A 55,507-nucleotide genomic window follows, 5' to 3' on the forward strand; every position below is an offset into this window, starting at 1 on the left:
GTAAGCGGTGCGCCGATCACACTGGCTGGGCGTAATTCCAAGGCAGCAGGGCGTCGATATCGGATTGCTTGTGGCCATTGATGATGGCCCGGAGCGTCGCCGTTATCCAGGCGTGGGGATCGACGGCGTTGAGCTTGCAGGTTTCGATCAGCGAGGCCAGCATCGCCCAGTTCTGTGCGCCGGCGTCATGGCCTGCGAAGAGGGCGTTCTTTCGGTTGAGCGCGATGGGGCGGATGCTGCGTTCGACGGCATTGTTGTCGATCTCGATGCGGCCGTCGGTCAGGAACAGGGTCAAGCCGCCCCGGTATTTGGCGATGTATTTGAGGGCTTCACCGAGCGGGGACTTGGCGGAGACGCGGGCACGGTGGGTGGTGAGCCAAGCCTCGAATGCGTCGATGATCGGCTTTGAGCGTGCTTGTCTTTCGGACAGGCGGGCCTGGGGCTTCTGACCGCGGATGTCCTTCTCGATCCGATAGAGGGCGGCAATCTGTTTCAGCCCCTCATCGGCAATCGGCGTTGTGCCGGTCTGGGCGACTTCATGGAGCTTGCGCCGGGCGTGCGCCCAACAATACGCCAGCTGGATATCCTGGGTTGGCCGTTTGAGCAGCCGGTTGTAGCCCGCATAGCCGTCCACTTGCAGGGTTCCTGTGAAGCCTTTGAGGATGCCCTCGGCGTATTGGCCGGATCGGCCCGGTGCGTAAGTGAAGGCCACGCCCGGCGGGGCACCGCCGCCCCAGGGGCGGTCATCGCGGGCCAAGACCCAGAAGTATCCCGTCTTGGTTTTGCGGCGACCTGGGTCCAGCACCGGCGCCGTGGTCTCATCCATGAACAGCTTGGTGGATCGCTTCAGGTTCGCCAGCAGCGCGTCATAGACGGGTTTGAGTTCAAACGCCGCGCGTCCGACCCAGGCTGCCAGCGTGGAGCGGTCGAGATCGATGCCTTGGCGGCTGTAAATCTGGGCCTGCCGGTACAGGGGAAGGTGGTCGGCGTATTTGGCTACGATCACATGCGCCACCGTGGCCTCGGTCGGCATGCCGCCGGGGATCAGGTGCGCGGGTGCCGGAGCCTGGACGATCCCGCCCTCGCAGGACCGGCAGGCATACTTTGGACGGCGGGTGACGATCACCCGGAACTGTGCCGGCACGATATCCAGCCGTTCGCTGACATCCTCGCCAATGACATGCCGCTCGTGGCCGCAGTCGCAGACCGTGCTCTCGGGTTCGATCACGTCTTCGATGCGCGGCAGGTGTTTCGGCAGCGATCCCCGGTTGGTCTTGCGCGGCGTCGAGGTTCGCATCGGCGTGACCAGCGGATTGACCTCACCTTCGGTCTCGACCTGGGCAATCGCGGTCTCGATATCCTCCAGCGCCAGCTCGAACTGATCCGGATCGATCTTCTCGGACTTGCGCCCGAACAGCGCTTGTTTGAAGGCCGCGACCAAGGCTTCCAGACGTGCGTTCTGCTCCTGCTGGGCCAGGATGATGGCCTTCAGGGCCTCGATGTCATCGGGAAGATTTGCCGCCGCGTTCATGGGGGTGATCTATCAAAATCGCGCGGGAAGCACCCGCCAAAACATCCCCATGATTCACTCTGCCGCAGTCGGCGGACGCGCCGCCAGAGCCTTCACTTTCCGCCAGTCCAATCCGGCAAACAGCGCTTCGAACTGGGCATGGTTCAATGACATCAGGCCGTCGCGGATCGCTGGCCAGGTGAAGGTCGTCTCCTCCAGCCGCTTGTAGATCATCACCAGCCCGGTGCCGTCCCAATAGAGCAGCTTCAGCCGGTCGGCCCGCTTGGCGCGGAACACGAACACCGTCCCGGTGAACGGCTCTTTGCGCAACTCGTTCTTCACCAGGGCCGCCAGCCCGTCATGGCCTTTCCGGAAGTCCACCGGCTTCGTCGACACAACGATCCGTACCCGGTTCGACGGAAAAATCATGCCCCGAGTGCCCGCACAATCTCTGCAATCCGTACCGCCGGGGTCGCCTCGTCCAGCCGGATCACCACATCGCCGCAGACAATCTCAACCGTTGCGTCCCCGGCTCCCACCGTACAGTCGGTCAGCTCTTCGATAACCATCGGCGCGAACTCAGGCTCCGGTTCCGGCAGTGCCGGCAGCACCAGCTTCCCCTCCCGCGCCATCCGCCGCCATTCCGACAGATGATTGGGCCGCATGTTATATCGCCGGGCAACCTCATTCACCGTCGTCCCCGGCTCCAACGTCTCAGCCACGATCCGCGCTTTCACATCATCCGGCCACCGCCTCCGACCGCGAGGTCCGACAATCACCTCACTGAGAAACTCCGCTGAGTGCTCCATGGAGAAAGTCCCTACAAATCGACACAACGCCGGGACTCGCAGATCACACGCTCACAGGAAAGGTGGGGCCAACGCACCGCTTACGGATCAGCGTGGGTTCCTCGATCTGGACGAGCGGTATGCGGCGCTGTCGAGGGCCGGCGATCCGCTGGAGCGGCTGGCAGCGGTGGTGGATTTCGAGCTGTTCCGGCCCGAGCTCGACGCGGTGCTGAAGCGGTCTGACCGGAAGAAGGGCGGCCGCCGATGGACGCGGTGTTCGGCCCCTCACTCCGACCGATGGCGTCCGGGGCCTCACGGTTCAAGGTGCTCGTCCTTCAGGCGCTCTACAACCTGTCGGACGCGCAGGCGGAGTTCCAGATCCTCGACCGGCGCAGCTTCGGGCGGTTCCTCGGGATCGACGACGGCGACAGGGTTCCCGACGAGACCACGATCTGGTGCTTTCGCGAGGCTCTGGTGCAGGCGAACGCAATCGAGCGGCTGTTCGCGCGGTTCGATGCGTATCTGCGCGCGGCGGGGTGTCTGGCGATGAGCGGGCAGATTGTCGATGCCTCGATCGTCGCCGCCCCGCGCCAGCGGATGAGCGAGGAGGAGCGGGCGATCGTGAAGGGCGGCGGCACTCCGGAGGGGTGGAAGGAGAAGCCCGCGAAGCTTGCGCAGAAGGGTGAGCCCATGAGCGCGCCACGGGTTCGAGCGCCATGGGCGAACGACGCGCGCTGGACGCTCAAGCGCGGCCGGCGCAAGCGCCGCCCGGACGGCAGCCTGATGGCCGAGATCGCCACGCCGGTGTTCGGCTACAGTGAGCGGGAGAACGCCATGGTTCGAGTGAACCCGCGAACACATATCAACGTCGACCGCCGCTTCGTGCTGATCCGCAAGTGGTCGGTCACCGACGCGTTCGGGGCCGTCCTGGAACCGGTGGCGGCCGACCCCTCACCTCATGACGGTCGTGAGCTCGGCCGGCTTCTTGACCGGGAGAACATCGCGCTGGGGGTGTGGGCCGACACCGCCTATCGCTCGCAGAAGAACGAGAAGCGCATCAACGCGGCTGGTCTGCGGTCGATGATCCATTTCCGCAAGCCCCCGGGGAAGGGCCTTACGTCTGGCTGGACGCGATCTATCTCAAGGTGCGCCAGGGCGGGCGGATCGTCTCTGTGGCCGCCATAATCGCTGTGGCGGCCAACACCGACGGACGCCACGAGATCAACGGCCTGGGACTTGGCCCGTCGGAGGCTGAAACCTTCTGGATGGACTTCCTCAGGGGGCTCAAGGCCCGTGGCCTCGACGGCACCAAAGTTGGTGATCAGCGACGCGCACAACGGCCTCAGGGCGGCCATCGAGCGCGTGTTCGAGGCCACGTGGCAGCGTTGCCGCGTCCACTGGATGCGCAACGCCCCGGCCCATGTCTCACGTGGCCAGCACACCGTCGTCGCCGCCGCGATCCGCCAGGCCTTCATCCAACCCGACCGCGCATCAGCCGGCGAGAGCTGGCGGCGTGTGGCCGATCAACTCCGCCCGCGCTGGCCCAAGCTGGCCGAGTTGATGGACGACAGCGAACACGACGTCCTGGCCTACATGGCCTTCCCGCGCCAGCACCGCACCAAGCTGCATTCGACCAACCCGATCGAGCGCCTCAACAAGGAAGTGAAACGCCGCGCCGATGTCGTCGGGATTTTCCCGAACGAGGCTTCCATCATGCGCCTGATCGGCGCCGTGCTCTTCGAACAGAATGACGAATGGCAAACCGCCAGTCGATACATGATGGTCGAGGCCTTCGCCCAAATCGACCACGAAGAGGTCGACCCCATTCTCAGCATCACAACCAAAGCCGCCTGATCATGACCTCAGACGACCCGAAAAATCACACCACCTTGACGGACGTGACCGCAAATCCAGCACGTCCCGGCCGACCCCGAGATGGGCGAACGCCTTCTGGAGAAGGCGCGGCGGATCATCGCAATCCTGTGGGAGCAGGATAGCGGGGTGAGGACGGCGGAGGCGTTACGGAGAGTGTCGCCCGAACGCCGTGCGGGCGGCGTGGCGCGGGTTCAGACGCGTCTTGGAGGCGTTCGTTCCATGTTCCAGGCGGGCAAAATGGTACACCGCGCCGGCGAAAGGTCGGTGGAGGCCTGGTTAATCAAGGTGACCGGCCGCCTCCTTTCGCGCGGTCGGTTGTCGCGCCGATGCGGCCTTCACGGTTGTCTCGCCGGGCGGAGGGGCTGCCCGTGGCGCCGATCACGCACTGAAGTGCCTTGGGCAGGCGTTCGAGCGTGCAAAGGCCGTGGATGCCATTTGCGCAAAGCCAGTCCCGATGAACAGCCACCACACGAACCGGGAAACCCCGTCTGAGGCCGACAATGCGGGCGGCGGCCAAGCGATGGGTTGCGCCGTTCTCGTGCCAAAGCGTGCCGTCAGCCCACACAACCGCCTTGGCTATGCCGCCTGTGGTGCCCGGCGTGACCCGACCGGCAACGTAGCCCTCGCGAGACATGCTCTCGAGAAGATTCAAAAAGCAGGCGCGGATGAGGTCCTCAATCCGGTCGGGGTCGGTAATTGTCAGCCCCTTGTGTTTCCACAGCCCGACAGTCCGGAGCGCTTGGGCGATGTGACGCCATGTCTCGCTGGCTTCCAGTTTCCCCCGGTTCTCCCAGACGTCGAGCATGCGGCGGAAGGTCTTCCCGTCCTCAATTCTTCCTCGCTGCCAGCGGCGCCCGTCAATGTCGAACCGTCTCGCCTCGCGTGCCAGCCGGTTGATGGCCAAGCGGGCCGGTCTTGGAAGCGGGCGGGCCATGGAAGGGGCGCGCCAGAGCCGGTAGCGCCGCAGATCGCGGATGTTGCCCGCCACCGACAAAGGGTCACATTCGATGACCAGTGCATCCGAGCCCAGCCGGTAGCGTACAATCCAATCCTGCAAAGGCAACATGGGATTTTGGCGACCTCGTTTCGTGCCGGCTCGACGGAAATGCTGCGGGATGTGGTCTAGGAACTGGTGTCCACCGCTTGTTCATATCCGGTGCTGCTCGCTCTCTTGGCGGCGAGCATCGCGGACACCTTTCTTATTATTGCACTAGGCGGTGAACTTTTCAACTTTCGTGTGGCTGGTCACACTCGATTTCCTCCTGAACGGCTGATGCCAAAATGCATTTTCCGGATCCCAAATATCATGCTCGCGAGGTTCCGCTGCCTTGCCGCACAAGACGCACAAAACCTTGCTATTCCCCGTGCGCATCTGCGCGGGGTTCCCCCGCGATGCCGTCGTGGTGAACTCTCCTCAGACCGCCCCCGTGACGGGCTGGGCCCATGCGCCCCGCCAAGCCCATGCCCGTGCTCGTGCCGAGAACGCCGAACTCTTCCGTGCATGACCGGGTCGCTCAATCAGATCGCGAAGCGCCATGGTCTTAGGCCTGCGATAAACGCCTCGCCCGCCTGTACGGCGATGCGATCAGTGCCTTCTGCCACCCCGTCCGCCTCAACCTGCGCCTCCTCGCCCGCTGGCTGGGGCTTGTTGGGCTTCGCATCCTGCCGCGCGCCCTAACGCCTCGCGCGGCTCCCGAAATGCCATGCGGACAACCGGGGCCGTTCGGTCGCTGCCAGGCGAAGGCGGCGCGGGTGACGGGCTGTTCGACCGGGAGGCATGGGTCAGCGCGATCCCGTCATGTTGCCCGTCCGACATGCGTGCACGACCCATGGACAGCGCGCAGCCCCCGGCATAGCCTCTCGTGCCGATCATGACGGGAGGAGCGTGACGTGCTCAAGCTTTACGACAACCCGGCCTCGCCGTTCTGCCGAAAGGTGCGTGTGCTTCTGCACGAGGCCGGACGAGCAGATGAGGTGGAGCTTGCCTTTTCGGTGGGCCATCCGCTGGCGCCCGAACGGATGCCGGTCGAGGAAAACCCCCTGGGCAAGATTCCCTGCCTGGTGCGCGAGGAGGGACCGGCGCTTTATGACAGCCGGGTGATCTGCCGCTATCTCGACGAGCGCTTCGGCGCGGGGCTCTACCCTGCCGACCGCATCTGGGAGGTGCTGACGCTCGAGGCGACCGCCGACGGGATCATGGATGCCGCCGTGCTGATGGTCTACGAGGCGCGCTGCCGGCCCGGGGAGATGCGCTATGCGCCCTGGGTCGAAGCGCAGTGGGAGAAGATCGCGCGCACGCTCGATGCGCTGGAGGGGCGCCGGATGGATCATCTCCACCGCCCGCTCGACATTGGCCAGATCGCGCTGGGCTGCGCACTGGGGTATCTCGATTTCCGCCATGGCGGGCGGAACTGGCGCGAGGGCAGGGCGCGCCTTTCGGACTGGTTTGCGGAGTTCTCGCCGCGGCCGGCCATGCAGGCCACGATCCCCACCGGCTGAAGCGGCACCGCCCCGGCTGCGCAGCGGCCGCCGGGCCATATCGGTCCCTGTGCTGCCGTGGCCGTGTGCGCGGTTGTGTCGGCACCCGGGCAACGCCCCCGCGAAACCGGCCGGCTGCGACGTAAACACCGCTGGACGAGCCCATGGCGCGAAGCTAAAAGCCGCGAGGTATCGGCCGGGCCGCTTCCAGCGGCGCTGGAGCCTTGCACCCGTGAGACTGGCCCGGTGGGCCGGAAAATGGAGACGCACTCGTGACCCAGACAGAAGTTCACGATCCCGATCGGCGCGATTTCATCTACTACGCGACGGCGGGTGCCGCCACGGTCGTCGCCGGCGCCGCGATCTGGCCGCTGATCGACCAGATGAATCCTTCCGCCGACGTTCTGGCGCTCAGCTCGATCCGGGTTGACATCGACGGAGTCGAGGAGGGCACGCAGCTGACCGTGAAGTGGCGCGGCAAGCCGGTGTTCATCCGCCACCGCACGCAGGCCGAGATCGAGGAGGCGCGCAACGTTTCGCTCGACGAGCTCATCGATCCCTTCGCGCGCAACGCGAACCTGCCCGAGGATGCGCCGGCGACCGACGAAAACCGCCTGATCGACCCCGAGCGGCCCGAGTGGCTGATCGAGATCGGGGTGTGCACGCATCTGGGCTGCGTGCCGATCGGTGACGGCGCGGGCGAGTACAACGGCTGGTTCTGCCCCTGCCACGGGTCGCACTACGATACCTCGGGCCGCATCCGCAAAGGGCCCGCGCCACGCAATCTTGACGTTCCGGTGGCCCGTTTCGACGGCGAGACCACCATCGTTCTCGGCTGAGGGAGGCGACGATGTCCGGAATTCCCCACGACCACTACGAACCGAAGACCCGGTTCGAGAAGTGGCTGCATCAGCGCCTGCCGATCGTCGCGCTGATGTATGACACGCTGATGATCCCCACCCCCAAGAACCTCAACTGGATGTGGGTCTGGGGCATCGTGCTGACCTTCTGCCTTGCGTTGCAGATCGTCACCGGCATCGTGCTGGCGATGCATTACACGCCGCATGTCGATCTGGCCTTCGCCAGCGTCGAGCACATCATGCGCGACGTGAACTACGGCCACATGCTGCGCTACTTCCACGCCAACGGCGCCTCGCTCTTCTTCGTCGCCGTGTATCTGCACATCTTCCGCGGGCTCTACTACGGCTCCTACAAGTCGCCGCGCGAGGTGACCTGGATCATCGGCATTCTCATCTACCTCGCGATGATGGCGACCGCCTTCATGGGCTATGTGCTGCCGTGGGGGCAGATGTCGTTCTGGGGGGCGACGGTGATCACCGGCCTCTTCGGGGCCATCCCCTTCGTGGGCGATGCCATCCAGACCTGGCTTCTGGGCGGGCCGGCGGTGGACAACCCCACGCTCAACCGCTTCTTCTCGCTGCACTACCTGCTGCCGTTCATCATCGCGGCGCTGGTGATCGTGCACATCTGGGCCTTCCACACCACCGGCAACAACAACCCCACCGGGGTGGAGGTGCGCCGCACCTCGAAGGAGGAGGCGGCGAAGGATACCGTGCCGTTCTGGCCCTACTTCGTGATCAAGGACTTCTTCGCGCTGTCCTTCGTGCTGGTGGTGTTCTTCGCCATCGTGGCCTTCATGCCGAACTATCTCGGCCACCCCGACAACTACGTCGAGGCGAACCCGCTGGCCACGCCGGCCCACATCGTGCCCGAATGGTACTTCCTGCCCTTCTACGCGATCCTGCGCGCCTTCACCGCCGATGTGTGGGTGGTGCAGCTGGCCAACTTCATCACCGGCGGCATTATCGATGCCAAGTTCTTCGGGGTTCTGGCCATGTTCGGCTCGATCCTGGTGATGGCGCTGGCGCCCTGGCTTGACACCTCCATGGTGCGCTCGGGCCGTTACCGGCCGATGTTCAAGTGGTGGTTCTGGCTCCTGGCGCTCGACTTCCTGGTGCTGATGTGGTGCGGCAGCCAGCCGCCCGAGGGGCTGGTTCCGGCGCTCTCGCTGATCGGCACGAGCTACTGGTTCTTCTACTTCCTCATCCTGCTGCCGGTGCTCGGTGTGATCGAGAAGCCGCTGCCGCAGCCGGCGACGATCGAGGAAGACTTCATCGCCCATTACGGGCATGCCGATGGCGGCGCGACCTCCGCCAAGCCGGCCGAGTGAGAAAGGACAAGGCGATGATGCGCAAGATTACCGCAACCACGCTGACCGTTCTCGCGCTCGCCAGCGGCGGCGCCTGGGCGGCCGGCGGCGAGGGGCATGTCGAGGATGTCGATTTCTCCTTCGAAGGGCCCTTCGGTGTCTATGACCAGATCCAGCTCCAGCGCGGACTGAAGGTCTACACCGAGGTCTGCTCTTCCTGCCACGGCCTCAAGTATGTGCCGATCCGCACGCTGTCGGACGAAGGCGGCCCGGCGCTGCCCGAGGAGCAGGTGCGCGCCTATGCCCAGAATTTCGAGGTGTGGGACGAGGAGCTTCGGGACTACCGTACGGCCACGCCCAACGACCATTTCCCGGAATCGGCCAACGAGCAGGCGCCCGACCTGAGCCTCATGGCCAAGGCGCGCGCGGGCTTTCATGGGCCCATGGGTCTCGGGCTGAACCAGCTCTTCAAGGGCATGGGTGGGCCGGAATACATCTACTCGCTTCTCACCGGATACACCGGCGAGGAGAAGGAGGTGGCAGGTACCGTGTTCTATGAGAACACCGCCTTTCCGGGCGGCTGGATCGCAATGGCCCCGCCGCTCTACGGCGAGGACGTCGAGTTTGACGACGGCCACCCGAACACGCTCGAGAACGAGGCGGAGGATGTCGCGGCCTTCCTGATGTGGGCCGCCGAGCCGAAGATGAACGCGCGCAAGCGCGCGGGCTTCGTCGGCGTCACCTTCCTGATCGTGCTGACGGTGCTTCTCTATCTGACCAACAAGCAGATCTGGGCGCCGGTGAAGCGGGCGGCGGCGCGCAAGTCCGCCTGAATCGCGCGCAGTTGAACCGGAACGGGGCGCGCTCCTGAAGGGCGCGCCCCTTTTCCGTTTCACGCGCCGTTTCCGAGATACGCGGCGAGCGCCGGCGGCGGATTGCCCAGAAGCGCTTCGGTGGGCGCGGGGGGTGCCGCGCGGCCCTCGGCCACGACAACGGTGAGCGGGGCAAAGCGGCGGGCATCCTCGGGGTCGTGGCTCACCAGAAGCGCGGTCATCCCCTCGGCCTCGACGATCTCGGCGACGAGGTCGAGCATGTCGGCCTTCAGTGCTGGCCCGAGGGCGGCGAAGGGCTCGTCGAGCAGCATCAGCGAGCGGCGGCGCAGCAGCATCCGCGCCAACGCCACGCGCCCCTGCTGGCCGCCCGACAGCGCCGCCGGCCGCCTGTCGCCGAGCCCGGCGAGCCCCACCCGGGCGAGAGCCGTATCCACCCTTGCCCATTCCTCGTCCGAGAGCCTCAGCGAAGGGCGGATGCCCAGCGCGGCATTCTGGCGGGCGGTCAGGTGCGGAAACAGGTTGTTGTCCTGAAACAGGATCGAAAGCGGCCGTTTGCCGGGTGGCAGCGCGGTGATGTCGCGCCCCTCCCACAGGATCCGGCCCGACTCGGGTTTCAGAAACCCGGCAATTGCGGCAAGGAGTGTCGACTTGCCGGCACCGGATGGCCCGATGACCGCCACGCGGGCGCGGGCCGGCACCTCGAAGTCGGCGTCGAGCGTGAAGTCGCCGAGCCGGAGGTGCAGTTGTTCAAGCCTGAGCGCCAAGTCGCCCTCCCCGGTCGAAGGCCACGAAGAGGCCGAGGCTCAGGGCCAGGAGCACGAGCGCCGCGCCGGCCGCCTCTTCCATGCGGTAGCTGGCCATGAGCTGGTAGAGATAGAGCGGCAGCGTCGCCTCTGCGGGATCGACGAAAAGCGCCACCACCCCGAGGTCGCCCGCCGAGAGCGCGGCGGCAAGACCGGTGGCAAAGCCCAAGGGGCGCGCGAGGCGCGGGAGGAGGAAGATGCGCAGCCGCGTCAGCCCCTTCATTCCGAGCGAGTCGGCCAGCCGGCCATAGGCTGCCTCGGCCTCGGTCAGCGCCGGAAGGATCGCGCGCATCACGAAGGGCAGGCTCATCACCGCATTCACCAGCGCGGTGACGGGAAGTGCAAGTGAAACGGGGTCTGCGAAGGGGAAGATGACGATGAAGAGCCCCACGCCGATGACCAGCGGCGAGGTGGCCACCGGCAGGTAGGCCACCGTCTCGGCCAGCGCTGAGCCTGCGCGGCCGGCGTTATGGATGAAGACCGCGAGCGGCAGCGCGAGGGCAAGCGTCAGCGCCGCCGCCGCGAGCGCCACGGCAAGCGAACGCCCCGCTGCCCAGAGCACCGCCCCCGGCAGGCGCGTGATCCCGGCGAGCCCGTCGGCCACCACCGCGCCAAGGGGCGTGAGCAGGAAGGCCGCGGCGAGGCAGGTGGCGATGGCGTCGATGAGTTTGAGCTGCGTTGCGCCTGCGTCCCAGCGCTGCACGGCGCGGTCAAGGCCGCCGCCCATTTCCGCAGGCAGGCTTGCTCCGCGCGCAAGCGCCGCGGCGGTGGCGCAGATTGCCACCTGCACGAGACCCAAGAGAGCCGCGTGGCCGAGGTCGAACTCGAAGCGGAAGGCCTGGTAGATGGCAAGCTCCACCGTCGTTGCGCGCGGCCCGCCCCCCAGCGCAAGCGCCACGGCAAAGCTCGTGGTGCAGATGAGGAAGATCACCAGAGCAGCACCGGGCAGCACCGCGCGCAGCATCGGCAATTCCAGAAGCCGGAAGGTCTCGCGCGGGCCGAAGCCCAGAGAGGCCGCGAGGCGGAAGCGTTCGCCGGGAATCGAAAGCCAGCCGTGCAGGATGAGCCGCGTGGCCAGCGGCAGGTTGAAGAACACATGCGCCAGCACCACGCCATGCAGGCCGTAGATGTGGATGGGAGGCAGGCCGAAGACGCCGAGGATATGGGAGATGAGCCCATTGCGGCCAAACACCGCCAGAAGCCCCAGCACCGCGACGATCACCGGCAGGATGAAGGGGGCGCCCATCAGCGTGACGAGCGCGCGCCGGCCGGGAAACTGCCGCCGGGCCAGGGCGCGGGCCACCGGCAGGGCAAGCCCCACGCTGAAGAGCGCCGAAAGCGTGGCCTGCAGGAGGGTGAAGCGCACCGCTGCCCAATCGGCCGACTGCAACGCGGTCCACCCCTCGGCCCGGAGCGCCACTGCCGCGAGCGTGCCGAGCGCCAGCGCAACGACAAGCGCGGCCGCGAGCGCCCCGGGCCAGTGGCGGATCACTGGCTGAGCGCCTCGCGCCAGACCTCGAGCGCCGCGTCACGCACCTTGGCGGCCTCCGCCGGCGGGTAGAGAAGCGACCGCTCGGGTGTGATCAGCGTCTCGAAGCCCTTGGGCAGGCCCATCTCGGGCATCAGGGCGGGATACATCCAGTTGGTGGTGGGCAGCACGCTCTGCGCCATGTCCGAAAGCATGAAGCGCAGGAAGGACTGGGCAAGTTCCGGCTGATCGGATGAGGCGATGCGGCCCATCACCTCGATCTGCATGTAATGGCCTTCCTCGAAGGGGGCGGCGGCCTTTGTATCGTCGCCCTCGGCGATGAGGTGATAGGCCGGCGAGGTGGTGTAGCTCAGCACCATGTCGGCCTCGCCGTCGAGGAACATGCCATAGGCCTCGGACCAGCCCTTGGTGACGGTGACGATGTTGTCCGCAAGCCCCTCCCAGATGGCGCGCGCCTCGTCGCCATAGGCAGCCTGCACCCACAGAAGAAGCCCAAGGCCGGGGGTGGAGGAGCGCGGATCCTGGATCACGATCTTCAGATCGCTCGCGGCAAGCTCGCGGAAGTTCTTCGGCACATTCGTGACCTTGCTGCGGTCATAGACGAAGGCGAACCAGCCCCAGTCATAGAGCAGGAAGATTTCGTCATCCCATTCCACGGGCAGGGCGAGCTCGACATCCTCGATGCCGTGCTTTGCAAAGAGCCCGGTCTCGGCCGCGGCGGCGGTGAGGTTGGTGTCGAGCCCCAGCACCACATCGGCACGGGTGCGCGTGCCCTCGAGCTTCAGCCGCCCCAGCATTGCCGCGCCGTCGCCGGTGCCGACGAGGTTGAGGTCGCAGTTGCAGACCGCCTCGAAATCCTTCTCGATCTGTGGCCCCGGCCCCCAGTCGGAGACGAAGCTGTCGTAGGTGTAGACAGTCAGAACGGGTTTCTCTTCCGCCGCCACGGGCAGGGCGAGGCCAAGGGCCGTGGCAAGAGTGATGGCATATCGCATGGGGGTCTCCTCCATTGCGACGGTCGGGCCGGGTCTGGAGGCATCCAGGAACCTTCCCTCCGCCGGTGCTAGCCGGTTCAGGTTCAACGGGTTCGGGGGCGCGGCCCCCATCTCAGCCCCGCAGCGGGGCACCCCGAGGTGTCAACAAGACATACTCCCCGTCCGGGGCGCGGGCAAGCGCGCACCCTTTCCTCGGCGCGGCGAAGCGGCTATTGCGCGTGCCATGAGCTACAACACCTTCGGCCACCTTTTCCGCGTCACCACCTGGGGCGAAAGCCACGGGCCGGCCCTGGGCTGCGTCGTTGACGGCTGCCCGCCGAACATCCCGCTCGAGGAGGCGGCGATCCAGCGCTGGCTTGACCGGCGCCGGCCCGGCCAGAGCCGCTACACCACCCAGCGGCGCGAGCCTGACGCCGTGCGCATCCTCTCGGGCGTCTTCGAGGGGCGCACCACCGGCACGCCGATCAGCCTGATGATCGAGAACACCGACCAGCGCTCGAAGGACTACGGCGAGATCGCCGAGAAGTTCCGCCCCGGCCACGCCGACATCACCTACTGGCAGAAATACGGCATCCGCGACCCGCGCGGCGGCGGGCGTTCCTCGGCGCGGGAGACGGCGGCACGCGTGGCCGCGGGGGGCGTGGCGCGGGCGGTGCTGGCCGAGCTTCTGCCGCAGGTGCAGATCACCGGCTACATGGTGCAGATGGGCGCGCATGCGATCGACCGCGCCCGCTTCGACTGGCAGGAGATCGAGCGCAACCCGTTCTGGTGCCCCGATGCCGAGACCGCCGCCGCCTGGGCCGAGGAGCTCAACGCGCTGCGCAAGGCGGGCGATTCCGTCGGTGCCGTGGTGGAGGTGGTGGCGCGCGGCGTGCCGGCGGGGCTGGGTGCGCCCGTCTATGCCAAGCTCGACACCGAGATTGCCGCCGCGCTCATGTCGATCAACGCGGTAAAGGGGGTGGAGATCGGCGAGGGCATGGCCGCGGCGGCGCTCAGGGGCTCGGAGAACGCCGACGAGATCTTCATGGGCGAGACCGGCCCCGAGTTCTCCTCCAACCACGCGGGCGGCATCCTTGGCGGCATCTCCACCGGGCAGGACATCGTGGCGCGCTTTGCGGTGAAGCCCACCTCATCCATCCTCACCCCGCGCCGGACGATCACGAAATCGGGCGAGGAGACGGAGATCGTCACCAAGGGCCGGCATGACCCCTGCGTCGGCATCCGCGCGGTGCCGGTGGGCGAGGCGATGATGGCCTGCGTCATTCTCGACCAGTTCCTGATGCATCGCGCGCAGCTGGGCGAGGGCGGCGGCGGGCGCATCGGCTGAGGCGCGCGGCCTTGGGCGCGATCCTTTCCATCACCTTTCCGATCTTTGCCGTCATCGCGCTTGGCTACGGCGTGGTGCGCGCGGGCCTCTTCCGCCCGGCCGAGATGGAGGTGCTGGGCCGCTTCGTGCTCAACCTTGCGCTGCCGGCGCTTCTGTTCTCGGCGGTGGCCTCGCGGCCGCTCGGGGCGGTGATCGATCCCGCCTACATGGGGCTTTACGCCATTGCGGGGGTGGTGACGCTGGTGCTCGTCACCGCGGCGCTGCGGCTTCTGGGCGTCGGCCCCCGGCGGCGGGCGGTGGCCGCACTTGGCGTGGCCTGCCCGAACTCGGGTTTCGTCGGCTACCCGATGTTCCTTCTTGTCTTTCCCGATCTCGCCGGCCGCATTCTCGCGCTCAACTTTCTTGTCGAGATGGTGGTGATGATCCCGCTGTCGCTGATGCTCCTGGAGGCGGCGCGGCAGGAGGGCCCCGCCTCGCCGCTCGCCGCTCTCTGGCGCTCCTTCGCGGGCCTGTTCCGCAGGCCGATGATGCTGGCACTCCTCGCCGGCGTTGCCGCCTCGGCGGCGGATCTCGCCATGCCGGCCCCGGCGGAGCGGGCGCTTGCGCTGCTCGCGCAGGCGGCGGGGGCGGTCTCGCTCATCGTCATCGGCGGCTCGCTCGTGGGCCTGCCGCGGAAGGGGAACGTGGTGCTTGCCGCCCAGATCGCCTTCGGCAAGCTCGTTGTCTTTCCGGCCATCGCCATTGCGACGCTTGCCACCGCCGCCGCCCTTGTCCTGCCCCTGCCCGAGGAGCGGATGGTCGCGGCGCTCATCCTGACCGCCGCCTTGCCGATGTTCTCGATCTTCCCGGTGCTTGCGCAGGAATACGGGCAGGGCGGGGCGGCGTCGCTGGCGATGCTGGCGACGACCGCGCTTTCCTTCTTCACCCTCTCGGGGCTTCTGTGGTGGCTGCTCTGAGCCTCAGCTCGCGCCTGCCGCTGCCAGTGCGGTATCCATCAGCGCCTTGATCTCGGCGCGCGAGGTGCCGGCGACGATGCGGCCGAGCTCCCTGTCGCCCTTGAGCACGACGAGGGTGGAGCGGCGCGGGATCTTCAGCGCCCGGGTGATCTCGGCGCCGCGGTAGGTGTCCCAGTCCACGTTGATGAAGGTGATCGCCTGCTCATAGGCGGGGTTCTCGGCCTTGAGTGCCTCGATCACCCGCTCCTGCGCGGCGCAGGTGGTGCACCAGCTCGCCTTGAAGTCGAGAAACACGACCTTTCCCTCCGCCAGCGCCTTTTTCACGAGGCCGGGCGTGTAGTTCTCCGCGGCCAGCGCGGGTGTGGCGAGGGCGAGCGCGGCGGTTCCGGCCAGGAACAGACGACGATGCATGCGGATTCTCCTTCGTGTCAAAGCGAAACGGACAGGTCGACGAGCCAGGCGGGTAGGATCTGCAGCGCCTGGTATTCGAGCCAGTGATGAAGCCGGAAGAGGAGCCCGGCGCCCACGGCGATGAAGACCACGCCCATGACCGGCCGGGCGCGGGTGGCAAGCGCGCGCATCCACGACTGGCGGCGGCGGATGGCGGCGCGCGCGCCATAGGCAAGCGCCATGATCACCGTCGAGACGCCCAGGGCGAAGGCGGCCATGATCGCGGCGGCGTGGCCAAGCGCCTGGCCTTGGCTGGCAAGCGAGATCGCCCCGCCGAGCGTGGGGCCGACGCAGGGCGTCCATACCGCGCCGAGCAGCAGCCCGGCGGCGAACTGGCCGCGCAGGCTTGCGCGGTCAAGCTCCTCCATCCGCGCGTCAGCGAGCGCCGAGAGCCCGGCCGTGGCAGAGGCGAAGCGTGCAGAGAGGCGGGGGAGCAGCAGAACAAGGCCGAAGCCGATCATCAGCACCGCGCCGATGTCGGCGATGGTCTCCGGCGTCAGCCCCAAGGCGTAGCCGAAGGCCGAGACGCCAAGGCCGAGCACGACGAAGGAAAGGCTCATGCCGGCGGCAAGCAGGATCGGTCCCGACCGGCCTGCCTGCAGCGCCGTTGCCAGCACGATCGGCAGGATCGGCAGAACGCAAGGGTTGATGAGGGTCAAGAGCCCTGCGCCGTATCCGAAGAGATATTCCATGGCCCCAGTGATGCCGCCCGGAGGCGCGCGTGTCACCCGCCGGGCCACCCACGGCCGATCACGAGCGCGTCAGGCGGCGCGCTGGCGCGAGAGCTGCACGGCGAGTATGCCGGCCGTCACCACGGCAACGCCGATCACGTCCCACAGCCCCATCGCCTCGCCCAGGAACGCCCAGGCCACGGCGACGCCGAAGAAGGGGGTGAGGAAGTGGAAGGTTGCCGCCCGCACCGCGCCGATGCGGTTGACAAGGCGGAACCACACCCATGTGGCGGCGAGGCCCGGCACCAGCGTGGTGTAGGTGAAAGCGGCGGCAAGCCGCCAGGTCCAGTTCACCGACCACTCTTCGAGGGGAATGGCGAAGACAGCGAGGGACGCCGAGCCGATCAGCATCTGCAGCCCCACGATCATCAGGAAGTTCCCGCCCGAGGTCGCGCCGCGCACGGCAAGGGTCGCCACCGTCAGCGCCACGGCCGCGATCACGCAGAGCGTGACCCCGAAGGCGTCGGCGCCGCCGCCCGTCAGCCGCGTGCCCATGATCAGGGCCACCCCCGCGAAGCCGGCCGCAAGCCCCGCGATACCGAGCGGCGGCAGCCGCTCGCCGAGCGCCGCCCAGCTCGCGAAGGCCACCATGAGCGGCATCGAGGAGGCGATAATGGCCGCAAGAGAGGCCTCCACCCACTGCATGGCCACGAAGTTGAGCCCGAGATAGAGCCCGTTCTGGCACAGGCCGAAGACGATGGTGGCGATCCACTGCGGCCGCGTCAGCCGCCAGTTCTGCCCCGAGGCCAGCGCGAGGCCCACGGCGATGAACCCCGAGATCAGAAAGCGCAGGGACAGCGCCGTGAGCGGCGGGGCGTCGGCGACGATCATGCGCGCGGAGGTGAAGGCCGAGGCCCACATGATGGCAAAGGCCACCCCCATGGCGATTGCGCGCATGTCCATGAGCCCTGCCTCCTTGCCGCTTCTTCCGCTTTCTGTGCGGCAAGGGCGCGGCGGGTGCAAGCAGCCAGACCAAATGAAAAGGGGCCGCCTCGCGAGCAGCCCCCCTCTTCTCGCGCTTCGGACAGGCTCAGCCGTTGACGCTGTCCTTCAGTGCCTTGGCGATGGTCATCTTCACCACCTTGTCGGCGGGCTTCTTGATCTGCTCGCCGGTGGCGGGGTTGCGCACCATGCGCTCGGGCCGCTCGCGGCAGTAGATCTTGCCCACGCCGGGCAGCGTCACCGCCCCGCCGGCGGCAACTTCGCGGGTGATGACGGTGGTCAGCGCCTCGAGCGCCGCCGCCGCGGTCTTCTTGTCGGCGCCCATTTCCTCGGCGATCGCGGCGACGAGCTGGGTCTTGGTCAGAGGCTTTGCCATGTGATTTTTCTCCTCACGGTCCCTGTCCCTTCCGGACTGCTGCATGCTTCTAGCGGATCATTGATGCGCCTGACAATGAATTGCGCACCGCTGCGGCGCGATTTTGCTGTGGAAAGCGATGATTTCCGGCCGCCACATTACAGGAATGCGGTCTCCTCGAAACTTCTGAGCTTGCGCGAATGGATGCGCTCAAGCGGCATCTCGCGGATGATCTCCATCGCGCGCACGCCGATCTGCAGATGACGCGAGACCTGCGTGCGGTAGAATTCCGAGGCCATGCCGGGCAGCTTGAGCTCCCCGTGCAGGGGCTTGTCGGAGACGCACAGCAGCGTGCCATAGGGCACGCGGAAGCGAAAGCCATTGGCGGCGATGGTGGCCGATTCCATGTCAAGCGCGATGGCGCGGGACTGGGAAAGCCTCTTCACCGGCCCCGAGACCTCGCGCAGCTCCCAGTTGCGGTTGTCGATGGTGGCCACGGTGCCGGTGCGCATGATGCGCTTGAGTTCGTAGCCCTCAAGCTGCGTCACCTCCGCCACGGCGCGCTCGAGCGCCACCTGCACCTCGGCGAGCGGCGGGATCGGCACCCACACCGGCAGGTCGTCGTCAAGCACGTGGTCCTCGCGCAGATAACCGTGCGCGAGAACGAAATCGCCCAGCCGCTGCGAGTTTCTCAGCCCCGCGCAATGCCCGACCATGAGCCAGGCGTGCGGGCGCAGCACGGCGATGTGGTCGGTCGCGGTCTTGGCGTTGGAGGGGCCGACGCCGATGTTGACGAGCGTGATGCCGGAATTGTCCGGCCGGGTGAGGTGGTAGGCCGGCATCTGCGGCATCTTCTCCAGCGGCGGCAAGGGTGCTCCGGGACTGGTGATGATCATGTTTCCCGGCCCCACGAGGGCCTCATAGCCGCTTTCCGGATCGGCGAGCGCGCTGCGGGCGAAGGCCTCGAACTCCTCGACGTAGAACTGGTAGTTGGTGAAGAGCACGTGGTTCTGGAAGTGCTCGGGCGCGGTGGCGGTGTAATGGGTGAGCCGTGCCAGCGAATAGTCGATGCGCTGGGCGGTGAAGGGCGCAAGCGGGCGCGCCCCGTCGGGGTAGCGGAAGCCGAGGCCATTGACGATGTCGTCATGCATGGTCGCAAGGTCCGGCACGTCGAAGAGGTCGCGCAGCTGAAAATCGAGCGCGCCGTCGTGGGGCACCGTCATGCCTTCGCCGACGGCGAAATGGATCGGTATCGGCGTCTCGGACGGGCCGATGAGCACCGGTACGCCGTGATTGCGCAACAGAAGCCCGATCTGCTGGGTGAGATAGCCCGAGAACAGATCGGGCCGGGTGACGGTGGTGGCGTAGGTGCCGGGCTCGGCGACATGGCCGAAGCTCAGCCGGCTGTCGGCGTGTCCGAAGCTCGTGGTGATGAAGCGGATCTCGGGGTAGAAGGCGCGGTGGCGTTCACTGAGGGGTCCTTTCGAGAGGGCGCGGGTGAATGCTTCCCGAAGAAAGGCGGTGGCCTCCTCGTAGAGCTCCTCAAGCCGCGCCACGGCGGCCACCGGGTCGGTGAAGCTTTCGTGCGGGCGCCGCTCGGGTGTGCGCACCGGCAGTTCTGGGGCGGTTGTGTTCATGTCTTCTCCGCAAAGAGGTCGGTGATCTCGAAACGGGTGACATCGACGAGTCCGAGGTCCGAGATCCTGAGTTCGGGAATCACCACGAGCGCGAGCAGCGAATGCTGCATGTAGGCGTTGTTGAGGGTGCAGCCGCAGGCGGCCATCGCCTCGACCACGCTCTGCGCCTTCGCCGCGACCTCCCGTGCCGGGGCATCCGACATCAGCCCCGCAATCGGCAGCTCGACGAGCGCGATCTCCCGCCCCTCGCGCCAGACGGTGACGCCGCCGCCCACCTCCGCCAGCCGGTTGGCGGCCGCGGCCATGTCGGCGCGCGAGGTGCCGACGACGATCATGTGATGGCTGTCATGGGCCACGGTCGAGGCCACGGCCATCGGCCCGCGGTAGCCGAAGCCCGAGACGAAACCGTTCACCACCTTGCCGGTGCCGCGGTGGCGCTCGACCAGCGCGATGTGGCAGACGTCCTGCGCCTCGTCGCGCTCCACCGCGCCGTCGCGCACCTTGAGCTCGGCGGTGAGCGCGCGTGTCGGCGCCTGGTTCTCGACCACGCCGATCACCTTTACCTTCACGCGGTTCGCGCCCGCGGGGGCCTCGGCGCGAAAATCCTCCGCCGCGAGCCGGCGGCCGAGATGCACCGTGGCGCGGGTGTCGGCCGGCCAGTCGAGATGGGGGCAGTCGACAAGGCATTCGCCCTGACGCGCCACCAGCCGCCCGCGGGCGAAGACCTCTTCGATGGGCAGCGCGCGCAGATCGGAGGTGAGGATCAGATCGGCCCGCCGCCCCGGCGCGATGGAGCCAAGCTCGCGCTCCAGCCCGAAATGGGTGGCGGTGTTGATCGTGGCCATCTGCAGCGCGACCAGCGGATCGCAGCCGCAGTCGATGGCGTGGCGCACCACCCGGTTCATGTGCCCGTCATGCACCAGCGTGCCGGAGTGACAGTCGTCGGTGCAGAGGATGAAGCCGCGCGGATCGAGCCCCTTTTCGGTGACGGCGGTGATCTGGGCCTTCACGTCATACCATGCCGAGCCGAGCCGCAGCATCGCCCGCATCCCCTGCCGCACCCGCGCGATCGCATCCTCCTCGCGCGTGCCCTCATGGTCGTCGGCCGGCCCGCCGGCGACATAGGCGTGAAAGGCGGGGCCGAGATCGGGGCTGGCGTAGTGACCGCCCACGGTCTTGCCGGCGCGCTGGGTGGCGGCGATCTCGGCCAGCATCTTGGCATCACCCGCGATGACGCCCGGAAAGTTCATCATCTCGCCAAGCCCCACGATGCCGGGCCAGGCCATCGCCTCGGCCACGTCCTCGGGGGTGATCTCGTGGCCGGTGGTCTCGAGCCCCGGCGCCGAGGGCGCGCAGGAGGGCATCTGGGTGAAGATGTTGACGGGCTGCATCAGCGCCTCGTCATGCATGAGCCGCACGCCCCTCAGGCCCAGCACATTGGCGATCTCGTGGGGGTCAACGAACATCGTCGTGGTGCCGTGGGGGATGACGGCGCGGGCGAATTCCGCGGGCGTCAGCATACCCGATTCGATGTGCATGTGCCCGTCGCACAGGCCGGGGACGAGGAAGCGGCCGCCCGCGTCGATCACCTGCGTCTGCGGCCCGATGCAGTGCCCCGCATCGGGGCCGACATAGGCAAAGCGCCCCTCGGCGATGGCGACTTGCCAGCCGTCGAGCAGCTCGCGGCTGTGCACGTTCACGACGCGCCCGCCGGTGATGACGGTATCGGCCGGCGCGCGGCCCGCGGCAACGGCGACAAGGCGCGGCGCCGCCTCGGGCCAGGATTTGATCATCCGGTCAGTCATGGCCGAAGCTGACACGAGCGCGGCGCCGCGCGCAAGGGGGCTGCAAGGGGGCTGGACGCGCGGCAGGTGCCGGTTCAGTCTGCGACAGGGCAGAGGAGGAGCCGCCGATGGAAGCCACGCAACTGCACCCGCGCCGCAACATGGAGCATTGGGCCGAACGGGTCGATCTGGCCGCCGCCTTCCGCTGGGCGGCGCGGCTGAACCTGCATGAGGGTGTGGCCAATCACTTCTCGCTCTCGGTAAACGAGGACGGCACGAGGTTTCTCATGAACCCGAACCAAGTGCATTTCTCGCGCATCCGCGCCTCCGATCTTCTGCTGCTCGATGCCAATGACCCTGCCGCCCTCGAAGGCCCCGATGCGCCGGACCCGACCGCCTGGGGGCTGCACGGGGCGCTGCACCGGCGCGTGAGACACGCGCGCTGCGCGATGCATGTGCATTCGATCCACGCCACGGTGCTGGCGAGCCTTGCCGATTCGCGCCTGCCGCCGATCGACCAGAACACTGCGATGTTCTTCAACCGCCATGTGATCGACGAGAATTACGGCGGGCTTGCCTTCGAGGAGGAGGGCGAGCGCTGCGCGGCGCTCTTCACCGACCCGAAGGTGAAGGTGATGATCATGGGCAATCATGGCGTGATGGTGATCGGCGACAGCGTGGCAGACACCTTCAACCGCCTCTACTACTTCGAGCGCGCGGCCGAGACCTACATCCGCGCCCTGCAGACGGGCCGGCCCCTGCGCGTGCTCTCTGACGAGATCGCCGAGAAGACCGCCGCCGAGATCGACGCCTACCCCGGCCAGGCAGAGCGGCACCTGGCCGAGCTCAAGGCCATCCTCGACGAAGAAGGCTCGAACTACGCCATATGAGCGATCTTGAGCGTTTCGTGAAGGCGCAGGACCCGGTCTGGGAGCAGGTGCGCCGCGAGCTCGCCGAAGGTGAGAAGCGCAGCCACTGGATGTGGTTCGTCTTCCCCCAGCTCAGGGGGCTCGGGCGCTCGGCCACGGCGCAGTATTACGGCATTGCCGATCTTGCCGAGGCGCGCGCCTATGCACGCCACCCGGTGCTGGGCCCGCGGCTTGTGGAGGCCGCCCGGCTGGTGCTCAGCCACCCGGAGAGGACGGCGGAGGAGATCTTCGGCCCCATCGATGCGATGAAGCTGCGTTCCTCGGCCACGCTCTTTGCCCATGCCGCGCCCGACCCCGCGCCGTTCCGGCGCATTCTCGAGACATTTTTCCACGGCGAGCCGTGCCCGCTGACCGAGGCCATGCTGAGGGAGGCGGGGTGAGTCGCAGCGGCGCGACACTTTTCTTTCCCCGCTGAAATGCTAGACGAAGGCGATGCTGGAGATCTTCCTCAAGACGCTGCCCTTTTTCATGCTCATCGGGGTGGGCTACGGCGCCGCCGCGACGAAGTTCTTCTCCGAGGAAGCCTCGGCCGCGGTCACCCGCTTCGTCTTCTACTTCGCGCTTTCGGCGATGCTTCTGCGGTTCTCGGCCAATCTGAGCTTTTCGGAGGTCTTCGACCCCCATTTCATGGGCGTCTATCTCTGGGCCACGGGGCTTGTGTATCTCATCGTCAGCGGCATCTCGATGTGGCGGGGCGTACCCATCGAGGAGGCCGCGGTGGAGGCGCAATGCGCCGTGATCGGCAACATCGGCTTTCTCGGCATCCCCATGCTGGGGCTTCTCCTGGGCGAGCGGGCGGTGGGCTACATCATGATGATGCTCGCCGTCGATCTTCTGGTCTTCGGCTCGCTCATCGTCATCCTCATCACCGGCAGCCGGGAGGGGCGCATCTCGTGGCGCATCTTCCGCACCGTGGGGCGGGGGCTGGTGACCAACCCGATGCTGGTGGCGATCTTTCTGGGCTTTTCGTGGTCGGCGCTTGACTGGCCCATTCCGGGGCCGGTCAACGAGTTTCTCGCCCTTCTCGGCGCGGCGGCCACGCCCGGCGCGCTCTTTGCCATCGGCGCTTCCCTCGCCTCGAAATCGGCGGAGAGGCTCTCGGTTGCGGTGTGGCTGAGCTTCGGCAAGCTCGTGCTGCACCCCGCGGCGATCGCGCTTGCCGCGCTCGTCATCTGGCCGGTGGAGCCTTACGCCGCGGCGGTGATGATCGCCTCGGCCGCGCTGCCGACGGCGGGCAATATCTTCATCATCGCCCAGCACTATGGCGTCGCGCCGCAGCGGGTGTCGGCGACGATTCTCGTCTCCACCGCCGCTTCGATTGCCACGGTGTCTCTGGTGATCGCCTGGGTCTCGGGCTATGCCGGGATCGGTTGAGGCAAAAGGAGGGCCCCATGCGCACGATATCCGAGCAGGCCTGTTTCGGCGGTATCCAAGGCGTCTATGCCCATGACTCCGAGGCGACAGGCACCGAGATGACATTCGGCCTTTTCCTGCCGCCCGAGGCGAAGCGGGGGCAGAAGGTGCCGGTGCTGTGGTATCTCTCGGGTCTCACCTGCACCCACGAGAACGCCATGATCAAGGCCGGCGCGCAGGGCTGGGCCGCCGAGGCGGGCATTGCCGTCGTGTTCCCCGACACCTCGCCGCGCGGCGAGGAGGTGGCCGACCATGACGACTATGACCTCGGGCAGGGCGCGGGCTTCTACCTCAACGCGACCGAGGAGCCCTGGGCGCCGCACTACCGGATGTGGGACTATGTCACCGACGACCTGCCCACGCTTCTGGCGCGCGAATTCCCGCTCGACATGGAGCGGCAGTCAATCACCGGGCATTCCATGGGCGGGCACGGCGCGCTGACCATGGCGATGGGGGTCAAGGGACGCTACCGCTCCGTCTCCGCCTTCGCGCCCATCGCGCATCCCACGGCAAGCGACTGGGGGCGCAAGCAGCTTGCCGCCTATCTGGGCGATGATGAGCGGCTCTGGGCCCAGCATGACGCTGTTCTGATGCTGCGCGACGTGGGCTTTCCGGGGCCTATGCTCATCGACTACGGCAGCGAAGACGAATACATCGACAAGCTGATGCCCGAGGCGCTGGCCGAGGCCATCGCTTCCACCCGCCAGCAGGCGGTGTTCCGCATGCAGCCCGGCTACGATCACAGCTACTTCTTCGTGGCGAGCTTCATGGAAGATCACATCGCCTTTCACGCCGAGGCGCTTCTGGCGTGATCCTCGTCGATGCCGATGCCTGCCCGGTGCGTGGCGAGATCGAGAAGGTCGCCACGCGCCATCGGCTGCCGGTGAAGATGGTCACGAATGGCGGGCTCAGGCCCTCGGCCAATCCGCTCATCGAGGTGGTCTACGTGGCCGAAGGCCCCGACGAGGCCGACCGGTGGATCGCCGAGGCGGCGGGGCCCGGGGACATCGTGGTGACAGCCGACATGCCGCTTGCCGCGAAATGCGTGGAGGCGGGCGCGGCGGTGCTCAGGCCCGACGGCAGCGAGCTCACGCAGGCGAATGTGCGCGAGGCGCTGGCGATGCGTGATCTCGCCGCCGATCTGCGGGCGGCCGATCCCTTCAGGCAGGGCGGCGGGCGGCCCTTCAGCCGCGCCGACCGGGCGCGCTTTCTCGACGCGCTTGAGCGTGCGGTGCGGCGCGGGCGGAAATGAGGGGCGTTGGGGTGGTGTCGCGCGGCGCATGACGAGGCTGTGGCCTGGCCGTCAGGCCGGGCAGCGCCCGCCCCGCCCCCTAGGGCGGGCGCTTCCAGCACCCGCCCCGGACCGGGCGCTGCCCTTCGGGATGGCCTTGCGTGCAGGCGAGAGGCGGTTTGGTTCCACGCCAGAGCAGGAGATTGAAGCATGAGCGAGATCGAGGCGGTGGTGTTCGACATCGGCAACGTTCTTGTCGAATGGCACCCCGAGCGGCCCTTCGACCGGGTGCTGGGCGAGGCGGAGCGCCGGCGGCTCTTCGCCGAGGTCGATCTTGAGGGAATGAACCGCGCCGTCGATCTTGGCGCGCCTTTCGCCGAAAGCGTCGAGGCGCTGGCCGCGCGCCACCCCGAACGGGCCGATGCGATCCGCCTCTGGCGCGAGTGCTGGATGGAGATGTTCGCCCCCGTCATCGAGGGCTCCGTGGCGCTCCTGCGCGCCCTGCGCGCGGCGGGCGTGCCCGTGTATGCGCTTTCGAACTTCGGTCCCGAGACCTTCGAGATGGCCGAGGCGGCATATCCGTTCCTCAGGGAGTTTGACCGGCGCTTCATCTCCGGCCGGCTCGGGGTGATGAAGCCCGACGCGGCGATCTACGAGATGCTCGAGCAGGAGACGGGGCACGCGCCTTCGCGCCTTCTCTTCATCGACGACCGGCCCGAGAACATCGCCGCGGCCGAGGCGCGGGGCTGGCAGGGCCACCTCTTCACCGGCTCCGAAGGCGTGGCGCGGCGGCTGCGGGAGGCGGGGCTTGCAGGCATGGAGGATGTGCAATGAACGTGGAGATGATCCCCTTTGGCGAGGGTGAGGCCTGCCTTGACTGGCTGTCGGTCGCGCGGGCGATCGAGGCGGGCCATTCCCTGCCGCGGGCGCAGATCGGCGACACCTTCCTTTACCGCGACCCCGACACCATGCTCACCCGCTCGGCCTGGATCGACGGGCTCGGCATTGCGGTGAAGACGGCCACGATCTTTCCCGCCAACCCCGCGCGCGACAAGCCGGCGATCAACGGCGCGGTGAACGTCTATTCCGATGCCGACGGCACGCTCGAGGCGATCATCGACTTCCACCTCGTCACCAAGTGGAAAACGGCCGCCGACAGCCTGCTCGCGGCGATGAAGCTCGCCCGCCCCGACAGCCGGCGCATCCTGATCGTGGGCGCGGGCACCGTGGCCCATTCGCTGCGCGAGGCCTATGGCGCGGCCTTTCCCGAGGCGGAATTCGCGATCTGGAACCGCACCCCGGCCAAGGCCGAACTTCTCACCGCGCGCTTTCCGGCAACGCGGCGGGCGGATGATCTTGCCGAGGCGGTGAACTGGGCGGACATCGTCACCTGCGCCACAATGGCCACCGAGCCGGTCATTCGCGGCGAATGGCTCAGGCCCGGCCAGCACATCGACCTCATCGGCGCCTACCGCCCGGACATGCGCGAGGCCGACGACGCGGCGCTCAGGCGCGCGCGCATCTTCGTTGACAGCCGGGAGACGACGCTCGAGCACATCGGGGAGCTGAAGATCCCGCTCGAGAAGGGCGTGATCCGCGCCGAGGACGTGGTGGCGGATTTCTATGACCTGCCCGCCGGGCGTTTCGCGCGGGAGACGGATGAGGAGATCACGCTGTTCAAGAACGGCGGCGGCGCGCATCTCGACCTGATGGTGGCGCGCCACATTCTCGACGCCTGGCGCGGGCGCTGAGGCTCAGGCCAGAGCCGCCCCGAGCGGGCGCTCGCGCACGGGCAGGTGCACGATGGCCGAGAGAGCGCCGACGCCGACACCGATCCACCAGACGAGATCATAGTTGCCGTAGATGTCGTAGAGCTTGCCACCGAGCCACACGCCCATGAAGCCGCCGAGCTGGTGGCTGAAGAAGACGATGCCATAGAGCGTGCCCATGTATCTCAGCCCGTAGATATGGGCGATGAGCCCGCTGGTGAGCGGCACCGTCGCAAGCCACAGCGCCCCCATGGCCAGCGAGAACAGGATCACCGTTGCCGGGGTGATGGGGGTGAGGATGAAGGCCGCGGCAACGAGGGTGCGGCCAAGGTAGATGCCCGCAAGCAGGTATTTCTTCGAGAACCGCCCGCCGAGCCAGCCGGCGGTGACGGTGCCGGCGATATTTGCAAGGCCGATGAGCGCGATGGCGACCGCGCCGAGGGCCGAGGTGGTGGAAATGCCGATCGCATCGAGCATCCCGCCCGGCACGATCGCCCCGCAGTATTCGGTGACCATGGCCGGGAAATGGGCGGTGATGAAGGCAAGCTGATAGCCGCAGGAGAAGAATCCGATGAAGATGAGCGCGTAGGACGGGTCGCGAAAGGCAACCCCGAGGCTTTCGGCGAGCGACTGGTCGGTCGAGGCGTCGCGCTCGGGCGCACGGGCGGGTGCGCGCATCAGCCCCAGCGCCAGCATGGCAAGGAGGATCAGCGCGGCAAAGACGAGGAAGACCTCCTGCCAGCTCATGTGCCGCAGTAGGAACTCGGCGAGCGGCGCGCCCACCACCTGTCCCCCGCTGCCCGCGGCGGTGGCGATGCCGAGCGCCATCGAGCGGCGTTCAGGCGCGGTGGCGCGGCCGACCACGGCGAGGATCACGCCAAAGCCGGTGCCGGCAATGCCGAAGCCCACGAGGATTTCCAGAAGCTGGTGCTGCCCCGGCGCCACTGCGAAGGCCGAAAGCGTAAGACCTGCGGCATAGGTCAGCGCGCCCAGAAAGATCGCCCTCCGGTCACCAAAGCGCTCGGCGATGGCCGAGAAGATCGGCTGGCCCACGCCCCAGGCGAGGTTCTGTACGGCGATGGCAAGCGAGAATTCCGCCCGCGGCCAGTTGAACTCGCTGGCAATCGGAATCTGGAAGACCCCGAAGCTTGCCCGGATGGCGAAGCTGACGAGGATCACGATGCAACCCCCGATCAGGACCGGGGTGAGAAGCGGCGCGCGGGTTTCGGTCATGGTCGAGCCTCGCTTGACGGCCCGTCAGCCTTGGCCCTGCGGGCGTGCATCGTCAAGGGCTGGAAGGGCTTTCGCCTTTCGGCGCTTGCCGCTAGAGGGAAGCGCGATGGCAGGACGCATGCAAGAGGCCTACGACGCGCTGGTGGCGGAGGGGCGGATCAGGCCCGATCCGGCGCAGCATGCCGTGCTGCCGCTGTTCGAGGCGCTTGCCGAGCGGCTTGAAGCCGCGCCGGCGCAGGGCAGGGGGCGGCTCGGCGGGCTCTTTCGCCGCGCGCGCCCCGAACCCGCGCCGAAGGGCATCTATCTCTGGGGCGATGTCGGGCGCGGCAAGTCGATGCTGATGGACCTGTTCATGGAGCGCGTCGGCATCGCCGAGAAGCGGCGGGTGCATTTTCATGCCTTCATGCAGGAGGTGCACGAGGGCATCAACGCCGCGCGCGCCCGGGGCGAGGCCGATGCCGTGCGCCCGGTGGCCGACCGCGTGGCGCGCGAGCTCAGGCTTCTCTGCCTCGACGAGATGCAGATCACCGATATCGCCGATGCGATGATCGTCGGGCGCTTCTTCGAGCGATTGTTCGATCAGGGTGTGGCGGTGGTGACGACCTCCAACCGCCCGCCCGAGGACCTCTACAAGAACGGGCTCAACCGCCAGCTCTTCCTGCCTTTCATCGCGCTTCTGCGTGAGCGCATGGAGGTCGTGAAGCTCGACTCGCCCACCGACTACCGTCAGCACCGGCTGGCGGCGGAGGATACGTGGTTCACCCCTGCCGATGCCGCGGCGCGGGCGCGGATCGATGCGCTGTGGGAGGATCTCACCGGCGGGGCGTCCGCGCCTCTCGTGCTCAAGGTGAAGGGGCGCGAGGTGGTGATCCCGGCCTTCGGCAATGGCGTGGCGCGGGCGAGCTTCTGGGAGCTGTGCGGCCAGCCGCTGGGGCCTGCCGACTATCTGGCGCTGGCGGAGGCGGTGCGCGTTCTGATCCTCGAGGAGGTGCCGCGGCTTTCGGCGGCCAATTACAACGAGGCACGCCGTTTCGTGACTCTGATCGACACGCTTTATGAGGCCCGTGTGCACCTCATTGTCAGTGCCGCCGATGTGCCCGAACGGCTCTATGTGGAGGGCGAAGGGAGCTTCGAATTCGCCCGCACCGCCTCGCGGCTGCGCGAGATGCAGAGCGCGGGGTGGGGCGGTTGATGCACGCCGCAAGAGTGCGCAGGCGCGCAAATGACCAAGACGGACGACGGATCAGCTCGAGGGTTCGCGCGCAGGCCCGGGCCCGTCAGGCCGCGCGTGGCCATTCTCTTGGCACCGGGCGGCCGGTGTAGGTGCGGCTGCCCACGCGCACCTCGATCAGCCCGTTGGCGAGCTCGCGCACGAACTCGCCCTGAACCGAGATGTATTTTCCGACCATGATGGTTCGAAGCATGATTCAACCCTGAGCCAAACCTGGCTCACGTATAGCGTGAAAAATCGGCGGAATCACGAGGATTTTTCATCAATTCGCCGAAATTTTGCCCCATCTGCCACAATCGCGCCACAATCCGAGCCGACGCCGGGGGTTCACAGCAACTCGCGCAGCGCCGGGATGAGCGGCAGGTCGGCCGGTGGCATGGGGTAGTCGGCCAGCCGCGCCGGCGCGACCCAGGCCAGCTTCTGGCCCTCGCGCGGGGTCGGGATGCCCTGCCACTTGCGGCAGACGAAGAGCGGCATCAGCAGGTGGAAGTCGTCATAGCCGTGGCTGGCGAAGGTGAGCGGCGCGAGGCAGCTTGCCCATGTGTCGATGCCGAGCTCTTCGTGCAATTCGCGGATCAGCGCGGCCTCGGGTGTCTCGCCCGGCTCCACCTTGCCGCCCGGGAACTCCCACAGCCCGGCCATCGACCGGCCCTCGGGGCGTTGGGCAAGGAGAACCCGGCCGTCGCGATCGACAAGCGCGACGGCCGAGACGAGGACGACAGGTTTCATGAGCGGTAATCGGCGTTGATGTCGATGTAGCGATGGGTGAGGTCGCAGGTCCACACTGTGGCGCGGCCCGCACCGAGCCCGAGATCGACGCCGATCTCGATCTCGGGATTCTTCATGTAGGCTGCGGCCCGCGCCTCTTCATAGGTCGGCGAGACCCAGCCGTCGCGCGCCACTTCGATCTCGCCGAAGCGGATCGCAAGGCGGTCGCGGTCAGCCTTCGCGCCGGACTTGCCCACCGCCATCACCACGCGGCCCCAGTTCGGATCCTCGCCGGCGATGGCGGTTTTCACCAGCGGCGAATTGGCGATGGCCATGGCCACGCGCTTCGCGTCGGCATCCGACGCCGCGCCGGTGACCGAGACGGTGACGAATTTCGTCGCCCCCTCGCCGTCGCGCACCACCTGCTGCGCAAGATCGAGCATCACCCGCTCGAGCGCCGCGGCGAAGGCCCGCCCATGCGCCGAACGGCCATCGCCGACATCGGGGCCCTGGCATGTGGCCGCGACAAGCAGCGTGTCGGAGGTGGAGGTGTCGCTGTCGACCGTGATGGAGTTGAAGGTGCCGGGCACGAAGCGGTCAACGAGGCGCTGGAGCTTTGCCCGGGGAATGCGCGCATCGGTGAAGATGTAGACCAGCATCGTCGCCATGTCGGGGGCGATCATGCCCGAGCCCTTGGCAATTCCGGCGAGGGTGACGGGGCCTTCGGGCGTCTCGACCGCCTCCACGGCGCCCTTGGGAAAGGTGTCGGTGGTCATGATCGCGCGGGCGGCGGCGGCAATGCCCGTGGGGCTCAGCGCGGCGGCGAGCTCATCGAGTTTCGCGGTGATGCGCTCGTGCGGCAGCGGCTCGCCGATCACGCCCGTCGAAGAGGTGAAGACACGCTCGGCCGGCACGCCGAGGCGCTCGGCGACAGCCTGTGTCAGCGCCGCAACCGCCTCCACCCCGGCGCGGCCGGTAAAGGCGTTGGCGTTGCCGGCGTTGACGAGGATCGCGGCCCCCGCCTCTCCGCCCTCGCGGCCGATCTTGGCCTCGCAGTCGAGCACCGGCGCCGAGCGGGTGGAGGAGCGCGTGAAGGCCCCGGCAATCACGCTGCCGGGGGCAAGTTCCGCAAGCATCACGTCCGGCCGGCCCTTGTAGCGCACCCCGGCCTCGACGGCGGCAAGGCGCAGCCCGGCAATGGGCGGAATCGAGGGAAACCCGCCCGGAGGCGCCAGCGGTGAGATGGCCGGGCCCTCCGCCGGCTCCTCCTTCAGTGCCTTCCGTGCGGCTTCAAGCGCGGCGGCAAGCTTCTTCTCGGTCTTCTTCAGCTTGCGCTTGAGCTTCTCGATCTTGTCGGCCTTCTTGCCCATCCCCGGCCCCCGGCTCAGTCTTCGACAAGCGACAGATCGCTCAGAACCGAGGGGTCGATGCCCTCGATCTCGTTGCGTTTGACATCGGCCTTGGCCACCAGCTCCTCGATCGCGGCCTCGATGACCTCCTGCCGGAGCTGGGCGATGAGCTCCTCGCGCATCTCTTCGAGCGTCGGCACCGGGCGTTCGCGCCGGTCGTTCAGCTTGGCCACATGCCAGCCGAACTGCGTCTGGATCGGTTCGGAGATCTCGCCAGGCTCGAGTGCCGTCACCGCCTCCTCGAACGGCTTGACCATCTGCCCCTCGGTGAACCAGCCGAGATTGCCACCATTGGGGCCGGAGGGGCCGGTGGACTTCTCCTTCGCCAGCGTGGCGAAGTCGGCGCCGGCCTCGAGTTCGCGGATGATCTCCTCGGCTTCCTCCCTGGTGCCGACGAGAATGTGCGAGGCGTTGTATTCGGTCACCGGCTCCATCGCCGCCACCGCCGCCTCGTAGGCCTTGCGGATCGCCTCTTCCGTCACCGCATCCTGCGCGGCCTTCTCGAGCACGGTGGATGCCAGAACCGCGCGGCGCTCGTTCTCGAGCTGCAGGCGCAGCCGCTTGGAGATGGTATCCACCTTCTGGGCCAGCACCTCCTGACGGATGAGCTGCTCGAGAAGCCCATTGAAGAGAACTTCGTCCGGCAGCTGCTGATACTCGGGCGGCAGTTGTGTCTTCAGCACGATCATGTGACCGAGCGTGATCGGCCTGCCATTCACCGTGGCCATGACGGTGTCGGCGTTCACCTCTTCGGACAGGGCGGGTGCACCGAGCGCGAGGCCGAGGCTCATGGCAAGGGCAGGAAGGATCTTGTGGAGCATCGTGTCTCTTCTTTCCTGAAAGGCGCGGAGGAAAACGGCCGCGACGTTGACAGCATATCGGACGGCGCTTACATCGCAGCCAAGCGGCAAGAACCATCTTTCCCGCCATACCTATAGGGCCTGCGAGGCTGCAAGCAAGCGCTCCGCCACGCATCCGGCCCGCAAATTCGCACTGTCAGGCGGAGAACACATGCTGGGTTTCGGAACACTCGCCAAGAAGGTCTTCGGCACACCGAATGACCGCAAGCTCAAGGCGGCCCGCCCCATCGTCGAAAAGATCAACGCACTGGAGCCCGAGTTCGAGAAGCTTTCCGACGAGGGGCTGAAGGAAAAGACCGCCGAGTTCAAGGCGCGGCTCGAGAAGGGCGAGAGCCTTGACGATCTTCTGCCCGAGGCGTTTGCAAACTGCCGGGAGGCCGCCAAGCGCGCGCTGGGGCTCAGGGCCTTCGACGTGCAGCTGATGGGCGGCATCTTCCTGCACCAGGGCAACATCGCCGAGATGAAGACGGGCGAGGGCAAGACGCTCGTCGCCACCTTCCCGGCCTATCTCAACGCGCTGACGGGGCGGGGCGTGCACATCGTCACCGTCAACGACTATCTCGCCAAGCGCGATGCCGAGTGGATGGGCAAGGTCTATTCGGCGCTCGGGCTGACGACGGGTGTCGTCTATCCGATGCAGCCCGAGGCCGAGAAGAAGGCCGCCTATGCCGCCGATGTCACCTATGCCACCAACAACGAGCTGGGCTTCGACTACCTGCGCGACAACATGAAATCCTCGCTCGAGGAGATGGTGCAGCGCGACCACTACTACGCCATCGTCGACGAGGTGGACTCGATCCTGATCGACGAGGCACGCACGCCGCTCATCATCTCCGGCCCCGCGCAGGACCGCTCCGAGCTCTACATCACCATCGACAAGCTCATTCCCGAGCTCACCGAAGAGCATTACACGATCGACGAGAAGAGCCGCAGCGTCACCTTCACCGACGAGGGCAACGAGTTTCTCGAACGACGTCTGCACGAGCTCGGCATCCTGCCGGAAGGGCAGAGCCTCTATGACCCCGAATCCACCACCATCGTGCATCACCTCAATCAGGGGCTCCGGGCGCACAAGCTCTTCCATCGCGAAAAGGAGTACATCGTCCGCAATGGCGAGGTGATCCTGATCGACGAGTTCACCGGCCGCATGATGCCCGGCCGGCGGCTTTCCGACGGTCTGCATCAGGCGATCGAGGCAAAGGAGGGCGTGCCGATCCAGCCAGAAAACGTCACGCTCGCCTCGGTGACGTTCCAGAACTACTTCCGCCTTTACGAGAAGCTTGCCGGCATGACCGGCACCGCGGCGACCGAGGCCGAGGAGTTCATGGAGATCTACGGCCTTGGCGTGGTGGAGATACCCACCAACCTGCCGGTGGCCCGGGTGGACGAGCACGATCAGGTCTACCGCACCGCGAAGGAGAAATACGCCGCCATCGTCGAGGAGATCAAGAAGGCCCATGCCAAGGGCCAGCCGGTGCTGGTCGGCACCACCTCCATCGACAAGTCGGAATTCCTGTCGGGTCTTCTGAAGAAGGAGGGCATCCCGCACAACGTGCTGAACGCCCGCCACCACGAGCAGGAGGCGAAGATCGTCGCCGAGGCGGGCCGGCTGGGTGCGGTGACCATCGCCACCAACATGGCCGGGCGCGGCACCGACATCCAGCTTGGCGGCAATGTCGAGATGAAGGTGCTCGAGGAGCTCGCCGCCAACCCTGAGGCCGACCCCGAGGAGGTGCGCGCGCGCATCGAGGCCGAGCACGCCGAGGAACGCCGCAAGGTGATCGAGGCGGGCGGTCTCTACGTGCTCGCCACCGAGCGGCACGAGAGCCGGCGCATCGACAACCAGCTGCGCGGCCGCTCGGGCCGGCAGGGCGATCCCGGCCGCTCGGTGTTCTTCCTCAGCCTCGAGGACGACCTGATGCGCATCTTCGGCTCCGAGCGGCTCGACAAGATGCTGCGCACGCTCGGCATGAAGGAAGGCGAGGCGATCATCCACCCCTGGGTGAACAAGTCGCTCGAGAAGGCGCAGGCCAAGGTCGAGGCGCGCAACTTCGACATCCGCCGGCAGCTTCTCAAGTTCGACGACGTGATGAACGACCAGCGCAAGGTAATCTTCGCCCAGCGCCGGGAGATCATGGAGGCCGACGACCTGTCGGATGTCGTGCAGGACATGCGCCACCAGGTCATCGATGACCTCGTGGACGCGTTCATGCCGCCCAAGACCTACGCCGACCAGTGGGATGTCGAGGGGCTTGCACGGGCGGTGCGCGAGAAGCTCAACATCGACCCCCCGATCGCCCAATGGGCCGAGGAGGAAGGAGTCGACCAGGAAGAGATCGCCGAGCGCCTGCGCCACGCCGCTGACGAGATGATGGCCGCCAAGGCGGTGCAGTTCGGTCCCGAGAACATGCGCTCGATCGAAAAGCAGGTGCTCCTGCAGACGATCGACTCCAAGTGGCGCGAGCATCTCCTGCGGCTCGAACACTTGCGCTCGGTCATCGGCTTCCGCGGCTACGCCCAGCGTGACCCCCTCAACGAGTACAAGACCGAGGCCTTCCAGCTCTTCCAATCGATGCTCGACTCGCTGCGCGAGGACGTGACGCGGACGCTTGCCCAGATCCGCCCGCTCACCGAGGAGGAGCGCGCCGAGATGCTGCGCCAGATGATGGCGGCGCAGCAGGCCGCCCAGGCACCGAAGGCGCCGGCGCAGCAGGAGGAGGGCGCCCCCGCAATGGCCACCGCCGGTGCAGGGGCTGGCGCCGCCGAGGGGCAGGCGCGGCCGGGGTTTGTCGAGTCCGACCGCTCCACATGGGGCAATCCGGGCCGCAACGAGCCTTGCCCATGCGGCTCGGGCCGGAAGTTCAAGCACTGCCACGGAAGGGTGGCCTGAGGCCGGACGGGCGCGCTCCCCAGAGCGTCATCATCCTGGGCAAAATACCCTCGCCGAAGGCACCGCGCGCCAGCGCGGTCTCCTGACGCGTCATCTCCCGGTTGTTGCCACAAACATGCCCGGATCAGCGCCCATACTGCGCAACAATCCGAGAGGAGTCGGGCAGATGTTGACGGGCAGGAGAAGACTCTTCACCGCCGTGGCCACGGTTGCGATGGCATCGGCCACGGTCGTGCTGATGGCTGCGCGCGAGTACCGCGGCGCCGCGCCCCCGCGCGCGAGCACAGACGCGGCCACCGCCGCGATCGCCGGGCGCGCTCGGAGCGACGGCGCGCAGAAGGAAACGGCGCCGACCGTTGCCGCCAGCGCCGCGCCAATTCCCGCGGCCGGCGGTGCCCCGGCGCTTCCTCGTGATCCCGCGGTGACGATTGTCGGGCTGGAGGAGAGGCCTCACGCTCAGGCGCTCAAGGCGCGGGTCGAGGCGCTTGACGTTCTGCTGCCCGCGGCAGCCCCGCGTGCTCCGGACGCGCCCGAGCCGGCGTCAACGCGGATGGAGGCATCCAACCCTGCGGGCGCGGAGGCAGAGCGCGGGACGCCCGAGACGGCCCGGGAGACGCGAGACGAACCCCGAGACGCGCCCGCCATGGGCATTCAGCCCGGCACAGGCGCCGTGGCGACGCGGCAGACGGAGCTTGCCCGCAATGCCTACGGCATCCCCTGCGGGCCGATGCTGTCGGCTTCCGCCGCGCCGGCGGCGATGATTTCCCTTACTCTGTCCGCGCCGTGCCGTGGGGGGCAGCGGGTGGAGATTGCCGCCGGTCCGCTCGTGTTCGATGCCCGCATCGATGCGCTCGGTACGCTTCGGCTCGATGTGCCCGCGCTCTTGGTGATCACGCCGGTCACGGCGCGTTTCGCCGATGACACGGTGTTGACCGCCGAGGTCGAGGCACCGGACGCCACCCGCTTCGAGCGGGTCGCGCTCTTGTGGAGTGGCGAGGGCGCAGGTCTGCAGGTTCACGCCCTTGAGCACGGGGCCGATTACGGCGGGCCCGGTCATGTCTGGGCGGGCGCGCCGCGCGGACCCGAGCGCGCGCTTGCCGGACGCGGCGGGTTTCTCACCCGGCTTGGCAACGCCGAGGGCGACCAGGCGCGCTTTGCGGAGGTCTACACCTTTCCTTCCGGCATGGCCCGGCGGGATGGGGTCGTGCGCCTGAGCATCGAGGCCGAGGTGACCGCGCGCAATTGCGGGCGGGACGTGCGCGGCGAGACCGTGCAGCCGACGCTTGGCGGCGGGCTTGAGACCAGGCACATCACCTTCGCGATGCCCGAATGCGATGCGCTGGGGCAATTTCTGGTGTTGAAAAACCTGCTCCGAGACCTGAGACTCGCCACCAACTGAGGCACGCAACTGAGCCGCGGGGCTCCTGGTCAATGAAGATGTGGCGTGCGGCGGTTCTCGCCGCGCCTTTCCTTGTCGGTTGGGCTTGGGGCGTGGCGGCGGAAGATGTCACGCTGATGGCGCGCGACGGTTCGCTGGAGATCAGCGGCACCGTCCTCGGCTTTGACGGCGAATTCTACCGGCTCGACACGATCTATGGCGAGCTGACGGTGGACGGCACCGCCGTCAGCTGTTCGGGGCCGGGGTGCCCGGACGTCGCCGCCTATGTGCCCGAGCTGAGGATCGCCGGCGCGCGCCGCATGGGCGCAGTGCTGATGCCGGCGCTCATCGAGAGTTTCGCCGCCCGGCAGGGATATCGCGCCGCGCTCGAGATCGTCTCTGACACCGCCTTTACCTACTCCCTGATCGAAAAGGCCACGGGCCGGCCGGCGGCGCACCTGCATTTCGATCTTTCGACCACGCGCGAAGGGCTGGCCCGCCTGCTCGCCGATGAGGCCGATCTCGCCCTCGCCCTGCGCGAGCCCACGCTCGAGGAGATCGCGGCGCACCGCGCGGCGGGGCTGGGTGAACTCGATGGACATCACCGCAGCGTGATCATCGGTCTTGACGCGCTCGTTCCCATCGTTGCGCCGGGCAATCCGGTACGGCGTATCTCGATGGAGGATCTCGCGCGCGTCTTCGCCGGCGAAGTCACCGACTGGAAGGAGCTTGGCTGGCCCGAAGGCCCGATCGCCTTGCATCTCGGCGCGGTGGGGGCGGGCAGTGCTGAGCTTTTCGAGGCTCGGGTAATGGCGCGCCATGGGCGCAGGCTCTCTCCCGCCGTCGAACGCCACGCCAGCGCCGAGGAACTGGCCGACGCCGTTGCCCGCGACGTGTTTGCCATCGGCATCGCCACCGCCTCCGAGCTTGGCAATGCCCGCCCCATGGCGCTGGCGGGCGGCTGCGGCATCTTCACGGCGCCCGATCCGGTATCGGTCAAGACGGAGGACTACCCGCTGACGATGCCACTCTTTGTCTACCTGCCGCCGCGGCGCCTGCCGCTGGTGATGCGCGAGTTCCTGCGCTTCGCGCGCAGTCCGGCCGCCCAGGCCGTGATCCGACGCGCGGGCTTCGTCGACCTCGGGCTCGGCAGGATCGGGCTGGAGCGTCAGGGGGTGCGGCTTGCCAACGCGATCTCGGCCGCCGGCGAGGAGACGCCGCTTTCCGAACTGCAGCGGCTGGTTTGGCTGATGCGGGGTGTCGAGCGGCTCACCCTCGCCTTCCGCTTCCGCAACGGCACTGCCGAACTCGATGCCCAGTCCCGCTCCAACATCGAGCTTCTGGCCGATCGGCTCGAAGCCGGGGAATTCGACGATCACCGCCTGGTATTCGTCGGCTTTTCCGATGGCGAGGGCCCGGCCGCAGCCAATCTCGCGCTTGCTCGGCGACGGGCCGAAACGGTGCGCGACGCGGTGCTGCGCGCCGCGCCGCTGGCGGATCGCCGGCGCATCCTGACGACGGTTGACGCCTTTGGCGAGGCGATGCCGCTTGCCTGCGACGACAGCGAATGGGGGCGCGCGGTGAACCGGCGGGTGGAGGTATGGGTGGCTCACAGGTAGCCCGCGGCGCGGAAGCTCAGCTCCCGTGAGCGGCCGATGATGATGTGGTCGTGGACCACAAGCCCGAGGGCCTCGGCCGCCGCCTCGATCTGGCGGGTCATGGAGATGTCAGCCTCCGAGGGCGAGGGGTCACCCGAGGGGTGGTTGTGCACGAGGATGAGCGCCGAGGCGTTGAGTTCGAGCGCGCGCCTGACGATCTCGCGCGGATAGACAGGCACGTGGTCAACGGTGCCCTGAGCCTGTGCCTCGTCGGCGATCAGCGCGTTCTTGCGGTCGAGGTAGAAGACGCGGAACTGCTCGGTCTCGCGGTGCGCCATGGCCGTGTGGCAGTAGTCAAGGAGCGCATCCCACCCCGAGATGACCGGACGGCCTAGCACGCGCGCCCGTGCCATGCGTCGCGCCACCGCCTCCATCAGCTTGAGCTCGCGGATCACCGCGGGCCCCGCCCCGGCGACTCTTGCCAGCCGGGGCGGGGAGGCGCTGATCACGCCCGCCAGATCGCCGAAGGCCTTCATGAGCGCCCAGGCGAGCGGCTTGACGTCGCCGCGCGGCATGGCACGGAAGAGGATCATTTCGAGAAGCTCGTAGTCGGCAAGCGCCGCCGGGCCGCCCTCGTCGAAGCGCGCGCGCAGCCGATCGCGGTGACCCCGGACGTAGGGGAGTTCGCCCGCAGGCGACGGCGGAGCGATCGCGCCGGCCGAGGTGTCGCTCAAGCCCCCGTTCAGATCGTGGGCTGCTGCGGCCTCCGCCTCGAACAGCGGCAGCGACGGGGCGGGGGCGGTCCGTTTTCGGGCGCGGGCGCTCATGGGCCCGAGCCTGCAGGAATGGGGGTGAATGCCGGGTTAACGGCGGCTCAGCCCTTCATGCTCTCCCAGAACTGCTTGACCTTGGTGAAGAAGCTTGCGCTTTCGGGGCTGTTGTCCTGACTTTCGCTCTCGCGCTCGAATTCACGCAAAAGCTCCTTCTGGCGCGGGGTCAGGTTTACGGGCGTTTCCACCGCCAGTTCGATGAACATGTCTCCCACCGCCCCGCCGCGGAGCGCCGGCATGCCCTTGCCGCGCAGGCGCATCTGCCGGCCAGACTGGCTGCCGGCCGGAATCTTCACCCGCGAACGGCCACCATCGATGGTGGGCACCTCGATGTCGCCGCCGAGGGCGGCGGTGGTCATCTTCACCGGCACGCGACAGAAGAGGTTGATGCCGTCGCGCTCGAAAAGCGGATGGCGGGCGACATCAAGGAAGATGTAGAGATCGCCCGGCGGTCCGCCCCTGAGCCCGGCCTCGCCTTCGCCCGAAAGCCGGATGCGGGTCCCCGATTCCACGCCGGCGGGTATGTTCACGCTGAGCGCGCGCTCCTTTTCCACCCGGCCGGCGCCACCGCACTCCCGGCAGGGGTCGTTGACGATCTGCCCGAGCCCGGCGCAGGTCGGGCAGGTCCGCTCGACGGTGAAGAAGCCCTGCTGGGCGCGCACACGCCCCATGCCCGAACAGGTCGGGCAGTGCTGGGGCTCGGCGCCGCTGGCCGCGCCGGTCCCCTGACAGGCCGTGCAGGTGACGGCGCTGCGCACCTTGATCGTCTTCTGCAGGCCCGAATAGGCTTCCTCGAGGGTGATGGTCAGATTGTGGCGCAGGTCCGAGCCCCGGCTTGCGCGCTGGCGGCCGCCACCGCGGCTGCCCATGAAATCCCCGAAAAGATCATCGAAGACGTCCGAGAAGGCGGAGGCGAAATCGGCATGCCCGAAGCCACCGCCACCGCGCGACCCGCCACCTCCCATGCCGCCCTCGAAGGCGGCGTGACCAAAGCGGTCATAGGCGGCGCGCTTCTGCGGATCCTTCAGCGCCTCATAGGCCTCGTTGACTTCCTTGAACTGCGCCTCCGCCTCGGGATTGTTGCCGTTGCGGTCAGGGTGCAGTTCCTTGGCCTTGCGGCGATAGGCCTTCTTGATTTCCTCCGCGCTCGCCGTGCGCGAAATGCCGAGGATCTCGTAGTAGTCGCGCTTTGCCATCGTCAGATCATTCCCCTCGGGAAAGCGAGGACCGGCCCGTGATGTACAGGCCGGCCCCGGTGCTCAGGCGTCCTGGTCAAGCCGCTCAGCGCGAGCGCTTGTCGTCGTCGAGGTCCTCGAAGTCGGCGTCAACGATGTCTTCGTCAACACCGCTGGGCTCATCCGATCCCTCGGACTCGCCGGCCTTTTCCTGCTGAGCCTTGTAGATCGCCTCGCCCAGCTTCATCGCGGCCTCGGTGACGTTCTGGATACCGGCCTTGATCTTGCCGGCATCGTCGCCCGCCATGGTCTCCTCGAGGTTCTTGAGCGCCAGCTCGATCGCCTCGACGGTGGCCGGGTCGACCTTGTCGCCGTGCTCCTCGATCTGCTTCTTCGTGGTGTGGATGAGCGCCTCGGCCTGGTTCTTGGTTTCGACCAGTTCACGCCGCTTGCGGTCTTCCTCGGCGTGCGCCTCGGCCTCCTTCACCATCCGCTCGATCTCCTCCTCGGTCAGACCGCCGGAAGCCTGGATGGTGATCTTCTGCTCCTTGCCGGTGGCCTTGTCCTTGGCCGAGACGTGCACGATGCCGTTGGCGTCGATGTCGAAGGTCACCTCGATCTGCGGCACGCCGCGCGGCGCGGGCGGGATGCCCTCGAGGTTGAACTGGCCGAGCAGCTTGTTGTCCGCGGCCATCTCCCGCTCACCCTGGAAGACCCGGATCGTCACCGCGGACTGGTTGTCCTCGGCGGTGGAGAAGATCTGGCTCTTCTTCGTGGGGATGGTGGTGTTGCGGTCAATGAGCCGGGTGAACACGCCACCCAGCGTCTCGATGCCGAGCGAGAGCGGCGTGACGTCGAGCAGCACCACATCCTTGACGTCGCCCTGCAGTACGCCGGCCTGGATCGCGGCACCCATCGCCACCACCTCGTCGGGGTTCACGCCCTTGTGGGGCTCCTTGCCGAAGAAGTTGGTCACCTCCTCGACGACCTTGGGCATCCGGGTCTGACCGCCGACGAGGATCACCTCGTCGATGTCGCTCGCCGACAGCCCGGCATCCTTGAGCGCGTCCTTGCAGGGCTTGAGCGTCTTCTTGATGAGGTCGGAGACCAGCGACTCGAGCTTCGCCCGCGTCAGCTTCATCACCAGGTGCAGCGGCGCGCCGCCGTTCGGATCCATGGTGATGAACGGCAGGTTGATCTCGGTCTGGGTGGCCGAGCTCAGCTCGATCTTCGCCTTCTCCGCGGATTCCTTCAGACGCTGCAGCGCCATCCGGTCCTTGGTGAGGTCGACGCCATGCTCCTTCTTGAACTCGTCGGCGAGGTAGCGGACGATCCGCATGTCGAAGTCCTCACCGCCGAGGAAGGTGTCGCCGTTCGTCGACTTCACCTCGAAGAGGCCCTCGTCGATCTCCAGGATGGTGATGTCGAAGGTACCGCCGCCGAGGTCGTAGACCGCGATGGTCTCGGAGTTCTTCTTGTCGAGGCCGTAGGCCAGCGCCGCCGCGGTGGGCTCGTTGATGATGCGCAGCACCTCGAGCCCGGCGATCTTGCCGGCGTCCTTGGTGGCCTGACGCTGGGCGTCGTTGAAGTAGGCGGGAACGGTGATGACCGCCTGCTTGACCTCCTCGCCGAGGAAGTTTTCGGCGGTTTCCTTCATCTTCTTCAGGATGAAGGCCGAAATCTGCGCCGGCGAGTATTTCTTGCCGTCAACCTCGACCCAGGCGTCGCCGTTCGGCCCCTCGACGATCTTGTAGGGGACGATCTTCTTGTCCTTCTCCACCTCCGGGTCGTCATAGCGGCGCCCGATCAGGCGCTTGACCGCGAAGATGGTGCGCTCGGGGTTGGTGACCGCCTGCCGCTTGGCGGGCTGGCCCACGAGAATCTCTCCACTGTCCGTGAAGGCGACGACCGACGGCGTGGTGCGGGCGCCCTCGGAGTTCTCGATCACCCGGGGCTGGGAGCCCTCCATGACCGCCACGCAGGAGTTGGTCGTCCCGAGGTCGATACCGATGACTTTGGCCATGTTCCGTCTATCCTTTCTTTTCGGCGATGTCGTGGAGGCGCGGCCCTCAGAGGCACCGCCCTCCGATCCCTTGGATTTGGCCGGCTGGCCCTCCCGGCCCCGGCTTCCCGGCGTATATAAGAAGCGGGTTCTGACCCTGCAACCGTGCCCCATGGACGAAAAGTGCAAAAAAACCGCGGCAGTTTCGGGCTCGGCCAGCGGGGCCGCTCGGGGCCGCGCCGCACCTTCGCTGATGCTGCGCGGCGTTGCCGTATTTCGTGAGTTTCTGCCTCTGGACGACCAGGGCGCCATGCTTGACGAGATACGCGCGGTCATCGCCGCCGCGCCGCTCTTCCGGCCGGTCACACGCTGGGGGCGGCCAATGTCGACCAGGATGACCTCGGCAGGGCGCTGGGGCTGGTTCTCCGATCGGCGCGGCTACCGGTATGTCGGAACCCACCCCGAGACAGGCGAGCCGTTTCCGCCGATCCCGCCGAGCGTGCTCGCGGTGTGGGAGCAGGTCACGGGGCTTGCGCGGCAGCCCGATTGCTGCCTTGTGAACTTCTATGACGCGAGGGCCCGGATGGGGCTGCACCAGGATCGTGACGAGGCCGATTTCACCTATCCGGTGGTGTCGATTTCGCTGGGCGATTCCGCGCTCTTCCGGGTCGGCAACATCGAGCGTGGCGGGTCGACGGAATCGCTGTGGCTGCATTCCGGCGATGTGCTGGTGATGGGCGGTCCGGCGCGGCTCGTGCATCACGGCATCGACCGCATCCGCCCAAGCTCATCGACGCTGATCGAGGGCGGTGGGCGGATCAATCTGACGCTCAGGGTCGTGAAGTGAGCGCCACCCGTCACTTGCCCGCGAGCCAGCTCGCGGACGCCGCGCGCCGGGTATAGAACTCGCCCAACAGCCCGATCATCACGAGGGCGAGCGAGAAGAAGACCGGATAGGCGATCGAGGTGTAGTGCGGCGTGTAGTTGATGAAGGTGAAGCCCCGCGCTTGATCGATGCAGTGAAACAGCGGATTCCAGGAGAACAGCACCACCTTCGAGTGCGGCAGGGCATTGGCCACGAACATCTTTCCCGAGGCGATCATGTTGAGCCGCCGGTAGATTTGCGAGACGATGTTGGTGAAGCGCGGCATCCAGGGCTTCAGCGCCAGAAAGATCAGGCCCACCGCGACGCCCGAGAACCAGCCCAGCACGACCATGCCGAGCGCATAGACGGGCTGCTCGATGGTGATGGGGTTGAAACCCACGTGATAGACGAAGAGCACCACCATCATGCCCAGAAGCTGGATATAGAGCGAGGCGAGCGCGGCCGAGGTGATCGAGACGGCGGTGGTCATCGGCGCATGCAGCATCATCGGCGAGGTCGGCCCCTCGGCCCCCATGACCGCCCCGACCGCCTGGTTGTGGGTGATGAAGATGAAGATGCCGCTCATGAGAAAGAGGACGAAGTCGCCCCTTATGGCATTGCCGCGCATGCCGAGCAGCGCGAACATCAGATAGAAGACCGCGACGAGGATGAGCGACTGCAGTATCGCGTAGAAAAGCCCAAGTATGGCGTTGCCGTGGCTCTTGCGCACATTGCGCACCGTGGCGTGATAGATGACCTCCAGCGTGCGGATGATCGCACCGAAGGTCGTCGTCGGCGTTGCCGCTCTGGTCTGGAACATCGCCGCTTTTCCCGCCTTTCCGCTCCTTGGCCGCCGTCCGGCGGCTTTCCATGCCGCCGATTGTCGGTGATTTTCCGTCTCGGAGGCTTTACGTCATGATATGGCCCGAAATATGGCATTCTGAAACATGATCAAACGGACGGTCGGCCAGGGCCGCCCACGAGAGGAGAGCAGTGTGGACAAGAAGGAACTGGTGGCGGTCATGCGCCGGCTGGCGATCGAGGCGGGCGCGGCCATCATGGAGATTTATGGCGGCGAGGATCTCGAAGTGCGGGCCAAAGGCGACGAGAGCCCGGTCACTGCCGCCGACGAGGCTGCCGACGAGCTGATCGCGCGGGGGCTTCGCGAGGCGTTCCCTGACCTGCCGCTGGTGACGGAGGAGCAGCCCGACTCGCACGCTCAGGAAGCGAAGACCTTTCTCATCGTCGATCCGCTCGATGGCACGAAGGAATTCGTCAAGCGCCGCGGCGAGTTCACCGTCAACATCGCCTATGTCGAGAACGGCATGCCACGGCACGGTGTGGTCTACGCCCCGGCCAAGGGGCGTCTCTTCTACACGCTTGCCGAAGGCGGAGCGGTGGAGGAGACCGGCGCCCACGATTCCGCGCGCACCGGACAGACCCGGCCGTTGCGCGTTGCCGCGCCGGACAATTCCGCACTTCGGGTGGTCGCATCGAAGTCGCACCGCGACGCCGCGACCGATGCCTACATCGCGCGCTACCGCGTCGCCGAGCTGAAGAGCGCGGGCTCCTCCCTCAAGTTCTGTCTGGTCGCCAGCGGCGAGGCTGACCTCTACCCGCGTCTCGGACGAACCATGGAATGGGACACCGCGGCCGGTCATGCCGTGCTCGCGGCCGCCGGCGGGAGGGTGGTGCGCTTCGACGATCTCAGCCCCCTGACCTACGGCAAGCCGGGCTTCGAGAACCCGTTCTTCATAGCCTACGCGCCGGGGGTGGAGCTGATCGCGGGCACATGAGCGTTCTTCTCGTCATTCCCGCGCGCCATGCCTCCACGCGCTATCCGGGCAAGCCGCTTGCGCGGCTGACGGGGCCGGACGGGGTAACACGAACGCTTCTTGAACTCACATGGGCCGCCGCGCAGGCCGTCCCCGGTGTGGCGCGCGCCGTTGTCGCCACCGATGACGAGCGCATTGCCGCCGAGGCACGGCGCATCGGTGCCGAGGCCGTGATGACCTCCCCCGACTGCCGCAACGGCACCGAGCGTGTGGCCGAGGCCGTCGAGCGGCTCGGGGGCGGTTACGAGCTTGTCGTCAACCTGCAGGGTGACGCCCCGTTGACCCCGCCCTGGTTCGTGACGGCGGTGATTGAAGCACTGGCGGCAGACCCGCAAGCGGAGATGGCCACGCCGGTACTGCGTTGCGACGGGCGGGCGCTGCGTCACATGCTGGAGGATCGCGCCGCCGGCCGGCCGGGGGCGACCACCGCCGTCTTCGATGCCGCGGGCCGGGCGCTCTACTTCTCCAAGGAGGTGATCCCTCACGCCTCGCATATCTACGCCGACGACGAGGTGACGCCGGTTTATCATCACGTGGGGCTTTACGCTTTCCGACCCGATGCGCTCGAGGCATATCGCCGCTGGCCCGTGGGGCGGCTCGAGGCGCTGGAGGGGCTTGAACAGCTGCGGTTTCTCGAAAACGGGGCGAGGGTTCTCTGTGTCGAGGTCGAGGCACGCGGGCGGCGCTTCTGGGAGCTCAACAATCCCGAGGATGTCGCCCGCATCGAGGCGATCCTCGCAGCAGAGGCCGCCGCGCGGCCGGCGCCGGCGGGGCCATGACGGCCCTGCCCACGAGCGTTGTCATCGTCAGCAGGGGCAGGGGCGCAGAGCTCTCCCGCTGTCTTCTCGCCGTCTCGCAGCTCGATCACCCCGCCTTCGAGGTGATCGTGGTGGCGGACCCGGAAGGGCTCGCGGCGGTGGCGCGCTCAGGCCTTGCGGGCAGGATCAAGACGGTGCCTTTCGATGCGCCCGGCATCTCGGCTGCGCGCAATGCGGGCATTGCCGCGGCGGCGGGCGAGCTGATCGCCTTTCTCGATGACGACGCCGTGCCCGAGCCGGCCTGGCTGCGACACCTCGCGGGCGCGATCGAGACCACGGGCGCGGAGGCGGCGGCCGGCTACGTGCGCGGGCGCAACGGGATCAGCTTCCAGAGCCGGGCGGTGGCGGTGGACCCGCTCGGCCGGGATCTGCCGCTTGAGTTCGATGGAGATGCGCCGGTCGTGCCCCAGGTTCCGGCGGGGGCGGCAGTCAAGACCGTGGGCACGAACTGCGCCTTTCGTCGCGACGTGCTGCTCGCTCTTGGCGGTTTTGACCCGGCCATCACGTTCTTCATGGACGAGACCGATCTCGACTTGCGCCTTGCCGCCGCGGGCGGTCGGGTGGCGGTGGCGCCGCTGGCCGAGGTTCATCACGCCTTCGCGCCCTCGCCGCGCCGCCGCGCCGACAGGCTCCCGCTCGATCTCGCCGACATCGGCCGGTCCTCAGCCCGCGTGATGCGTCGTCACGCGCCATGGGCCGACGCCGGACGGCGGTTTGCCGAGCTGCGGGCGGAGCAAGAGGCGCGGATCGCGCGGCATGTACAGGCCGGCAACTGCCCGCCCGAGGCCCTCGGCCGCCTTCTTGCCACGCTCGAACGCGGCTGGGCGGAAGGCCTCCGCGCGCCGCTTGAAGGCGGCCCGTGGCTGGCGCGGGCCTCGCCGCCGGCCTTCCTGCGGTTCCGCCCCGAGCGGCCCTTCGGCGCCGATCTCGTGCTCGCAGGGTCGCTCCTGGCCGCGGGCCGCCTGCGCCGCGAAGCGGCGCGCGCCGTTCGTGAGGGGCGGCGCACAAGCCTTTATCTTTTCGATCACACGCCCCGCCGTCATCGCCTGCGCTTCACCGCCGACGGCGTATGGGAACAGAGCGGAGGTCTTTACGGGGCGTCGGACCGCGGCGATCCGCCGTTCCGCTTCTGGCGTTTTCGCGCCCGGGTGGAAAGGGAGTGCGCAAGAACCCGCCTGGTGCGCGCGACTGTCGTCTCGGAAGGGAAATAATGTTGCGAAAACGGCACCTATTCACGATTTTGCCATTGTTTGGTCTCACCATTGACCGCACGGGGCGTTAACAATCCGGCAACGCTTGAGGCAGCGCATTGAAGGTGAGAAAATAAAACATGCCACGCAAGGTCACCAAGGCGATCTTTCCCGTTGCGGGCCTCGGCACCCGCTTTCTTCCGGCGACCAAGTCGATCCCGAAGGAAATCATGACCTTGGTTGACCGGCCGCTGATCCAGTACGCCATCGACGAGGCGCGCGCCGCCGGGATCAGGGAGTTCATCTTCGTGACCTCGCGCGGCAAGAGCGCGCTTGAGGACTATTTCGACCATGCGCCGGAGCTTGAGGCCACGCTGCGCCGGAGCGGCAAGAAGGAGCTTCTGGCGGTGCTGAAGAGCACCAACATGGACTCGGGCGCCATCGCCTACATCCGCCAGCACAAGCCGCTCGGCCTCGGCCATGCGGTCTGGTGCGCGCGGCGGCTGATCGCGCCGAACGAGCCCTTCGCCGTCATCCTTCCCGATGACGTGATCGCGGCGGAAAAGCCCTGTCTGCGGCAGATGGTCGAAGCGTATGAGAACACGGGCGGCAGCATGGTCGCGGCAATGGAAGTGCCGCCCGAGAAGGCCTCTGCCTACGGGGTTCTCGATGTGCGCGAGAACATGGGTGCGCTCGTCTCGGTCAAGGGAATGGTCGAGAAGCCTGCACCCGGCGACGCGCCCTCGAACCTCGCCGTGATCGGGCGCTACATTCTCTCGCCCAAGGTTCTGCAGAATCTCAGCCGTATCAAGAGTGGCGCGGGGGGCGAGATCCAGCTGACCGATGCCATTGCCCGCGAGATCGCCGAGGGGCGGGATGTGTGGGGCTTCCGATTCCGCGGGCAGCGCTTCGACTGCGGCTCGAAGGCGGGTTTTCTGCAGGCGACCGTGGCCTTCGGCATGGCGCGCGAGGATCTGAGGGACGATTTCATCGCCTATCTGCACGAGGTCATGGCGCTGCAAAAGGCTGCCCAGTAGGGCGCGGTCGATGGGTGAAGTCGTTCTGGTCACCGGCGGGGCAGGCTACATCGGGGCTCATGCCTGCAAGGCGCTTGCGGCTGCGGGGCATGTGCCCGTCACCTATGACAGCCTCGTCACGGGCTGGGAGGAGGCGGTGAAGTTCGGTCCCTTCGAGAAGGGCGACATTGCCGACCGGGCCCGGCTCGACGGGGTGTTGCGCAAGTACCGGCCGGCGGCGGTGATGCATTTCGCAGCGCTCAGCCTCGTTGGCGAGAGCATGGCCGACCCGGGTCGCTACTGGCGCAACAACCTGTGCGGCTCGCTCACCCTGATCGAGGCGGCGGTGGCGGCGGGCTGCCGCAACTTCGTCTTTTCCTCCACATGTGCCACCTATGGCGAGCACGACAACGTGCTCCTTGACGAGAGCACACCGCAGCAGCCGATCAACGCCTATGGCGCCTCGAAGCGCGCGGTGGAGGATGTTCTCACGAATTTCGAGGCGAGCCATGGCCTCAACTCGGTGATCTTCCGCTATTTCAACGTCGCCGGCGCCGACCCCGAAGGCGAGATTGGCGAACAGCACCGCCCCGAGACGCATCTTATCCCGGTCATGCTCGAGGCGATCGAAGGCCGGCGCCCGGCGCTGACCATTCATGGGACCGATTACGACACGCCCGACGGCACCTGCATCCGCGACTATGTGCATGTGATGGATCTGGTGGAGGCGCATGTGGCCGGGCTCGAGTGGCTGCTGGCCGGGCGCGGCAGCCGGGTGTTCAACCTTGGCACGGGCAAGGGGTTTTCGGTGCGCGAGGTGGTGGAGGCGGCCCGGCGGGTGACGAACCTTCCCGTGCCCGTGGTCGAAGGCCCCCGCCGGCCCGGTGACTGCACGCGCCTTGTCTCGGGCAGCGCGCGCGCCGCGGCCGAGCTTGGCTGGGTGCCGCATCGCTCCACTCTCGAGACGATGATCGCCGATGCCTGGCGCTGGCACCGCGGCCCCGGCTTTGCGCGCTGAGGTGCCGCCGGCGCGCTGTCTTGACGTCTCGCGCCTGATCAGCCGCGTGGGCCGCGGGCCGATGACCGGCGTCGACCGGGTCGAGTTCGCCTATCTCACCCATCTGCTCGAAAGGCCCGAGCCGCTGTTTCTGCTCAGCCGCACCGCGCTCGGCCATGTCCTGCTCGACAGGCACGGCGCGGAGACGCTGCGGGCGCTTCTCGCAGGGGAGCGGGAAAGCTGGGAGCGCCCCGATCTTCTCGCCACCCTTTTCCGCCGCCTGCCCGAGCCGCGGCGGCGGGCCGAGGCGACGCTGCGCCGGCTCGCCGTGGCGCGTGCCCGGCGGGGGCGGCTTGGTCGCATGCTTGCGCGCCACCTGCCGCCCGGCAGCGTCTATTTCAACGTGGGTCATGCCAACCTGACCGAGGAGGTGCTCGCCGCGTGGCAGGGATTGCCCGGGGCGCGCATCGCCGTTCTGATCCATGATACCATTCCGCTTGACCACCCCGAATTCCAGCGCCCCGGCACCTCGGACCGGTTCGCCGCGATGCTGGCGCGTGTCGCCCGGCGGACCGAGCTCATCATCTGCAATTCCGCCTTCACCGAGACGCGCCTGCGCCACTGGCTCGCGCGCCTCGCCCCCGGCGCCTCCCCGAGGAGCCTCGTCGCGCATCTGGGTGTGGAACCTGCGCCGCCCGATGCCTCGCTGCTGCCGGAAAGCGTTCGGGCGGCGGGCACGTACTTCGTCTGCGTCGGCACCATCGAGCCGCGCAAGAACCACGCACTTCTCCTCGATGTGTGGGAGGCGCTCGAGCGCGATCTCGGAGCCCGCCACACGCCGCCGCTCATTCTTGCCGGCAGCCGTGGATGGGAGAACCGCGACGTCTTCGCCCGCCTTGACGTCATCGCCGCGCGTGGCGGATCGGTGCGCGAGTTGCCCGGCCTTGCCGACGCGGCCTTGTCGGCGCTGATCGCCGGTTCGGCAGGGCTGCTGTTTCCGAGCCGGGCCGAGGGTTTCGGCCTGCCGCCGGCCGAGGCCGCGGCGCTGGGCGCACGTGTCCTTTGTGCCGATCTTCCCGTCTACCGGGAGTTTCTAGACGATTACCCGGTTTACGCAAAGCCCGACGACATGTATTTCTGGCTGCAAACAACAGGACGTTGGGCGGCAGACATACGGGCAGACCGCAGAGCCGGGGCATTCCGCCCGCCGCGCTGGTCGGAGCACTTCAGATGCGTCTTGAGTGCGATATGATGCCCGCCGTGTCGCGCTGTCGCCGAACGGCCGGCGAGAGGATGGCAAGTGGGAGTGTTGCGGTCATACCGCCTGCGGCTCGAGCGCAAGCGCCGGCTGTGGCGCGCCTTCCGCAAGCGCCGGGAACTTGACCGCGTCGCCGACCGCACCGCGCAGATCCGCGAGGGCGACATTCTGCTGTTCTCGACCCTGCGCAACGAGCGGGTTCGGCTTGACTATTTTCTCGACTACTACCGCGGGCTCGGGGTCAACCATTTCCTGATGGTCGACAACGCCTCCGACGACGGCTCGGCCGAGTATCTCGCCAGCCAACCCGATGTCTCGCTCTGGCATACCGCTCACAGCTACAAGCGCGCGCGCTTCGGGATGGACTGGCTCACCTGGCTCATGCGCCGTCATGCGCATGGGCACTGGGCGGTGACGGTGGATGTTGACGAGTTCCTCGTCTATCCCTTCTGCGACACCCGGCCCCTGCGCGCGCTGACCGACTGGCTGGACGCTTCGTCGATCCGCTCCTTCAGCGCCATGATCCTCGACATGTATCCCAAGGGACCGGTCAACGAGGCCGCCTATACGGCGGGGCAGGATCCGTTCGAGGTGGCCTGCTGGTTCGACTCCGGCAACTACACCATTCAGCGCAACGCGAAATACGGCAATCTGTGGATCCAGGGCGGGCCCAGGGCGCGGATGTTCTTTACAGAGCGACCCGAGCGCGCCCCGGCTCTCAACAAGGTGCCGCTGGTCAAATGGCACCGCAGTTATGCCTATGTCAGTTCGACCCACACGCTGCTGCCGCGCGGGCTCAATCTCGTCTATGACGAGTGGGGCGGCGAAAAGGCCTCGGGCTGCCTGTTGCATGCGAAGTTTCTCGGCATGCTCAAGGAGAAGGCCGAGGAAGAGTTGGAGCGCCGCCAGCACTATGCCAACAGCTTCGAATACCGCGTCTACCGCCAGCGGCTGAGCGACAATCCAGATTTCTGGAACCGCTGGTCGGAGAAATACATCAACTGGCGGCAGCTGGAGATACTGGGCCTGATGTCGCGGGGGAACTGGGCATGAAGGTGGGCTTCGTGATGCTCGTGCACGAGGCGCTCGACCGCGCCCAGCAGGTCGCGCGGCACTGGGCGCGCCAGGGCGCGCCGGTGGTGATCCATGTCGATCGCCGCGTTGCCGCAGCGGACTTCCAGCGCCTCAAGGATGCCCTGTCCGACCTCGAGCAGGTGCGCTTCGCCCGCCGGTTCCGCTGCGAATGGGGCACCTGGTCGCTGGTGCAGGCGAGCCAGGCCGGCTCGGAACTGATGCTCGAGACCTTTCCCGAGGTCACCCACGTGTATCTTGCCAGCGGCTCGTGCCTGCCGCTGCGCCCGCTCAGTGATCTCGAAGCGTATCTCGCCGCGCACCCCGGCATTGATTTCATCGAGTCGGTGACCACCGAAGACGTGCCGTGGACGGTCGGCGGCCTGGATCAGGAGCGGTTCACGTTGCGCTTTCCCTTCTCGTGGAAGCGTCACCGACGGCTCTTTGATGGCTATGTGAGGCTTCAGCGCCGCCTCGGACTGCGCCGCCGCATACCCGAGGGGCTCACCCCGCATCTGGGCAGCCAGTGGTGGTGCCTCACCCGCGAAACGCTGACGGCCATACTCACCGATCCGCGGCGGTCCGAATTCGACCGTTACTTCGCCAAGGTCTGGATTCCGGACGAAGGCTATTACCAGACTTTGGCGCGGCTGCACTCCCGGCAGATCGAAAGCCGTTCGCTGACGCTTTCGAAGTTCGATTTCCAGGGCAAGCCGCACATCTTTTACGACGATCATCTGCAGCTCCTGCGCCGCTCGGACTGTTTCGTGGCCCGCAAGATCTGGCCACATGCGCACCGGCTCTACGACGCCTTTCTCGACCCCTCGAACGCGATCATGACCGGCGCCGAGCCGAACCCCGGCAAGATCGACCGCGTGTTCGCCAAGGCAGTGGAGCGGCGCACGCGCGGCCGTCCGGGGCTCTACATGCAGAGCCGTTTTCCCAACCCCGGCTGGGAAAACGGCAAGACCTGCGCGCCCTACTCCGTGTTCGAAGGCTTCGCCGAGCTTTTCGAGGATTTCGAGGAGTGGCTCGCGCGGCTTACCGGCGCGCGCGTTCACGGGCATCTCTACGCGCCCGAGCGTGCCGAGTTCACGGGCCGGCAGCCGATCTATACTGGCGGGCTCAGTGACAACGCGAAACTGCGCGACTACAACCCGCAGGCGTTTCTGACCAGCCTGATCTGGAACACGCGCGGTGAACATCAGGCGTTTCAGTTCGGTCCCCGCGACAACCAGACGATTGGCGAGTTCTTCGCCACGGATTCGAATGCCCAGGTCTGGGTCATCACGGGGGCCTGGGCGGTGCCGCTCTTTCGCTCGCGCCGCGATTTCGCCGAGCTCCGCAAGGAAGCGGCACGGCTGCAGAAGATCGAGGCGGCGCATCTTGATGTGCTGCGCTCGCCTCACCGCAAGGCAAGGGTGCGTATCTGGACGATGGCCGATTTCGTCGAGGCGCCGATGGAGCCTTTGCAGGCGATCGTTGACGAGATCGGTGCCCGCGGCGCGAAGCGTCTGACGGAGGTGCCGCGCATGGTCGATCTCACCGGTTTCGGCAGCTTCCTGCAGAGGCTCAAGAATGCCGGCATGAAGCCGCATCTCATGGGGGATTTCCCGGTCGGAGACGGCGCTGGGGCGGGTTCCCGCACGCCGTCGCCGCGCCCCAATGCCGCCGGGATGCGCTGAGATGTCAGGACGTTTCGACTACTTCATTCTCCTCGCCGAAATGCGCACCGGCTCGAATTTTCTGGAGGAGAACATCAACACCTATCCGGGGCTGCATTGCTACGGCGAGCTTTTCAATCCGCATTTCATCGGCCACGCCCGGCAGACGGAGCTGCTGGGCGTCGACCTTGCCTCGCGGGAGCGCGATCCGCTGGCGCTTCTGGCGCGCATTCGCGAGAAAACCGGCGGCGTTCCGGGGTTTCGCTTCTTTCATGACCATGACCCCCGCATCCTCGATCACTGCCTGAATGACCCGCGTTGTGCCAAGGTCGTGCTCACCCGCAATCCCCTCGACAGCTACATTTCGCTGAAGATCGCCAGCCAGACCGGGCAATGGCGGCTCAACGACATGAAATTCGCCAAGTCCGCGAAAGTGCGCTTCGATGGCGCGGAATTCGAGGCGCATCTGAACCGGCTGCAGGAATTTCAGCTGCGGGTGCAGCGCGCCCTGCAGGTGACCGGGCAGACGGCCTTCTACATCGGCTATGACGATCTGCAGGATGTGGAGGTGCTCAACGGGCTCGCGCGTTTTCTTGGCAGCGAGGGCGAGAGGCGGCAGATCGCTCACATCACCAAGGTGCAGAATCCTGGTGGCTTCGAAGAGAAGGTGACGAATTTCGGCGAGATGCAGGCGGTACTGGCGCGCATCGACCGTTTCGACCTCTCGCGCACCCCGAATTTCGAGCCGCGCCGCGGTCCGGCCGTCCCCGGCTGGGTGGCGGCGGCCCGTACGCCGGTCATCTATATGCCCGTTCGCTCGGGAGTGGAAGCGGCGGTGGAGCGCTGGCTTGCCGCGCTCGACGGGGAGGATGTTGCGGGACTGCAGCGCAATTTCACGCAGAAGACCCTGCGCCAGTGGTGGCGCCGCGTCGGGGCACATCGCGGGTTCACCGTCCTGCGCCACCCGGTGGAGCGGCTCTGGTGGGCGTTCGCCGCGCTGATCCTTCCCGAGGATGTGCCGCAATTTGCCGAGATACGCGAGACGCTGAGAACCGTTTACAACGTGCCGATCCCGAAGAGCCTTCCCCCCGAGGGAATCGGCAGGGAGGAGGCGCGCGCGGGCTTTCTGGGCTTTGCCCGCTTCGTCAGGGGCAATCTGGGCGGCCAGACCTCGATCCGGGTCGATCCGCACTGGGCTTCTCAGGACATGGTGTTGCAGGGCTTCGCGCGCTTCGCCTCTCCCGACATGATCCTGCGCGAAGAGACAATCGAGCAGGGCCTGGCCCAGCTCTGTGCCCAGCTCGGGGTGGAATGCCCCGCCTGGCAGCCTGCGGCCGAGCCGTCGGGCGTGCCGCCCCTTGCCGAAATCTACGACGGCGAGATCGAGGCGGCAACGCGCGCCATCTACCGGCGCGACTATCTTGCCTTCGGCTTTGCCGACTGGACGCCGCGCGGATGAAGGGGGGCGCCCGGCTCAGGCGGCCTTTGTCGCGGCGCGTTCGGTGAGAATCGCGTGGAGGATCGCCGGATCGTCATTGGCGCGCAGCTTCGCGCGAAGATCCGGGTCACGCATCATGCGCGAGATCAGGGCCAGGGCCTTGAGGTGCTCGACCCCCGCGTTTTCGGGCGCGAAGAGTGCGAAGACCAGATCGACGGGCTTGCGATCCACCGCGTCGAATTCCACCGGCTTTTCCAGCCGCAGGAAAGCGCCGACCACGTGATCGAGGCCGCTCAGCCGCGCGTGCGGCAGCGCCACCCCTTCGCCCACGCCCGTCGGGCCAAGCGACTCACGCTCCTGCAGGGCATCGAGCGCCTCGCGCGCATTCACGCCGTAAACCGAGGCGGCTATCTCGGCCAGTTCCTGAAACAGGCGCTTCTTGCTGGTCGGGTTGGCGACAACCCGCACCGCCTTCGGAGTCAGAATCTCTGAAATTTCCATGTTACCTGCTCTTGGCCGGCCGGGGTCCGGGGTGCGGCGGGGCTCAGCCCGCGGCCCCTGCGCTTGGGTCGATCCAGCCAATGTTGCCATCTTCGCGACGGTAGACCACGTTGATCTCACCGTTTCGCTCGTTGCGGAAGACCAGAATAGCGGCACTCGCCAGCTCCATCTGCATGACGGCCTCACCGACCGAAACGGAAGGGATCACGGTCTGCGTCTCGGCGATGATCACCGGCTGCAGCGGCTCGGCTTCTTCCGCGCCGTCATCCCCTTCCGATGGCGCGAGGATATACGTCGCCCCGCCCGTCACTTCAACGGGCTCGGCGCGCTTGTGATGATGGTCGCGAAGCTTGCGCTTGTGGCGGCGCAACTGTTTGTCCATTTTCTCGACGGCGCTGTCGAAGGCAGCATAGGCGTCGCCGCCCGTGGCATGACAGCGCGCCAAGAGCCCGGTGGACAGGTGCACCACGGCCTCGCAGGCGATCGCATGCGCCTCGGGCGAGAAGACGACATGGGCGTCAGTGGCACGCAGGGCGTATTTGTCCACCATGTCGGCAATCTCGTCCTGCACGTGGGTCTGCAGGGCGGTGCCTATTTCCATGCCCTTGCCGCTGATCTGGTAGCGCATCTTTCCTCCGGCTCGTGAAATTGAACGCCAATGGCGGTGCGGGAATGCTCCGCCCCCTCATTTGGACGTCCGGCGCGGCGGGCTGTCAACCATTGCGCCCCGCGCGTGTCAAGGGAGCCTGGCCGTTGACGCGACGGTCAGCGAATGGTGAACTCTTCGCCGAGATAGACCCGGCGCACGGCGGCGTCGGCAACGACCTCCTCGGTGGTTCCGCTCATCAGCACCTGGCCATCGTGAAGGCTCGTCCTGCACGTGGGTCTGCAGGGCGGTGCCTATTTCCATGCCCTTGCCGCTGATCTGGTAGCGCATCTTTCCTCCGGCTCGTGAAATTGAACGCCAATGGCGGTGCGGGAATGCTCCGCCCCCTCATTTGGACGTCCGGCGCGGCGGGCTGTCAACCATTGCGCCCCGCGCGTGTCAAGGGAGCCTGGCCGTTGACGCGACGGTCAG

At 67.2% G+C, this 55,507-nt stretch carries 53 protein-coding genes, 2 pseudogenes and 1 riboswitch (1 of these 56 cut by a window edge); of the genes and pseudogenes, 29 read left to right on the plus strand and 26 right to left on the minus strand.

What is annotated here, in order from left to right; all coding sequences use genetic code 11:
* Window positions 1-16 precede the first annotated feature (16 nt).
* Genes tnpC through BLQ14_RS09030 form a run of 3 tightly spaced genes read right to left on the minus strand, consistent with a single transcriptional unit; the run spans window position 17 to window position 2,232 of the window.
* Window positions 17-1,531 carry an IS66 family transposase gene (tnpC, locus tag BLQ14_RS09020; protein ID WP_092500240.1) on the minus strand — a complete coding sequence of 505 codons (1,515 nt, stop codon included), beginning with the start codon at window positions 1,529-1,531 and terminating at the stop codon, window positions 17-19.
* 54 nt (window positions 1,532-1,585) lie between these two features.
* Window positions 1,586-1,939 (minus strand): IS66 family insertion sequence element accessory protein TnpB, encoded by a 354-nt coding sequence (gene tnpB, locus BLQ14_RS09025; RefSeq protein ID WP_092500241.1) that lies wholly within the window; start codon window positions 1,937-1,939, stop codon window positions 1,586-1,588.
* Entirely contained in the window at window positions 1,936-2,232 is a 297-nt protein-coding gene (locus tag BLQ14_RS09030; protein ID WP_245657043.1) for a transposase, read from the minus strand. Before BLQ14_RS09030 ends, tnpB begins: the two co-directional genes overlap by 4 nt.
* A gap of 363 nt (window positions 2,233-2,595) precedes the next feature.
* Here BLQ14_RS09030 and BLQ14_RS09035 point away from each other — a divergent pair, with 363 nt between their 5' ends.
* Both BLQ14_RS09035 and BLQ14_RS09040 read left to right on the plus strand, forming a co-directional pair.
* Window positions 2,596-3,483 (plus strand): transposase, encoded by an 888-nt coding sequence (locus BLQ14_RS09035; protein ID WP_245657076.1) that lies wholly within the window; start codon window positions 2,596-2,598, stop codon window positions 3,481-3,483.
* A pseudogene (locus BLQ14_RS09040) lies at window positions 3,402-4,152 on the plus strand (IS256 family transposase); the annotation flags it as partial. The gene BLQ14_RS09035 and the pseudogene BLQ14_RS09040, both read left to right, overlap by 82 nt.
* 301 nt (window positions 4,153-4,453) lie before the next feature.
* Here BLQ14_RS09040 and BLQ14_RS09045 read toward each other — a convergent pair.
* Entirely contained in the window at window positions 4,454-5,239 is a 786-nt protein-coding gene (locus BLQ14_RS09045; RefSeq protein ID WP_092500244.1) for a hypothetical protein, read from the minus strand.
* Between the two features lie 824 nt (window positions 5,240-6,063).
* Here BLQ14_RS09045 and BLQ14_RS09050 point away from each other — a divergent pair.
* The 4 genes from BLQ14_RS09050 (at window position 6,064) to BLQ14_RS09065 (ending at window position 9,654) form a co-directional block, all read left to right on the plus strand.
* Entirely contained in the window at window positions 6,064-6,672 is a 609-nt protein-coding gene (locus BLQ14_RS09050) for a glutathione S-transferase (RefSeq protein ID WP_092500245.1), read from the plus strand.
* 251 nt (window positions 6,673-6,923) lie between these two features.
* Window positions 6,924-7,490, plus strand: a complete 567-nt coding sequence (petA, locus tag BLQ14_RS09055) for a ubiquinol-cytochrome c reductase iron-sulfur subunit (protein ID WP_092500246.1) — start codon at window positions 6,924-6,926, stop codon at window positions 7,488-7,490.
* Window positions 7,491-7,501: 11 nt separating this feature from the next.
* Window positions 7,502-8,842 carry a cytochrome b gene (gene petB, locus BLQ14_RS09060; protein ID WP_092500247.1) on the plus strand — a complete coding sequence of 447 codons (1,341 nt, stop codon included), beginning with the start codon at window positions 7,502-7,504 and terminating at the stop codon, window positions 8,840-8,842.
* A 14-nt stretch (window positions 8,843-8,856) separates the two neighbouring features.
* A complete protein-coding gene (locus BLQ14_RS09065; protein WP_092500248.1) occupies window positions 8,857-9,654 on the plus strand; it encodes a cytochrome c1 in 798 nt (265 codons plus the stop codon).
* Between the two features lie 59 nt (window positions 9,655-9,713).
* Here the strand turns inward: BLQ14_RS09065 and BLQ14_RS09070 are convergent, their stop codons facing one another.
* The 3 genes from BLQ14_RS09070 to thiB are packed head-to-tail and all read right to left on the minus strand — an operon-like array spanning window position 9,714 to window position 12,938.
* The gene (locus BLQ14_RS09070; RefSeq protein WP_092500249.1) at window positions 9,714-10,418 is read right to left on the minus strand and encodes a thiamine ABC transporter ATP-binding protein; all 705 of its coding nucleotides are present in this window, start codon (window positions 10,416-10,418) and stop codon (window positions 9,714-9,716) included.
* Complete coding sequence (locus BLQ14_RS09075; RefSeq protein WP_092500250.1) at window positions 10,402-11,970, minus strand: thiamine/thiamine pyrophosphate ABC transporter permease ThiP; 1,569 nt, start codon at window positions 11,968-11,970, stop codon at window positions 10,402-10,404. Before BLQ14_RS09075 ends, BLQ14_RS09070 begins: the two co-directional genes overlap by 17 nt.
* Window positions 11,946-12,938, minus strand: coding sequence for a thiamine ABC transporter substrate binding subunit (gene thiB, locus BLQ14_RS09080; RefSeq protein ID WP_092500251.1), 993 nt, complete (start codon window positions 12,936-12,938; stop codon window positions 11,946-11,948). Before thiB ends, BLQ14_RS09075 begins: the two co-directional genes overlap by 25 nt.
* A gap of 37 nt (window positions 12,939-12,975) precedes the next feature.
* A riboswitch (TPP riboswitch) is annotated at window positions 12,976-13,084 on the minus strand.
* Between the two features lie 77 nt (window positions 13,085-13,161).
* On the opposite strand from thiB, the gene aroC reads away from it, so the two are divergent.
* Window positions 13,162-14,265 carry a chorismate synthase gene (aroC, locus tag BLQ14_RS09085; protein ID WP_092500252.1) on the plus strand — a complete coding sequence of 368 codons (1,104 nt, stop codon included), beginning with the start codon at window positions 13,162-13,164 and terminating at the stop codon, window positions 14,263-14,265.
* Between the two features lie 11 nt (window positions 14,266-14,276).
* Complete coding sequence (locus BLQ14_RS09090; RefSeq protein ID WP_092500253.1) at window positions 14,277-15,221, plus strand: AEC family transporter; 945 nt, start codon at window positions 14,277-14,279, stop codon at window positions 15,219-15,221.
* Window positions 15,222-15,224: 3 nt separating this feature from the next.
* Here BLQ14_RS09090 and BLQ14_RS09095 read toward each other — a convergent pair whose 3' ends face one another.
* The 6 genes from BLQ14_RS09095 to ade form a co-directional block, all read right to left on the minus strand.
* Window positions 15,225-15,632 (minus strand): thioredoxin family protein, encoded by a 408-nt coding sequence (locus BLQ14_RS09095; RefSeq protein WP_092500254.1) that lies wholly within the window; start codon window positions 15,630-15,632, stop codon window positions 15,225-15,227.
* Window positions 15,633-15,649: 17 nt separating this feature from the next.
* The gene (locus BLQ14_RS09100) at window positions 15,650-16,363 is read right to left on the minus strand and encodes a cytochrome c biogenesis CcdA family protein (protein WP_092500255.1); all 714 of its coding nucleotides are present in this window, start codon (window positions 16,361-16,363) and stop codon (window positions 15,650-15,652) included.
* A 69-nt stretch (window positions 16,364-16,432) separates the two neighbouring features.
* Window positions 16,433-17,305, minus strand: coding sequence for a DMT family transporter (locus tag BLQ14_RS09105; protein ID WP_092500256.1), 873 nt, complete (start codon window positions 17,303-17,305; stop codon window positions 16,433-16,435).
* 127 nt (window positions 17,306-17,432) lie between these two features.
* Window positions 17,433-17,720 carry an HU family DNA-binding protein gene (locus BLQ14_RS09110; RefSeq protein ID WP_092500257.1) on the minus strand — a complete coding sequence of 96 codons (288 nt, stop codon included), beginning with the start codon at window positions 17,718-17,720 and terminating at the stop codon, window positions 17,433-17,435.
* A 137-nt stretch (window positions 17,721-17,857) separates the two neighbouring features.
* Entirely contained in the window at window positions 17,858-19,336 is a 1,479-nt protein-coding gene (locus BLQ14_RS09115; protein WP_092500258.1) for an AMP nucleosidase, read from the minus strand.
* Window positions 19,333-21,141, minus strand: coding sequence for an adenine deaminase (gene ade, locus BLQ14_RS09120; RefSeq protein WP_092500259.1), 1,809 nt, complete (start codon window positions 21,139-21,141; stop codon window positions 19,333-19,335). Before ade ends, BLQ14_RS09115 begins: the two co-directional genes overlap by 4 nt.
* Window positions 21,142-21,248: 107 nt before the next feature.
* On the opposite strand from ade, the gene BLQ14_RS09125 reads away from it, so the two are divergent.
* The 7 genes from BLQ14_RS09125 to BLQ14_RS09155 all read left to right on the plus strand — a co-directional run bounded on the left by BLQ14_RS09125 (window position 21,249) and on the right by BLQ14_RS09155 (window position 26,444).
* Window positions 21,249-22,010 carry a class II aldolase and adducin N-terminal domain-containing protein gene (locus BLQ14_RS09125; protein WP_092500260.1) on the plus strand — a complete coding sequence of 254 codons (762 nt, stop codon included), beginning with the start codon at window positions 21,249-21,251 and terminating at the stop codon, window positions 22,008-22,010.
* Window positions 22,007-22,429, plus strand: coding sequence for a DUF1810 domain-containing protein (locus tag BLQ14_RS09130; RefSeq protein ID WP_092500261.1), 423 nt, complete (start codon window positions 22,007-22,009; stop codon window positions 22,427-22,429). The genes BLQ14_RS09125 and BLQ14_RS09130 overlap by 4 nt, the downstream gene beginning before the upstream one ends.
* Window positions 22,430-22,481: 52 nt before the next feature.
* Window positions 22,482-23,423, plus strand: a complete 942-nt coding sequence (locus BLQ14_RS09135; protein WP_092500262.1) for an AEC family transporter — start codon at window positions 22,482-22,484, stop codon at window positions 23,421-23,423.
* A 17-nt stretch (window positions 23,424-23,440) separates the two neighbouring features.
* Complete coding sequence (gene fghA / locus BLQ14_RS09140) at window positions 23,441-24,274, plus strand: S-formylglutathione hydrolase (RefSeq protein WP_092500263.1); 834 nt, start codon at window positions 23,441-23,443, stop codon at window positions 24,272-24,274.
* A complete protein-coding gene (locus BLQ14_RS09145; protein WP_092500264.1) occupies window positions 24,271-24,714 on the plus strand; it encodes a YaiI/YqxD family protein in 444 nt (147 codons plus the stop codon). The genes fghA and BLQ14_RS09145 overlap by 4 nt, the downstream gene beginning before the upstream one ends.
* A 189-nt stretch (window positions 24,715-24,903) precedes the next feature.
* Entirely contained in the window at window positions 24,904-25,527 is a 624-nt protein-coding gene (locus BLQ14_RS09150; RefSeq protein ID WP_092500265.1) for an HAD family hydrolase, read from the plus strand.
* A complete protein-coding gene (locus tag BLQ14_RS09155; RefSeq protein WP_092500266.1) occupies window positions 25,524-26,444 on the plus strand; it encodes an ornithine cyclodeaminase family protein in 921 nt (306 codons plus the stop codon). The genes BLQ14_RS09150 and BLQ14_RS09155 overlap by 4 nt, the downstream gene beginning before the upstream one ends.
* A 3-nt stretch (window positions 26,445-26,447) precedes the next feature.
* Here the strand turns inward: BLQ14_RS09155 and BLQ14_RS09160 are convergent, their stop codons facing one another.
* Window positions 26,448-27,695: an MFS transporter gene (locus BLQ14_RS09160; RefSeq protein ID WP_092500267.1), complete on the minus strand. Its 1,248-nt coding sequence runs from the start codon at window positions 27,693-27,695 to the stop codon at window positions 26,448-26,450.
* 106 nt (window positions 27,696-27,801) lie between these two features.
* On the opposite strand from BLQ14_RS09160, the gene zapE reads away from it, so the two are divergent.
* Window positions 27,802-28,887 carry a cell division protein ZapE gene (gene zapE, locus BLQ14_RS09165; RefSeq protein WP_092500268.1) on the plus strand — a complete coding sequence of 362 codons (1,086 nt, stop codon included), beginning with the start codon at window positions 27,802-27,804 and terminating at the stop codon, window positions 28,885-28,887.
* A gap of 85 nt (window positions 28,888-28,972) precedes the next feature.
* Here zapE and BLQ14_RS15400 read toward each other — a convergent pair whose 3' ends face one another.
* The 4 genes from BLQ14_RS15400 to BLQ14_RS09185 form a co-directional block, all read right to left on the minus strand.
* Entirely contained in the window at window positions 28,973-29,119 is a 147-nt protein-coding gene (locus BLQ14_RS15400; protein ID WP_092500269.1) for a hypothetical protein, read from the minus strand.
* A gap of 134 nt (window positions 29,120-29,253) precedes the next feature.
* On the minus strand, window positions 29,254-29,655 hold the full coding sequence (locus BLQ14_RS09175) for a (deoxy)nucleoside triphosphate pyrophosphohydrolase (protein ID WP_092500270.1): 402 nt from the start codon (window positions 29,653-29,655) through the stop codon (window positions 29,254-29,256).
* Window positions 29,652-31,004, minus strand: coding sequence for a bifunctional glutamate N-acetyltransferase/amino-acid acetyltransferase ArgJ (gene argJ / locus BLQ14_RS09180; protein ID WP_092500271.1), 1,353 nt, complete (start codon window positions 31,002-31,004; stop codon window positions 29,652-29,654). Before argJ ends, BLQ14_RS09175 begins: the two co-directional genes overlap by 4 nt.
* Before the next feature lie 14 nt (window positions 31,005-31,018).
* Window positions 31,019-31,864 carry a peptidylprolyl isomerase gene (locus tag BLQ14_RS09185; RefSeq protein WP_092500272.1) on the minus strand — a complete coding sequence of 282 codons (846 nt, stop codon included), beginning with the start codon at window positions 31,862-31,864 and terminating at the stop codon, window positions 31,019-31,021.
* Between the two features lie 190 nt (window positions 31,865-32,054).
* On the opposite strand from BLQ14_RS09185, the gene secA reads away from it, so the two are divergent.
* The 3 genes from secA to BLQ14_RS09200 all read left to right on the plus strand — a co-directional run bounded on the left by secA (window position 32,055) and on the right by BLQ14_RS09200 (window position 37,790).
* Entirely contained in the window at window positions 32,055-34,793 is a 2,739-nt protein-coding gene (secA, locus tag BLQ14_RS09190; protein ID WP_092500273.1) for a preprotein translocase subunit SecA, read from the plus strand.
* 166 nt (window positions 34,794-34,959) lie between these two features.
* Window positions 34,960-36,192, plus strand: coding sequence for a hypothetical protein (locus tag BLQ14_RS09195; RefSeq protein WP_143004472.1), 1,233 nt, complete (start codon window positions 34,960-34,962; stop codon window positions 36,190-36,192).
* 32 nt (window positions 36,193-36,224) lie between these two features.
* Complete coding sequence (locus tag BLQ14_RS09200) at window positions 36,225-37,790, plus strand: substrate-binding domain-containing protein (protein WP_092500275.1); 1,566 nt, start codon at window positions 36,225-36,227, stop codon at window positions 37,788-37,790.
* Here the strand turns inward: BLQ14_RS09200 and radC are convergent.
* The 3 genes from radC to dnaK form a co-directional block, all read right to left on the minus strand.
* The gene (gene radC / locus BLQ14_RS09205) at window positions 37,781-38,596 is read right to left on the minus strand and encodes a RadC family protein (protein WP_092500276.1); all 816 of its coding nucleotides are present in this window, start codon (window positions 38,594-38,596) and stop codon (window positions 37,781-37,783) included. The genes BLQ14_RS09200 and radC overlap by 10 nt on opposite strands.
* Before the next feature lie 47 nt (window positions 38,597-38,643).
* Entirely contained in the window at window positions 38,644-39,795 is a 1,152-nt protein-coding gene (gene dnaJ / locus BLQ14_RS09210; protein WP_092500277.1) for a molecular chaperone DnaJ, read from the minus strand.
* Between the two features lie 85 nt (window positions 39,796-39,880).
* Window positions 39,881-41,797, minus strand: coding sequence for a molecular chaperone DnaK (gene dnaK, locus BLQ14_RS09215; protein WP_092500278.1), 1,917 nt, complete (start codon window positions 41,795-41,797; stop codon window positions 39,881-39,883).
* A gap of 232 nt (window positions 41,798-42,029) precedes the next feature.
* Here dnaK and BLQ14_RS09220 point away from each other — a divergent pair, with 232 nt between their 5' ends.
* Window positions 42,030-42,623, plus strand: a complete 594-nt coding sequence (locus BLQ14_RS09220) for an alpha-ketoglutarate-dependent dioxygenase AlkB family protein (protein ID WP_092500591.1) — start codon at window positions 42,030-42,032, stop codon at window positions 42,621-42,623.
* 10 nt (window positions 42,624-42,633) lie between these two features.
* Here BLQ14_RS09220 and BLQ14_RS09225 read toward each other — a convergent pair whose 3' ends face one another.
* The gene (locus BLQ14_RS09225) at window positions 42,634-43,461 is read right to left on the minus strand and encodes an ABC transporter permease (protein WP_092500279.1); all 828 of its coding nucleotides are present in this window, start codon (window positions 43,459-43,461) and stop codon (window positions 42,634-42,636) included.
* Between the two features lie 175 nt (window positions 43,462-43,636).
* On the opposite strand from BLQ14_RS09225, the gene cysQ reads away from it, so the two are divergent.
* The 9 genes from cysQ (at window position 43,637) to BLQ14_RS09270 (ending at window position 53,949) form a co-directional block, all read left to right on the plus strand.
* Window positions 43,637-44,437 carry a 3'(2'),5'-bisphosphate nucleotidase CysQ gene (gene cysQ, locus BLQ14_RS09230; RefSeq protein ID WP_092500280.1) on the plus strand — a complete coding sequence of 267 codons (801 nt, stop codon included), beginning with the start codon at window positions 43,637-43,639 and terminating at the stop codon, window positions 44,435-44,437.
* Window positions 44,434-45,255, plus strand: coding sequence for a 3-deoxy-manno-octulosonate cytidylyltransferase (locus BLQ14_RS09235; protein ID WP_092500281.1), 822 nt, complete (start codon window positions 44,434-44,436; stop codon window positions 45,253-45,255). Before cysQ ends, BLQ14_RS09235 begins: the two co-directional genes overlap by 4 nt.
* Window positions 45,252-46,505 (plus strand): glycosyltransferase family 2 protein, encoded by a 1,254-nt coding sequence (locus BLQ14_RS09240; RefSeq protein WP_092500282.1) that lies wholly within the window; start codon window positions 45,252-45,254, stop codon window positions 46,503-46,505. The genes BLQ14_RS09235 and BLQ14_RS09240 overlap by 4 nt, the downstream gene beginning before the upstream one ends.
* Before the next feature lie 119 nt (window positions 46,506-46,624).
* Window positions 46,625-47,521 (plus strand): UTP--glucose-1-phosphate uridylyltransferase GalU, encoded by an 897-nt coding sequence (gene galU, locus BLQ14_RS09245; RefSeq protein ID WP_092500283.1) that lies wholly within the window; start codon window positions 46,625-46,627, stop codon window positions 47,519-47,521.
* Window positions 47,522-47,531: 10 nt separating this feature from the next.
* Complete coding sequence (gene galE, locus BLQ14_RS09250) at window positions 47,532-48,518, plus strand: UDP-glucose 4-epimerase GalE (RefSeq protein ID WP_092500284.1); 987 nt, start codon at window positions 47,532-47,534, stop codon at window positions 48,516-48,518.
* Entirely contained in the window at window positions 48,478-49,749 is a 1,272-nt protein-coding gene (locus BLQ14_RS09255) for a glycosyltransferase family 4 protein (RefSeq protein ID WP_092500285.1), read from the plus strand. The genes galE and BLQ14_RS09255 overlap by 41 nt, the downstream gene beginning before the upstream one ends.
* Window positions 49,750-49,797: 48 nt before the next feature.
* Window positions 49,798-50,808, plus strand: a complete 1,011-nt coding sequence (locus BLQ14_RS09260) for a glycosyltransferase family 2 protein (RefSeq protein WP_092500286.1) — start codon at window positions 49,798-49,800, stop codon at window positions 50,806-50,808.
* Window positions 50,805-52,511 (plus strand): DUF5927 domain-containing protein, encoded by a 1,707-nt coding sequence (locus BLQ14_RS09265; RefSeq protein WP_092500287.1) that lies wholly within the window; start codon window positions 50,805-50,807, stop codon window positions 52,509-52,511. Before BLQ14_RS09260 ends, BLQ14_RS09265 begins: the two co-directional genes overlap by 4 nt.
* Before the next feature lies 1 nt (window position 52,512).
* A complete protein-coding gene (locus BLQ14_RS09270) occupies window positions 52,513-53,949 on the plus strand; it encodes a nodulation protein NodH (RefSeq protein WP_092500288.1) in 1,437 nt (478 codons plus the stop codon).
* 15 nt (window positions 53,950-53,964) lie between these two features.
* On the opposite strand, the gene ptsN is transcribed toward BLQ14_RS09270, so the two are convergent.
* The 4 genes and pseudogenes from ptsN to lptB form a co-directional block, all read right to left on the minus strand.
* Window positions 53,965-54,429 (minus strand): PTS IIA-like nitrogen regulatory protein PtsN, encoded by a 465-nt coding sequence (gene ptsN / locus BLQ14_RS09275; protein WP_092500289.1) that lies wholly within the window; start codon window positions 54,427-54,429, stop codon window positions 53,965-53,967.
* 43 nt (window positions 54,430-54,472) lie between these two features.
* Window positions 54,473-55,057, minus strand: a complete 585-nt coding sequence (hpf, locus tag BLQ14_RS09280; protein ID WP_092500290.1) for a ribosome hibernation-promoting factor, HPF/YfiA family — start codon at window positions 55,055-55,057, stop codon at window positions 54,473-54,475.
* 137 nt (window positions 55,058-55,194) lie between these two features.
* Window positions 55,195-55,296: pseudogene (locus BLQ14_RS09285) on the minus strand (ABC transporter ATP-binding protein C-terminal domain-containing protein); the annotation flags it as partial.
* Between the two features lie 207 nt (window positions 55,297-55,503).
* Window positions 55,504-55,507, minus strand: partial view of an LPS export ABC transporter ATP-binding protein gene (gene lptB, locus BLQ14_RS09290; protein WP_092500592.1) — the 3' portion only. 752 nt of this gene lie beyond the right edge of the window; the window shows 4 of its 756 coding nt (coding positions 753-756); its start codon lies beyond the right edge, outside the window — the gene reads right to left on this strand; the stop codon is at window positions 55,504-55,506.

The sequence above is a fragment of the Meinhardsimonia xiamenensis genome (genome assembly GCF_900102905.1).
Taxonomy (GTDB): domain Bacteria; phylum Pseudomonadota; class Alphaproteobacteria; order Rhodobacterales; family Rhodobacteraceae; genus Meinhardsimonia; species Meinhardsimonia xiamenensis.

Coding starts and splice junctions, on each gene's coding strand:
- tnpC (WP_092500240.1), bottom strand. CDS start 1,531: ATGAACGCGGCGGCAAATCTTCCCGATGACATCGAGGCCCTGAAGGCC.
- tnpB (WP_092500241.1), bottom strand. CDS start 1,939: ATGATTTTTCCGTCGAACCGGGTACGGATCGTTGTGTCGACGAAGCCG.
- BLQ14_RS09035 (WP_245657076.1), top strand. CDS start 2,596: ATGGCGTCCGGGGCCTCACGGTTCAAGGTGCTCGTCCTTCAGGCGCTC.
- BLQ14_RS09045 (WP_092500244.1), bottom strand. CDS start 5,239: ATGTTGCCTTTGCAGGATTGGATTGTACGCTACCGGCTGGGCTCGGAT.
- petB (WP_092500247.1), top strand. CDS start 7,502: ATGTCCGGAATTCCCCACGACCACTACGAACCGAAGACCCGGTTCGAG.
- BLQ14_RS09065 (WP_092500248.1), top strand. CDS start 8,857: ATGATGCGCAAGATTACCGCAACCACGCTGACCGTTCTCGCGCTCGCC.
- thiB (WP_092500251.1), bottom strand. CDS start 12,938: ATGCGATATGCCATCACTCTTGCCACGGCCCTTGGCCTCGCCCTGCCC.
- aroC (WP_092500252.1), top strand. CDS start 13,162: ATGAGCTACAACACCTTCGGCCACCTTTTCCGCGTCACCACCTGGGGC.
- BLQ14_RS09095 (WP_092500254.1), bottom strand. CDS start 15,632: ATGCATCGTCGTCTGTTCCTGGCCGGAACCGCCGCGCTCGCCCTCGCC.
- BLQ14_RS09100 (WP_092500255.1), bottom strand. CDS start 16,363: ATGGAATATCTCTTCGGATACGGCGCAGGGCTCTTGACCCTCATCAAC.
- BLQ14_RS09105 (WP_092500256.1), bottom strand. CDS start 17,305: ATGGACATGCGCGCAATCGCCATGGGGGTGGCCTTTGCCATCATGTGG.
- BLQ14_RS09110 (WP_092500257.1), bottom strand. CDS start 17,720: ATGGCAAAGCCTCTGACCAAGACCCAGCTCGTCGCCGCGATCGCCGAG.
- BLQ14_RS09115 (WP_092500258.1), bottom strand. CDS start 19,336: ATGAACACAACCGCCCCAGAACTGCCGGTGCGCACACCCGAGCGGCGC.
- ade (WP_092500259.1), bottom strand. CDS start 21,141: ATGACTGACCGGATGATCAAATCCTGGCCCGAGGCGGCGCCGCGCCTT.
- BLQ14_RS09125 (WP_092500260.1), top strand. CDS start 21,249: ATGGAAGCCACGCAACTGCACCCGCGCCGCAACATGGAGCATTGGGCC.
- BLQ14_RS09130 (WP_092500261.1), top strand. CDS start 22,007: ATGAGCGATCTTGAGCGTTTCGTGAAGGCGCAGGACCCGGTCTGGGAG.
- BLQ14_RS09135 (WP_092500262.1), top strand. CDS start 22,482: ATGCTGGAGATCTTCCTCAAGACGCTGCCCTTTTTCATGCTCATCGGG.
- fghA (WP_092500263.1), top strand. CDS start 23,441: ATGCGCACGATATCCGAGCAGGCCTGTTTCGGCGGTATCCAAGGCGTC.
- BLQ14_RS09150 (WP_092500265.1), top strand. CDS start 24,904: ATGAGCGAGATCGAGGCGGTGGTGTTCGACATCGGCAACGTTCTTGTC.
- BLQ14_RS09155 (WP_092500266.1), top strand. CDS start 25,524: ATGAACGTGGAGATGATCCCCTTTGGCGAGGGTGAGGCCTGCCTTGAC.
- BLQ14_RS09160 (WP_092500267.1), bottom strand. CDS start 27,695: ATGACCGAAACCCGCGCGCCGCTTCTCACCCCGGTCCTGATCGGGGGT.
- zapE (WP_092500268.1), top strand. CDS start 27,802: ATGGCAGGACGCATGCAAGAGGCCTACGACGCGCTGGTGGCGGAGGGG.
- BLQ14_RS15400 (WP_092500269.1), bottom strand. CDS start 29,119: ATGCTTCGAACCATCATGGTCGGAAAATACATCTCGGTTCAGGGCGAG.
- BLQ14_RS09175 (WP_092500270.1), bottom strand. CDS start 29,655: ATGAAACCTGTCGTCCTCGTCTCGGCCGTCGCGCTTGTCGATCGCGAC.
- argJ (WP_092500271.1), bottom strand. CDS start 31,004: ATGGGCAAGAAGGCCGACAAGATCGAGAAGCTCAAGCGCAAGCTGAAG.
- BLQ14_RS09185 (WP_092500272.1), bottom strand. CDS start 31,864: ATGCTCCACAAGATCCTTCCTGCCCTTGCCATGAGCCTCGGCCTCGCG.
- secA (WP_092500273.1), top strand. CDS start 32,055: ATGCTGGGTTTCGGAACACTCGCCAAGAAGGTCTTCGGCACACCGAAT.
- BLQ14_RS09195 (WP_143004472.1), top strand. CDS start 34,960: ATGTTGACGGGCAGGAGAAGACTCTTCACCGCCGTGGCCACGGTTGCG.
- BLQ14_RS09200 (WP_092500275.1), top strand. CDS start 36,225: ATGAAGATGTGGCGTGCGGCGGTTCTCGCCGCGCCTTTCCTTGTCGGT.
- radC (WP_092500276.1), bottom strand. CDS start 38,596: ATGAGCGCCCGCGCCCGAAAACGGACCGCCCCCGCCCCGTCGCTGCCG.
- dnaJ (WP_092500277.1), bottom strand. CDS start 39,795: ATGGCAAAGCGCGACTACTACGAGATCCTCGGCATTTCGCGCACGGCG.
- dnaK (WP_092500278.1), bottom strand. CDS start 41,797: ATGGCCAAAGTCATCGGTATCGACCTCGGGACGACCAACTCCTGCGTG.
- BLQ14_RS09220 (WP_092500591.1), top strand. CDS start 42,030: ATGCTGCGCGGCGTTGCCGTATTTCGTGAGTTTCTGCCTCTGGACGAC.
- BLQ14_RS09225 (WP_092500279.1), bottom strand. CDS start 43,461: ATGTTCCAGACCAGAGCGGCAACGCCGACGACGACCTTCGGTGCGATC.
- BLQ14_RS09235 (WP_092500281.1), top strand. CDS start 44,434: ATGAGCGTTCTTCTCGTCATTCCCGCGCGCCATGCCTCCACGCGCTAT.
- BLQ14_RS09240 (WP_092500282.1), top strand. CDS start 45,252: ATGACGGCCCTGCCCACGAGCGTTGTCATCGTCAGCAGGGGCAGGGGC.
- galU (WP_092500283.1), top strand. CDS start 46,625: ATGCCACGCAAGGTCACCAAGGCGATCTTTCCCGTTGCGGGCCTCGGC.
- galE (WP_092500284.1), top strand. CDS start 47,532: ATGGGTGAAGTCGTTCTGGTCACCGGCGGGGCAGGCTACATCGGGGCT.
- BLQ14_RS09255 (WP_092500285.1), top strand. CDS start 48,478: ATGCCTGGCGCTGGCACCGCGGCCCCGGCTTTGCGCGCTGAGGTGCCG.
- BLQ14_RS09265 (WP_092500287.1), top strand. CDS start 50,805: ATGAAGGTGGGCTTCGTGATGCTCGTGCACGAGGCGCTCGACCGCGCC.
- BLQ14_RS09270 (WP_092500288.1), top strand. CDS start 52,513: ATGTCAGGACGTTTCGACTACTTCATTCTCCTCGCCGAAATGCGCACC.
- ptsN (WP_092500289.1), bottom strand. CDS start 54,429: ATGGAAATTTCAGAGATTCTGACTCCGAAGGCGGTGCGGGTTGTCGCC.
- hpf (WP_092500290.1), bottom strand. CDS start 55,057: ATGCGCTACCAGATCAGCGGCAAGGGCATGGAAATAGGCACCGCCCTG.